The following is a 53,824-nucleotide window of genomic DNA, read 5'->3' as shown; positions in this document are numbered from 1 at the left end:
TTCGGATCGGCGAGCACAATCGGATCGAACGCGCCGGTGGCGATGGAATCCTCGAAAATAATGCCCATATAATCATCTTTGGCAATTTTGACGCCATCTACCGAACTGTCTCGCACCGCTTGAGTAATGCCTGCCGCACGGATGTGTTCAAGCTCTTCGCACATGCGTTCCACATTGCTGGCCACATCATTATTCGGATCATATTGCATAGCTACCGCGGCACCTTCTGCAGGATTTGCAGTCGGCACAATTTGTAATTTTTCGCCGAGGATTTTTTGCGCCTGTTTGGCGGCAAGAATAATATTTTTATTATTCGGCAAAATAATATAGTTGTCCGCGTAAAGAGCGTCCAGCGCCTGCATAATTTCCTGGACGGAAGGGTTCATGGTTTGCCCACCGCTTAACACTTCGGCATGCATATTTTTCATGATTTCTTCCCAACCGTCGCCGGATACCACAGCCAATAAGCCTAATGCTTTTTTCTCATTACTGCGAGCGATATTTTTATTTCGTTCAAATTGGTCCATCATGTTATCGACTTTAATATCATGCAGCGTGCCCCAATCGGCTGCCATATCCAGTACATGCCCCGGACGTTGGGTGTGAATATGAACTTTTAACAGGTTGGTACCTTCGGCAACAACCATCGATTCGCCCCATGCCTCCAGTACTTTACGCGCTTCCGCACCTTTGATTTTAGCCGGTTGGAGAATAAATTCCGTACAATACGGATAATCAATCGAGAACGTTTCACCTTTTACTTGCAATTTTTTAACGGCAGCCGGCACCTGTTCCTGAGTAATGCTTACTTCGCCTGTCAATCCAGCCAAGCAGCCTTCTAAAAACAGCAGTAAGCCTTGTCCACCTGCGTCCACGACATTGGCCTCTTTTAAAATCGGCAATTGTTCAGGTGTCTGCGCCAATGCTTCTTGACCGCTTTGAATCGCCTTGCGCAAAACGTTACTGAAGTCACGCTCCGTGCGAGTTACGTCACGCGTTCCTCTCGCAATGCCGCGTGCGACCGTCAAAATAGTACCCTCGACCGGCTTTACGACCGAACGGTATGCGTATAAAATCCCATACTGGAATGCTTTGCCCATCTGCCGGGAAGATGCCTGTTTTTTACCGCGCAAACCTTTCGCCAAGCCCTGGATAATTTGCGATAAAATGACGCCGGAGTTGCCGCGTGCGCCCATAATAGCACCGGTGGCTGCCGTTTCCGCAATGACACCGATAAATTCACTGTCATTATTGACAATCATGCTGTACATCGAACGTAACGTGTTCAGCATATTGGTGCCCGTATCACCATCCGGAACAGGAAATACATTTAATTCATTGATCGCTTCATAATTTTCTTTAAATGCCTGATAAGCGCCGATCAGCATTTGTTTATAATGTGTGCCGTCAATTTCACTATACATGCGCGCCCTCCTCGGTGCCGTCTTCATGTTCCCATTCCACCATCATGCCGACCAACTGCGGGCCCAAGTGTGACGCCAAGACCGGCGATCCTTCCGAGTGCGTAATAGTGACATCGGGAAGTTCGCTTTCCAATTCTTTTTTGAATTGGTATCCCAGCTCATCCGCCAAAATAGTGGCAACGTGCAGACGTTTTACAGGACGGGACATCGCTTTTTCTTTCATCTTTTGCATTGCCCGTTTTGTGGTACGTACTTTATCGAGTATGCCGATCGCATCCGATTCAAGATAAAGAATCGGACGGATTTGTAAAATCGAACCTACTAAGCTTGCGACTTTACCGATACGGCCGCCACGTTGCAAATATTTTAAATCGGTGGGCACAAACATTGTAATCGAATTAGCAATATTTTCATGCAGTTGCGCCACAATAGTGTCGAAATCTTTACCTTCTTCGATCATGGCTAGCGCTTCTTCCACCAGAATCTGCATGCCGCCGTTGGTAGAATGCGAGTCGATCACTGCAATTTGTTTCCGTTTTGATTGTTTCGCTGCGACCCGGGCCGTCTGCGCTGTACCGCTGACGATCTGAGTAAGCGTGATAATGATGATCGGATCCTCTTCAGGAATCGAGTTAATAAGTTGCAACCACTCGCCAATAGACGGTTGACTGGTCAGCGGTTGAATTTTCGTGGCTTCATAACTTTCAAAAACTTCTTTTGTGCTGATGCTGTTGTCATCCACAGATTCACCACCCCCAAGCGCAATGTGCAGGGGGATCATGTGCAGATTGTCATGACGTTCCACAAACTCATCACGCAAGCATGCGGTCGTATCACAAATAATATGAATCATGTACATCTCCTTCATTTTTTGGTAACGCGCTTTAAGCGTTTTCCTTATTATTGTACATTATTATGTATTTCGTAACAACTTTTATACCTTTTATACTTTGCGGAGATGTTTCTCATAGTATTCGACGGGAATTCCGTTAGCCGCCAATATGTACTCCAGCAATTTACCGCGTTCATGCGCAACATGCATCGCCGGCACTTCAAAGGGATCCAGTGAAACATGTACCTCGTCGCCATCAGCGAAATACCCGATAACGCCTTCCCCCAGTACTTCATCCAAGTTTTTGCGCTCCACTTTTGTGCAAAAGCTTTCTAATACTTCCGTAGCTGCTTTTGCCATTGCTTCGCGCATTTCGCAAAACTGTTCCGCCTGATCCTCAGGAATTGGAAAACCGCCTACATCTACCATCTTTTCTGTACTGTTCAACATAATTGTCTCCTTAGCGTATAATTGTAAATCCGCGGCCTTGCGGATCGGGTGCTTTGCCCATAATGATTTTTTTAATCATTGCAAATGCCTGTCGCCCCTCTGCCACGAGAAAGTGCGGATAAATGTGGAACATTCCATTATGTTCGTAATAATTGATCGGTACATGCGCTAATGTGGCTTGATTTCGTAATGCCAATGCATTCGGATACAGCGTATCCGCCGTTCCTGTGAAAACGCTCAACCGCCCGATACCTGACAAATTTCCGTACAGGGGACTATACCGTGGGTCATCGTAATCTTGGTTGGGCACCGCCATCGCGGCACATTCACGTAATGCTTCCACGGATATAAAGGGATCATCCTGTTCATAGATATCGAGGCGTTTATCCGATATATTCATATCCACCCAAGGCGAGATCAAAATTAAGTTTTCCGGGGCCGGTACACCGCTTGCGACAGTTTCCTGCGCTAAGCGTAACGCTAACGAACAGCCCGACGAATCCGCTATGATATGGATCATGGCATCCTTGGGAATCGTTTTATACCAGCGTTGATAGGAGGCAAGAATCGCCTGAAAGCATACTTCCATATTTGCTTCCGGTAACAGCGGATAAATTGGCACGGCGAGTTCCGCCCCCAATGACGACGTGATTCGATCGGCGAAAAGCCAGTACAGGAAATACATCTCCATTAAAAAGCCGCCGCCATGTACATAGTACAAATACTGTTTGTTATTTTCTTTTGATGCCGCAATACGGACGGTACGAATACCGTCCTTTGTCGTATCGGTTACTTCATGGCGTTGTGTTAGCCAATGCGGTACGGTGGCATCCCACACCAACTGTCGCTTGATAATCCAACTCAGGATATCACCGTCGGTCCATTCCGTCAGTGCCTTCACTCCGCTTAAGCGCAACAACCATTTGACCGCTCGACTGCGTGAACTTTCCTCTACGCTATTCATCCGAGTGTCACCACTGTCACGCCGCTGCCACCGGCCACTGCCGGTGCGAATGAAAAGGATTTTACATAAGGAATTTTGCGTAATTGTTCGTGAATCCCTTTGCGTAATGCGCCGGTACCTTTCCCATGAATAATTTCCACCGAGGTCAAACCCGCCAGCATCGCCGCATCCAAAAAAGCGGCTACTTGCGGTTCGGCATCCGCCACCGTCTCTCCGATCAGATTAATGCTTTGCGCCGCCATACGCATTTTCGGAGCTACTGTCGTGCTGCGAATCCGTTCTTTTGTTTTTACTTCCTTTGGCTTTGCTTCTTGCGGTAACGGGTAAAATAAATTTCTGGCCGCCACCGTAATCGGCAGACCGGCTAAATCAACTTTGAACTGTTTCCCCTGGATATCAATCACAGTGCCTACCTTTTCCAACGTATCTACATACACCGCTTGCCCGATTTCGATCTTGCGAAGCGGGATTTTTGTTCGTTCATTTGCGCTCGGTATCGACAAACGGTCAATCGCTTGCCGCTTCTCATCAACGACCGCCTGCTGTTTATCTTTTGCCTCTTTAGCGCTGCGTTTCAAATCTTTAATGATTTGTTCGGCATTCACTTTAAGCTCACGCTTTAATTGCCGCGCATCATCACGTGCTTTCTGCAAAATGGCTTGCTTTTTACGCTGCAATTCCTGGTTGCTTTCATTCCATTTGGCATGCGATTTTTCCGCTTTAGCAAGCCGCGTTTGTAAGTCTTCCTCCATACGGGAAAGTTCGCGGCGTTTATGATTCAGTTCTTCAAGCACCGTTTCCATTTCATAATACGCGGAAGCTTGTTTCAATTCCTGCGCGCGAGCCAACACTTCAGGAATCATGCCCAGACGTTTTGTAATATTGAGCGCCTGACTGTTCCCTGCAATACCGATCTGCAAACGGTATGTGGGTGTAAGTGTCTCATCATCAAATTCAACATGCGCATTTTCCATGCCGGGATGCGTATAAACGTACTGCTTTAACTCACTGTAATGCGTGGTTACCATGGCGAGCGACCCCAAGCGATGGAAGTACTCCAAAATCGCAATCGCAAGTGCCGCGCCTTCCACAGGATCCGTTCCTGATCCTAACTCATCCAACAACACCAGATCGTTGCTGCCTGCCTCTTTCATAATTCGAATCAGGCGGCTCATGTGCCCGGAAAACGTGGACAAATTTTCTGCCATATTTTGTTCGTCGCCGATCGCCACCCAAATATTTTGGAATATAGGTAAAACCGCACGTCCCGCAACAGGGATAAAAAGTCCCGCTTGATTCATCGCCGCTACTAGACCTACCGTCTTTAGGGCAACCGTCTTGCCACCGGTATTCGATCCGGTTACCACCAAAATAGAATACCCGTTACCGATTTCAACAGTGATGGGTACTGCACTTTGTTGGGGTAAAAGCGGATGGCGAACGGACTCTAAAAGAACTTCAGCATTGGTGGCAGGTTGCGCTGACCGTCCGTGATCCTCCGCCGCAAGGTAGCCTCGTGCCAAAATAAAATCCAGCTCTGTGGTGCATTTTTCTGCATGCATCAACGGTTGCGCTACCTGGGCCACCTGCTCGGAAAGCACCGTCATTAGCCGCACAATCTCCGTATGCTCCGCCAAAGCTGCTTCTTGCAAATCATTATTTAATTCTACCGAAACGAGCGGCTCAATATAAAGCGTTTGTCCGGTTGCGGAACGATCATGCACAATCCCCGGCACCGCATATTTATATTCCGCTTTAACCGGCACGACATAGCGCTCATTGCGCTGTGTGACCAACGCTTCCTGTAAATATTTAGCAGTGGTACGATCCTGGATCATTGCTTCCAGTGAATGCTTCACGCGTTCCTGCAACCGTTCCTGAGTGCGACGCAATTGATTCAGCTTAGGACTTGCGGTGTCGCGCATCCGACCACGTTCATCAAACATCGTCTCAAGCCGTGCTAAAAGTTGCGGTTGCGGCTCAATTCCTGCCGCAAGTGCTGTCAAACGAGGCGTTTCCTGCGACGCCATAAAGCGGTCGCGAATTTCTTGATAGGCTTCCAGTGACGAGCGAATCGCCAGCACTTCTTCCACCGTTAAAATCCCTTTTTTCTGCGCTCGTTCCAGTGACTGCCGAATCATCCGCAAGCCTCCGAAGTGCGGCGTCTGTGCATTTTGAATCAGCAGTAGTGCCTCCGCCGTTTCAGCTAGGCGTCGTTCAACCTCTCTCGGATCACTGCTGGGATACCATTGCAGTGCCCATTCCTTGGCACCGTTCGATGCACAACGCTCTCGTAACCGTTCTTGAATTTTTCCGTAATCTAAGGCCTCTAACGTCTTACGTTCCATTACATAATCCCTCGTTGCAAATGTCCGCGCGTTGCCTGCGGGAACACTTCATTCGTAAACTCGGCGTCTTGTAACCATAGAGCCGTGTAAATTTTGACTGCTTGCGCCAACTCATTTTGTGAAAGCAATGCCGCATCTATGACCACTTTGTGAACACCGTATTGCGAGAGACGGGCGAGCGCCGGCGCCATATCTGTAGGCACTGAATTGAAAATATGCATACGCCCGAACTGATCCGTCTGCAAAGGGAATTCCTTTCCCAATCGATCCCGCAGTGACCAATTCCGCACTCCATGATCTGTACATTTTTCGTCTCCATAGGCGCTATATAAATTATTTTCGGTCACCATTAATTCTGTGCGACCGCAAGCGTATACTCCCAATGAGCCGTCGTATTGGCGTAAAATTCCACGAATTTGTGCCAGTGTAAGCTCCTGTGAAAGAAAGATGGCGCTCGCACCATGTTGTTGCCAAAAGCGCAACGATTCCTGATTAAATACATTTAGCGTCGGCGCTACATAAAAAGGCATCTGCGGCGCGAACTCTGCCAATCGTTGCGCATCACTGTACGCATGAATCAAAATAAAATCCGGTTGTGCGGCAACCATATCTTGAAGCATACAGTCAACTTCAGCAGCTTCTTTTTGTCGCGTCAGACGCGGCATAGCCAGGCCTACGCGAGCATGATGCTGCCGCGAACGCATTACCACTTGAGCATAATCTTGTGCCGTATACGTTTCACCGGTAAATATATCGCCACCAAAAATAATTTCGTTGGCTTTTTCTGCCAATGCCGTTTCTACCTGTGCAAGCGTTCGAGCTCGTACTACTACACTTTTGAGCGATGGTAGCACATGCGGTTTTACTCTGTCGTAAACCGTCGGTACCGCCTGAAAATGACGTTCTTTATAGGTTTGCAAAATAGCTTCTGTTAATGCTGTCTGTGCTTGCGTACGCACATGATTCAAAACACTTTTAGGCAGCATAAAATGGCCTTCCGTTAAAGTCACACCCTCCAGTACAAAAGCAGTGTTGCCCAAACGTGAAAGTTGCGTTTTTACAAGATTCAGATCTGTCGGCTGTGTGCGAGCCATCGGTACGTTGAAATCACTTACAATTTCAACTGCAATACCTTCTTCTGTACGAACCTTCACCCGCAGCGGTTCACCGACAACGGCATGCACATCCCAGTAGGTAGGAATGGCGATGATATCCGCTGTAACATTTGCCGGCTGCTCCGAAGATTGCCAATAAAGTTTTGTGTCTTCCTTTGGAAATTCGGCATAGTGGAAGTACAACTCTTTTTTCCCAGATTGATACGTTACATCTTTACCGGCGACATAACATAAACCACCGTCTTTGGCGATATATTTATAGACACCGTTTGCGTTCGCCGGAATATGCGACATCGCAAACACTGCCAATTCCTTGTTTTTATCAATTTTTGTAAGAATACCGATCGGTTCGCCATGATAGTTCGGTGCAAAACGTGTTAAATAATCACGACCGACGGAGTCGTACCAATACGCTTTTGTAAAACCGCGATTAAAACTTTTAGCCAACATAGTTTGCGCGACCTGCGCATTGATTTCACCGTCGATCAGTTGCCGATATGTTTTCACCGTAGTATATACGTAGGGAATTTGCTTCATTCGTCCTTCGATTTTAAGCGAGGCGACTTTAGTTTGCGCAAGTTCCGCAATAACATCCGTTGAAATCATATCCTTGGGACTTAATACATATTGTTCCGCCGCAGGATTCTTACGTCCGCCGGACGCATCCACCAAGTCATACGGCATCCGGCAAGGCTGCGCACATGCGCCGCGATTACCGCTGCGGCCACCGATAAAGCTGCTCATCAGGCATTGACCGGAATACGATACACATAGCGCACCATGAATAAATATTTCAATCTCAATCGATGCCTGCTCTGTAATCTCTTGAATTTCCGTCAGGGAAAGCTCACGCGCTAAAACGACTCGCGTAAACCCTTCCTTCGCTAAAAATTCCACCCCTGCAAGATCGCTTACCGACATTTGCGTACTGCCGTGAATAGCAAGCAGCGGCGCTTCGCGACGAATGATTTGGGCAACACCGATATCCTGTACGATAACGACGTCCACAGAAAGCTCCGCAAGCTCACGGATAAAATGTTTAAAAGGCTCCGTTTCCGCATCCGCCACCAATATATTAACGGTCACATAAACGGCCACATCATGTAAGTGGCACAACGTCACCGCTTCCCGCAGTTCCTCGTGATCGAAATTTGCTGCACTTTGGCGTGCGCTGAATGCTTTCCCGCCGAGATATACTGCATCAGCGCCGGCAGCAACCGCCGTTTTTAAATGTGCCAGCGACCCTGCTGGCGCTAATAATTCCATTGTTTCACCTCTTCAAGTCTTTATTATAACATAGGCCTTTGACGCAGCCGTCAGTGCTACAAATAAAAAAGAGTCGATGCATCGACTCTTTTTTATTTGTGCCTTTATGCCAGTGATGCTAACAAGTCTTGCACTGTTGACAAAGCTTTGTCAGACTTCACTTTCGTGACTTCACCACTCCGACGAACCTTGATTTCTACTTCGCCGTCTTCAATGAATGTTTTACCGACGGTCACACGAACAGGATAACCGATCAAGTCGGCATCTTTGAATTTGATACCGGCTCGTTCTTTACGATCATCAAAGACCGTTTCGATGCCCGCCCGAGTCAACTCATTATATAATTGTTCCGCCGCCTGTTGCTGTTCTTCATTTTTGCTGTTAGCTGCTACGACGACCACCTGATACGGCGCAATCGCAACCGGCCAAATAATCCCATCGTCGTCATAACTTTGCTCAATTGTCGCCGCCATCGTCCGCGATACGCCGATACCGTAACAACCCATATAAAAGGGGTGCGACTTGCCGTTTTGATCCAGGAACATGGCTCCCAGCGACTCGCTGTACTTTGTGCCCAATTGAAATACCTGACCGACCTCAATACCACGGTCAATAGTAATATGACCGCCGCATTTCGGGCACACATCTTCATCTGTAATCAGACGAATCGTTTCCACGCGCACATCGGGGAAATCCCTTTGCGGAATGACATGTCGGAAATGCGTGTCCGCTTCGTTGGCGCCGCTGACAGCATCCGTCATTTGCATAACTTTCGGATCTACAATAATTTCCAAATCATCCGACGGCGTCAAGCCGATCGGGCTCAGGTACCCCGGGATAAGGCCATGAGCCTGTAGTTCTTCATCACCAGCAAGTGGCAATTCCACAGCACCGACTAATCCCGCCACGCGCACATCATTGACTTCTGCCGTGCCCGGAACAACGGCCATGACCAATTTCTTTTCTGCCTGGTACATAACGACTTTAATCGTTTGTGCAGCATCAATTTGTAAAAATTGACACAATGCCTCGATTGTTTTCTGATTGGGTGTCGCCACTTTTTCGAGCTCTACGCCGGCTGCTTCGCTTTCAATATCCGGTGTTTGCGGACATGCGACTTCGATATTTGCCGCATAATCACAATCATGACAACGTACAATAGCCGCTTCGCCGGACTTGGCAAAAGCCATAAATTCATGTGAGCCGCTGCCGCCGATGGCCCCTGAGTCCGCCTCTACCGGTCGGAAATCCAATCCGCAACGCGTAAAAATGCGACTATACGCATCATACATCTTTTGATAGCTGACTTTCATGCTTGCCGGGTCAGCATCAAACGAATAGCCGTCTTTCATAATAAATTCGCGGCTTCGCATTAATCCGAAACGAGGCCGAACTTCATCGCGATATTTATTTTGAATTTGATACAAAGTAAGCGGTAATTGTTTGTACGAAGAAACATCCATTTTGACCAGCGTGGTTATCATCTCTTCATGCGTCGGTCCAAGGCAAAATTCCCGCTGATGCCGATCTTGGAGACGGAACATCTCTTCACCGTAGGCCCCCCAGCGTCCCGATTGCTGCCAAATTTCTGCTGGCTGAATAATCGGCATCATAATTTCCTGCGAATCGATAGCGTCCATTTCCTCTCGCACGATCGTTTCAATTTTACGCAACGTGCGCCAAGCCAGCGGCAAAAATGTATATAAACCTGCACTGAGTTTACGGATAAACCCCGCACGCAACATCAGTTTGTGACTCATTACCTCCGCATCTGCCGGCATTTCACGTAACGTGGGACTATATAATTGAGATGCTCTCATACCTTTTTCTCCTCCGCTAGATATTGATCAATTTCATTCATTAGTTCGTCGACTAAATCATCCTCAGGAACAGTTCGCAGCACTTTGCCTTTGCGGAACAAAACGCCTTGGCCATTGCCACCGGCAATTCCGAAGTCCGCTTCGCGAGCTTCCCCAGGACCGTTGACGACGCACCCCATGACGGCTACACGCAATGGCGTTTTAATACCTTCCAGACGTTTTTCGACTTCCGCTGCCATCGGAATTAAATCGACTTGACAACGTCCGCAGGTCGGGCATGAAATCATGACCGCCCCATACGTAGAATAACCGGCTGCCTGTAAAATCATTTTCGCAACCTTTACTTCTTCTACGGGATTGGCTGTCAATGACACACGAATCGTGTCGCCGATACCGTCAAGCAAAAGAGCGCCGATCCCCATCGCTGACTTAATACTGCCGCGCATCACCGTGCCCGCTTCCGTCACGCCCAAATGGAGCGGATAATCGCACTGATCAGCAAGCGTTCGATACGCTTCCACCATCATGGGAACATCCGTGGATTTCAGCGAAATTTTCATTTCACGATAATCCGCCTGCTCCAATATCCGAATATGTTCCAATGCAGAAGCTACCATTCCCTGTGCGGTCGGATGGCCGCCGTAGGATTCCAGAATATGCTCAGGTAATGATCCCGCGTTAATACCGATACGAATGGGAATGCGTTTCGGTTTGGCTTTCTCGACCACTTTCAGCACATTTTCCATACTGCCAATATTGCCGGGGTTGATCCGCAAACCGTCAACACCGCTGTCAATGGCATCCAGAGCCAAGCGGTAATCAAAGTGAATATCGGCTACCAACGGCACTCTGGTTTGCGATTTAACCTGCTTCAACGCGAGCGCGCTCGCCCGATTCGGCACCGCCAAACGCACAATGTCACAACCGGCATCCGCAAGTTCATTGATTTGCTTTACCGCCGCTGTGATGTCCGTCGGGGTGAATGTCGACATCGATTGAATAGATACTGGTGCGCCCCCACCGATCGCTACTTGTCCTATATGAATTTGTCTTGTTTTTCTTCGTGTCATTCTATCACTTCATGTCATTTCAAAAATCGTAAGATATCGTTACTCGTCGCATAAATAAAAAGTGCACCTAGAAGAAGCATTCCCGTCATCTGAATATAGTACAGGTATTTAGGAGGTAATTTTTTACCGATAATTCCCTCTACCACAATCAGCAATAAATGACCTCCGTCCAACAGGGGTACGGGCAATAAATTAAGTAGTCCCAAGTTAAGACTCAATACGGCGGTAAACATCAATAAATTGGCAAAACCGGTACGCGCAATGTTGCCTGCCATTTGCGCTATACCGACAGGTCCTGCCAATTCGCTGCCGGAAACTTTCCCGGTAATCAGCTGACCGATGCCTTTCCACATCTGCGCGGTTAAGTTCCATGAACGTTCTGCACCGTACTGAACGGATTCGAGTAAGCCGACCGGCCGCGTTTCAATGACCGGAAGGATACCAAGTACTACACGTCCGTTATCGCTTCCGGGAATCACTTGTAACGTCAGCGGTTCGTGGTTACGTTCAACTCGTAACGTAACCACTTGCCCACCCCATTTTTGCATATGGGGAGAAATTTCATTCCATTGCCGGATTGGCTCCCCCTGAATCGCTACAATGCGATCGCCGGGCACCAATTGATGACTTGATGCAGGCGCCTGTGTAAGAACTTCACCGACGATCGGTTCATCACTCGGTGTAGAAACACCGTATGCGCTAAACAGACCGCTGATCAAAATAATGGCCAGAATAAAATTCATAGCCGCACCGGCCACGATCACGATGAAACGTTTCCAAGCCGGTTTATACACAAAGGCGCGACGCGGATCGACCTGATCCTCCTCAACCTGCTCTTCCGTCATGCCTGCAATGCGATTAAATCCCCCGAGAGGAAAGGATCGCAAAGAGTATGTTGTTTCTCCCACGCGCTTTGACCACAACTTACTGCCGAAACCGACCGCAAACTCATCCACTCGCATACCGGTCAATTTAGCTGTAATAAAGTGTCCCCACTCATGCACAAGAACAATCACGCCAAATACAAAGATGGTCGCGATAATAGTCAGCAAAGTATTCCTCCGTTATTTCGATAATGTCGCAATAAATTCCGTCGCTCGATTGCGAATGGCCCGATCAGCCATCACAATGTCTTGCCAATCACGCAATGGTGTCGGCGTATGAGTTACGACCATTTCTTCCGTCACGGTAAAAAGATCCGTAAAGGAAATTTTATCTGCAATAAACGCCTTTACCGCTTCTTCATTGGCCGCGTTATAAACTAATGTCGCCGATTGTCCCATGCGCCCTGCCTGATACGCCAGCGGCAAGGAACGAAAAACGTCTGTGGCCGGCGGCTCAAATTCCAGTGTGCGTTGCGTATCCCAATGCAGCGGAGCGTTATTAATCGTCCATCGCTCGGGATACGAAAATGCCAGCTGAATCGGTAATTTCATATCCGGAACACCCAGCTGAGCAAGCACCCCGCCATCCCGCAAACGAATCATCGAGTGAACAATACTCTGCGGATGTACAACAACTTCTATTTTATCATAGTCGACGGCAAATAAATGATGGGCTTCGATAACTTCCAACCCCTTATTAAATAAGGACGCGGAATCAATCGTTATTTTTTGTCCCATCTGCCATGTCGGATGCTTTAAACAATCGGCAACGGTTACATTGGCAAGTTGCGCCGCACTATAGCCACGGAAAGGTCCTCCCGAAGCCGTCAATATGACATTTGCCAACGCGTCTTTGGGAACTGCCTGTAAACATTGAAAAATCGCGCTATGTTCACTGTCTACAGGATAAATGGTAACATCTGCCTCTACTGCTTTGCGGTTAACCAGATCGCCGGCGGCTACCATCGTTTCCTTATTCGCAAGAGCAATCACTTTGTGTGCATCAATCGCAGCTAACGTAGGCGCGATCCCGATAGCGCCCGAAATGGCTACCAAAACGATTTCGGCATTAGCTGCCGCAGCCGCTTCTGTTAACGCTTCCGGTCCGATGATAATTTTTGTCGGACCGGTATAAGTAGCTCGCAGCTGCTTCCCGGCTTCCCTATCCGTTACCGCAACCAGTTCAGGATGAAACTCCTCGATCTGCTGCCGCAATAAATCAGTGTTACGATGAGCCACCAATACGGTGGCCTGTAATTTATCCGAATGCTCACGAATAACTTCTAAAGCTTGCGTACCTATCGATCCGGTACTTCCCAATACCGCAATTTTTTTCATAAGTCACCTATCAAAAATAAAAGCAGCGAGTACAACACCGGTGTAACGAATAAAAGGCTGTCAAAACGGTCTAAAATACCGCCGTGCCCCGGCAATATATGTCCCGAATCCTTAACATTTACGTAGCGCTTCAAAAGTGATTCAAAAAGATCTCCTGCCGGCGCGACCATCGCTACCGCCATAGCTAAACCGAGTGCAAAAGAAAGCGGTACTTGACCGGCGTACGCATATATGAGCAATCCCACTATTGTAAAAAGGGCACCGCCGATAAAACCTTCAAGCGTTTTATGCGGGCTGATTTGCGGAACCACCGCTTTGGTTCCAAATCGTTTGCCGGCAAAATAAGCACCCGTGTCGCTCATCCACGTTCCCAAAAGCGCAAACCAGACCCAAAAAGTGCCGGAGCCGAATGCCGCTCCATGCAAAAACGACGCGCTACGCAACAAAAGCAATGTGCTAAAACCGACACCGATGTACAACACGCCGCCGATAGTGAAAAACAGTGATAAAAAGTCCGGCGCACGTCGTAAACAAAATGCTACGAGGAACAGACATGGCAAAATCGCCGGCAAAAGAATCAATAAAAAGATACCGCCGACAGTCTCCGCACCGACAATCATCAACGTCATGACAATAGTCATCACGATAGCCGATGCATAAATTTGCCGCTGTTGCAAAATATGTTTATATTCCAATAATGCTAAAAAAGCTAAGCCCCATACCGGCAGAGCCAACCAAATCCCGCCCAAATAGATAAGCAGGAGAAAAGCGGCGACACCGATAAGTGCTGTAATAACGCGTGTTCGTAACATATTTACTCCTCTCCCTGCAAGCCTCCAAACCGTCGTTCACGACCTGCAAAGGAGGCGATCGCCAGCGCTAAATCCTGCGGCGAAAAATCCGGCCATAGAGTATCGGTAAAATAAAGTTCCGCATACGAAATCTGCCATAAAAGAAAATTACTGATGCGCTGATCGCCGCCGGTGCGAATTAATAAATCCACATCCGTCACGGCAGACGGATACAAGTAGCGCTGAAATTGTTCCTCCGTCAATGTCGATGTTTTCTTTTGCGCAAAGTCATCCGCATATCGGCGTGCCGCCTGCAAAATTTCTTCACGGCCCCCGTAATTGAGTGCGATATTTAAAACTAAGCCGGTATTTTTTTCCGTTGCCGTTTCAAAACGTTCTATTTTCGCAATTAAGTCGGCGCTTAATCGTTCTCTGTCGCCGATGACATGCGCTTGTACATTGTGCTCGTTTAACTCATCAATATAATGTTCTAAATACCAGCTGAACAGGCGCATCAGCAAAGCGACTTCCGTAGTAGAACGCCGCCAATTCTCCGTAGAAAAAGCATATAAAGTAAGTGTTTTTATACCCTGATCCGAAGCTGCACGGACAATCGTTTTAACATTTTGAGCGCCTGCTTTGTGCCCCATTCGCCGAAGTTGTCCACGCATTTTCGCCCAGCGTCCGTTGCCATCCAAAATAATGGCTACGTGAGCCGGCAATGAATTAGGCTTTGACGACATATTGTTCCCCATATTGCTTGCTAATGTATGCATTTACCTCATCACTATAAACTTGTTTGGCACAAGTGACGATCGACTGATTATCTATGCATACTCGTACGACGTATTGATGTTGCGGAGCAACGATATAATGGCGGCTGTCTTTTTCCGTTTCTGAAAATGAATAAAGCAGACCTCTTTCGTGCAGCGCATCTGCCACTTCACCAAGAGGTCTGCCCAGCCACTGCGTAGAAATAGCAGTACTCAAACTTCGAGCACTTCCTTTTCCTTCGCTTCTACCAGTCGATCGATTTCTTTCATCTTTTTATCGGTCAATTTCTGCACATCGTCAGTGGCCACTTTTACCTGGTCTTCCGATACGCCGTCTTTCTTTTCTTCGCGTTTCAATTGCTCGTTACCGTCACGACGCACGTTGCGAACTGCAACCCGTGCTTCTTCCGTGCGCTTATGCACCAATTTAACTAACTCTTTACGACGTTCTTCGGTCAATTGCGGAATGTTCAGGCGAATTTGCGAGCCGTCATTATTCGGCACCAAGCCCAAGTCTGACATTTGGATCGCTTTTTCAATAGCTCCGAGCATGCTTTTATCCCACGGCTGAATCAACAGCATGCGCGGTTCCGGAATGGAAACTGACGAAACTTGAGTAACCGGAGTCGGAACACCATAGTAGTCCACCATGATGTTTTCCAAAAGACTTGTGTTGGCGCGACCGGTACGAATGGTGCCAAATTCAAACTGCAAGTTTTCAATCGCTTTATCCATACGCGTTTCCAAGTCCAGCATGATTTCATCAAACATTTTCGTCGCCTCCAATATACGTACCAATCCGTTCCCCCATGCTTGCTTTTAAAATGTTGCCCGGGGTGTCAATATTAAATACAATAATCGGAATATGATTATTCATGCACAGAGTAATCGCCGTGTTGTCCATCACACCCAATTGTCGACGCATGACTTCAAAATATGTCAGCGAGTCAAACATTTTTGCGTCGGGGTTGGTTTGCGGATCCGCATCATATACGCCATCCGTACCACGTTTTGCCATCATAATAGCGTCCGCTTCAATTTCCGCCGCACGTAAAGCGGCGGTTGTATCGGTAGAGAAAAAGGGATTGCCCGTGCCGCCGGCAAAAATGACAATTCTGCCTTTTTCCAAGTGGCGAATCGCCCGTCGACGAATATACGGCTCCGCTACCTGACGCATTTCTATCGCTGTCTGCACACGGGTGGATGCACCGATTTGTTCCAACGCTTCCTGCAATGCCAGGCCGTTGATCACGGTCGCAAGCATCCCCATATAGTCTGCTGATGCGCGATCCATACCCTGGGCGCTGCCGGAAATACCTCGCCAAATGTTACCGCCGCCGCAGACCACTGCAACCTCTACCCCGTTGTCCGCTACCGCCGCAATTTCTTTAGAAATCGATTCGGTGACAATCGGATCAATACCATGCCCCGCTTCGCCGGCGAGAGCTTCTCCGCTGACCTTTAATACAATTCGACGATACTTCCTTGCTTCCATAATAAACCTCCGCATCTGCACCTAGAAAATAAGAGAACACATGTGTGTTCTCTTATTGATTCATCGTGGCCATTACTTCGGATGCGAAGTCGTCTTGCCGTTTTTCAATTCCTTCGCCGAGTTGATAACGTGTGAATCGACGAACACTGATATTTTCACCGATCTTCGCGATCATTTCGGTGATCATTTGCTGTACCGATTTGTCCGTATCTTTAACGAATTCCTGTTCCAATAAAACGTTTTCGCGATAGAACTTTTCCAGTCGACCTTCGGTCATTTTATCGACGATCGCTTCCGGTTTACCTTCGTTCAGAGCTTGCTGACGAAGTACTTCGCGTTCATGATCGATCGCTTCCTGGGGAACATCTTCCCGTGTGAGATAACGCGGATTCGTCGCCGCAATTTGCATCGCGACATCTTTAACGAGTTGCTGGAAATCTTCCGAACGGGCTACGAAATCTGTTTCGCAGTTGACTTCTACCAAAACGCCGATACGGCCGTTTCCGTGAATGTAAGATGCGACCAAACCTTCCGCCGTTACGCGGTCCGCTTTTTTTGCGGCTTTGGAAAGGCCTTTCTCACGAAGATAGTCTACCGCTTTTTCGAGATCGCCGTCCGTTTCCACCAAAGCACGTTTGCAATCCATCATGCCCGCGCCTGTTTTCTCGCGTAATTCTTTCACCAAGCTTGCTGTAATCATTCAGGCAGTCCCTCCTTATATATTTGTTGTACTTTATTCCGCTGTTTCTTCTGTGGTTTCTTCGGTAGCTTCTTCCGCGCTGTCTTCCGCTTTCGGCTCCGCTTCCGCTACTTCGTCCTGCTCGCCCTGGCGGCCTTCCAAAACAGCGTCCGCCATTTTACCGACCAACAATTTTACGGCACGGATCGCATCATCGTTCGCCGGAATCGGAAAATCGATTTCATCCGGGTCACAGTTGGTATCAACCGTAGCAATAATCGGAATATTGAGTTTCCGTGCTTCCGCTACCGCGATCTGCTCTTTCTTCGGATCAATGATCACGAGAGCCCCCGGTAAACCTTTCATATCTTTAATACCGTTGAGATATTTTTCCAGTTTGCTCATTTCACGGCGCAAACCGATGACTTCTTTTTTCGGTAAGAGATCGAAACGGCCGTCTTCTTCCATTGCCTTCAGTTCCTGTAAACGTTTGATACGCAATTGGATCGTTTTGAAGTTGGTCAACATGCCGCCCAGCCAACGTTCTTTTACGTAGAACTGGTTGCAACGTTCCGCTTCTTCCTGAATAGTGTTCTGGGCCTGTTTTTTCGTCCCGACGAACAATATCGACTTGCCCGATGCCGCCAAGTCACGAAGGAAATCATAGGCTTCGTCTACTTTTTTAACGGTCTGCTGCAGATCGATAATGTAAATACCGTTGCGTTCCGTGAAAATGAAACGTGCCATTTTCGGGTTCCAACGACGAGTTTGGTGTCCAAAGTGAACACCGGCTTCCAACAATTGTTTCATAGATACTACTGACATTTTACTACCTCCTGTTTTTTACCTCCGCCGCTTCCTCTCCGACAGGGCCCGGGTCATCCGGACACAGCTGTCTGAATCCATCGGCGTGCGTATTTTGACCTGTACAAGTATATCACAGCTTACGGTAAGCCCGCAAGTGTAGGATTAACCAAATAAATTTAATTGTTCTTCATCAGGCATTCCCTCCAAGGCGCCCATTTCCGTTAGTGTTTCCACAATCGTCTGGCTGACCTTACCGCGTTTACGCAGGTCTTCTTTTGATGTAAACGGTCCGTTTTCACGCGCCGCCACAATTTCTTCCGCTACGGTTTCGCCAAGTCCCGGTACGCAGGAAAGCGGCGGTAACAACATCCCATCTTCCACCACAAAATCGCGCACGTGGGAACGGGCAAGATCGATGGGTTTAAACCGGAAACCGCGTTGGGCCATTTCCATCGCCACTTCAATATTCGTGGCGGAATCCTTTTCTACCGCACTGGCGTCGCGGCCTTTGGCCTGAATGTATTTCCACATTTTTTCTTGGCTCGCCAACCCCGGTAAGATCGCCTTGCCGTCAAAAGAACCGCGCGCACGTACGGTAAAGTATGCTGCATAGAATGCCAGCGGATGGTAGATTTTAAACCAGGCAATACGGAAGGCCATCATGACATATGCCACCGCATGCGCCCGTGGAAAGAGGTACGAGATTTTTTTGCAGGAATTGATGAACCATTCCGGAATTTTTTCTTTGCGCAGAGCTTCTTCATTTTTGCTGACAGGTTGACCCTGTTTATTTTTCTTTTCGAGACCGCGTCCTTTCCGAACATTTTCCATGACGTTGAACGCAATTTTGGGTGCCACACCGTGCTGAATTAAATAGTTCATCACGTCATCACGGGTTGAAATCGCGTCTTCCAGCTTGACTTCGCCGGCCGTAATCAAATCCTTGGCATTATTAAGCCACACATCCGTGCCATGAGAAAATCCGCTGATACGTACCAATTCACTAAAATTTTGCGGGTGTGTGTCTTCCAGCATCTGGCGTACGAATTGCGTACCGTATTCCGGAATCCCCAACGTCCCGACGGTATCTCCATTTAATTGCTCCGGTGTCAGCCCCAGCGCTTCCGTCGAAGAAAAGAGACTGATGGTGGCGGGATCATCAAACGGAATTTCTGACGGTTTGATGCCCGTCAAATCTTCTAAAATACGAATGACGGTCGGATCATCATGCCCCAGAATATCGAGCTTAACCATACGGCCTTCGATGGAATGGTAGTCAAAATGAGTCGTGATGATGCCCGACTCTTTTTTATTGGCCGGATGTTGAATCGGCGTAAATGCCAAAATATCCATATCGCGGGGACAAACCATAATGCCTCCCGGATGCTGGCCGGTGGTATTTTTGACCTTGGTGATGCCAGTCAACAGACTCTCCGCATAGATATCATTCGTCACCAATTGCCGTTGCTCCGCGTACTTTTTTACATAGCCAAAGGCGGTGCGATCTTGAATACCGCTGATTGTCCCGGCGCGAAACACATTGTCGCGCCCGAATAATTCTTCCGTATATTTGTGCGCTTGCGGCTGATAATCACCGGAAAAGTTCAAATCAATATCCGGTACCTTATCCCCTTCGAATCCCAAGAATACGGCAAACGGAATGTTGTGACCGTCTTTGTGCAATGCAGCGCCACATTTTGGACATGCTTTATCCGCAAGATCGAACCCGCCGCCGACGGAACCGTCCGTGATGAATTCGCTGTATTGACATTGCGGACACAAATAATGCGGCGGCAACGGATTTACTTCCGTAATATCCGCCATGGTTGCCACAAAGGAGGAGCCGACCGAACCGCGTGAACCGACGAGATAACCATCTCCTAAAGAGTGGGCCACCAACTTATGCGCGATGTAATACAACACACCGAAACCGTTGCCTATGATCGCTTCGAGTTCACTTTTCAATCGCTCTTCTACGATCGCCGGCAAAGGGTCACCGTAAAGGCGCTTAGCTTTTGCATAGCACATGCGTTCAAGCTCGGTGTCCGAGCCGCTGATCTGAGGTGAATATAATTTTCCGTCAGCAGGAAGCGGCGCAAAGTCTTCCACCAGTTCGCTTACTCCACGGGTATTGCTGACAACGACTTCAAATGCCTTGGTCTCGCCGAGGTAAGAAAATTCTTCCAGCATTTCTTCCGTCGTACGCAAATAAAGGTCCGGCAATTGTTCGGGCTCACCGGATTTACCCCATTTGCTGAGTAAAATTTCGCGATAGATTTTATCTTCATCAAACAGATAATGCGAATCGCAAGTTGCACAGACCGGTAAATTCAGTTCTTCCCCCAGACTGACAATAACTTCATTCAGCTTCTGCAAATCGCGATCCGTTTTTATGTTGGGATAGCGATCATCCTGTAAGAGAAAGCGATTGTCCCCAATCGGCTGAATTTCCAAATAATCGTAGTAACTGGCAATTCGCAGTTGCTCCGAGCGCGGCAAATCGTCCAAAACGGCGCGGAACAATTCTCCCGCAACGCAGGCCGAACCGACGATTAATCCTTCGCGATTCTCGTCTAAGATTGCCCGCGGAATGAGCGGCCGTTTTTTGAAATACCGCAAATGCGAAAGCGAAACCAGTCGGTACAAGTTTTGCAGACCGACGCGATTTTTCGCCAATAAAATAATATGAGTATATTTTTGCTGATCGCGCGTAATATCCGCCGGGATATCTTCAATCAGGTAGCCTTCCATCCCGTAAATGACTTTGACACCTTTTTCCGCCGCCAATGCCTGCACTATAGGGAATGATTGGACAACACCATGATCGGTAATGGCGACCGCGGGATGATTCCATTCTTTTACCGTGGTCAACAAACGGTCCACATCAATCAGCGCGTCCGTACTCATTTTGGTATGGAGGTGCAATTCGACGCGCGGCGTCGGATGATTATCCTCATGACTGTACGTCCCGGTCGGCACCAACATTAAATTGGAAAGCTGCATAACCAAACCGCCCGAATATTTATCCTGGCGCACTTCGCCGCGTGCCCGTACACGTTTGCCACGACAAAGATTTTTTTCCAAACAGGAAGTATCCTCTCCTTTTTCAAAGAAATACTGCGCCGCCAGACCGTTCGTGTCATCGGCCATTTTTAATTTGAGCAATTTACGACCTGTCCGCAATTCGCGAACTTCAGCCGATACAACATCCCCTTCAACGATGACGGCTGCCATTTCTTCGTGAATTTCCCGCATCGCAAGCGGTGTCGCTTTAATTTTGCGTTTGCCGATCAAAAGCTCCGGATCGCCGCCTGTTTTCGCTTGAGCACGCGCCTGCAAAAATCGATCATCATACAGCAAATTTTGCCAACTGCTTGACACATCCGTCGTACTTACGGACGGTGCCGCATCCGTGCCCTTGGTTTCCGGTTCGGGAGTCGCCGCTTCTATCGAGGCCGGTTCTGAAGTCATCCCTTCTTGTGATACCCCATTCCCCTGCCCAAATGAAGCTTGCTTCCCTTTGTCCGACGGAGCCGCGCTATTTTCATCAGTTGGGTCGGGAAGCACTGTACGAGTAACCGTTTCACCGTCTACTTTTAGCGTCACAGCCGGCGGTACAAATTCATTTATTTTTTGCGGCGTAAAATCCGCTGTTTTGGTGATTTCCCAAGTTTTCCCTTTAATGTCGACAATTAACTCTTTAAATTTCACCGGTTTTCGAGGAACAAATTTATACTTACGCAACGCTTATCGGTACCCCCTTACGTCTGAATTCTATTTTTCGCTTCGGATGCTTCACGACCTTTTCCCGGTTTATGTTCCATCGTAGCTTTCGCCAGTGACGCCACGCGTTTTTGCGCCTCCTGCGGCGACAACTTTGTGATCGTCGTAACCGGATCATATACGGAATAAAATGTATCCGTAAGTGCCCGTCCGTCACTCCAGCTGACACGACGATGCACTACAACAGAGTAGCCGTCATGACCTTCCTCTTCTATAACATCCTCTTTCTGATCATTTACCACAATTTCTTTTTTCTCATGCGGTAAAACTTTTGCCGGTTCGGTTGTGATCGCGACTCCCGAAGGACGATCATCACTATTTCCCAAAATTTTTACATTAATCGCACCGCCGCCGGCCGTCGCCATAACATACACCGGTGACTTCGCTGAGTTGACCCATATAAAATCAATAGAATTATCCGCTACGGTCGCGTCCCGCCCGATTTCTGTGTAACCGACCGGTGCAAAATGTGGCGTGCGCTGTACCACGTCAAGACCTGCCAAAAGAACCGCATTAAACATGGTCGTGCTGACTTGGCAAATGCCGCCTCCGGCATCGGGAACCAATTCGCCATTAATAAAAACAGGCGCCGATAAATAACCGGCCTCATATGTGCGTAAGCCGGTCGTATCATTGAACGAGAAGGTTTCGCCCGGCGCCAACAAAGCACCGGAAATAGCAGCGCTTCCTTTATAAATGTTGGCGCTGCGGTTTTCATCACCGCCGTAATAAGTGGTGTATTCGCCTAAAATCGCGTTGATCGACGCCAACTGCGCCTTGCGCAGCGTCGGCAAATCCACTTGGCTCGGTTGCAATATTAAAGGAGAAAAATCCTGCGCATTTATTTTTTTCTCAGCCGCTTTGGCGACTTGCACATAATCCAATATCAGGCGCGGTTTTTCCGTTTCAATTACAACGTCGCCAGCTTCATTAAAAGATACCGAGGCGTTGCGTGGCGGCGCTGCCAGTTCGTCCACTTTAGCCCGCAGAATTTCATTTAAATGTGCCACATCATAAGCGACCGTGCAATTCATTTGAACCGGTTTCAGGTAGCTTTGCCACTGCTCCCACCATTGCCGAAACCATGAACCGGTACGACCGTAGCTGCTGACAGCAGCCGCTGTTTTCTCTGCATTTATGGCAAGTTTCAGGTCGCGCATCGGAATCGACCAAGTGTAGGTTTGATAGGTCAAATTCAGCGCCGCATTTTCATATTTGTTGTTTTGCTCTGCCAAATAGCGTTGCAGTCCTTCCGCTTGCCAACCGGACACATCCCGATCCTGCAGCTTGACTCCGCGAACGACACCGCTTGTCCCGTTGACAAATAAAGGAAAAAACATCAAGACAAGCATAATTCCTGCCACGACACCGGCGACAATCATGGTATTCTTCTTCATAAAGCTCCTCGCAAATATTCACTGAACAGTTCGCTCCACGAAACTTCATAACCGTTACGTTGCCGCCATTGCGCGCGATACAGTGTCAGCAACAACCCTGCGCACTGCGCATAGTTCAGCTTCTGCGCTGCGGCGTAAATGTTTTTCCATCGCCATTGATTTTTAACTTGCAATTTTCGTGCCATATCTCTCGTCGCAACACCGGCATGTTCCAATTCATAAATCCCCAAGCAAAGACGCAATTGCGAAGCCAGAAAGCCGGTATTTTTCAAGGTCTCTGCCATATCATTGAATAAATGCGGAACGGCTTCCAGAACGGCTCGCTTGCGTTGATCCACCAAATCATCCCAAAATCGAAACACTTGCCGTTGCAGGTACGACGGTAGCGACTCCTGCACCACTTCGAGCGGGATCTCTTTTTGATCCGTCATCAGTTGCCACTTTTGTGCTTCTGTAGTAATAAAAACGGACGATGTGTTATCCCAGCTTTCTGCCACCGCTTGCAAGTACTGTTGCGCAGCACGGCTTAACGTCCGACCTTGAACGCGCAAGACACTGTTAAAAGCGGCACCTACTTTCCAGCCGGGAATAAATTCCGACACCGATACTTGCGCCAGCGGCAAAAATTTTTTTACCAAGCTTAATCGACGGTCCGGTTTACCTTCCAAAATAAAAAAAACACGCGTTTCCACCGGTACATTTTCCAATGCCTGCAGAAATTCCTTCGCCGGAATAGATTCATCCTTTTGTGTCAAAAACAAAGGATTAACAAATTCAAACCGACGCACTTCGGTAAAGAGCGACGGTTGATTGATTTGCTGCACGATTTCCGCGGTCGTACTGTGTTCTTTACCCTGTTCTACGATTTCTGCAGTACCGTTTCCGGCTTGTTGCTTGCGGGCATAAACAGCCGGTATATCAGTACCGTGAAAAAGGTAAATTCGGTCCTTCTGCATGCGTTTTTATCTCCGTTTCGATGTGCCATGTATGACCATGTAATGATGCGACTATCATTCCTGTCTCTTCATTATTATACACAGATATACCTTTCGCGCGAAACTCCTCGCTCCCGTTCGCCATGCCTTCACTACCGCCAAAGCCTCCATTCGGTATCGTAATCGCCAGTTGCGGCTGCCGTTGTGCCAGTATCGTTCTCGCACTTTGCGCATTAACGATCGCGAGTAAATTCGTCATAATCGGCAGAGGCAAAGATTTTTTGTTTTGTAATTGTACCAGCGCTGATCCGTCCGACATGACCAGCCCTACTCCGTTTTGATTGGCAAGCACGCCGGGATATTGAATAAAAGTATCCGCCGTTGACACGACGTACTGATTTTTACCGTCGGAAATTTCCTGTGCCCGCAGATAACGATGCGCCGGAAACGGTTCTGCCGTATTTTCACGCGGTGTCACATAAATACAATCATCCACAGTAAAAATACCGTAAAAATTTAAAGCACGAGTCAGCGCCCGGGGATAATCTCGCCGCGCGTAACGACTTTCCTTGATATATAAAATCCGTCGTCCCCCGGTTTCCATACAAATGGCTCCCATTTGCCCGACGTCCGGCACGAAAATGCGCGTTTGGCCGCTTTGCGTGATCCGATAGATTCCCATCCCGAGACAAATAACGAAGAATGCCAATAAAGCATATTTCCCCCAGGTGCGTTTGGATTTAAAATACATAACGATCGCCGCCAAGCCGACGAAATAGAGAACCGTTTCCCCGATACTTAGCGCGCGAAATCGTAATTGCGCCAGCGGTAAATCAGCCACGATTTGAATCAGTGCAACCGAGATAACCAGACCATAGTGAACGAGTTGCAAGATTCCCAACGCCGGTAGCGTCCAAACAAAATGCAAGATGACCGCCGCCAACTCCGCCGCAATAATGATTTCCAACAACGGCGCGACGATGATATTTGTCAGTACTGCATAAAGCGGCAGGGCTTGAAAATAATATAACAACAACGGCAACAAAAAAATATTTGCGGCAACGGTAACTGCGATCCCTTGCGCCAAGCGCAGCGGCATGTGCAAATACGTGCGACACAGTCGCGAGCAAGGAACATAGCAGGTTACCAACCCCAGCGTGGCACCAAATGACAGTTGAAAACTGACATCATATAAAAGAAACGGCTGATACAGCAGCATCAGTGCGCTAACCAAACCAAGCCAATGGCTGGCATCCACGTCCCGCCGCAGCAGTATTCCCCCAAACGCCGCCGCGCCCATCCAAAACGAACGCACCACGGGAGGTTGCCAGCCGGTAATAAATGCATAGGTAAAAACCAATAAAAAAGCGGCACCATATGTGAGTGGGTCCGGTATGCGAAGACACCTGCCGAGCCACCAAATGAGGCCGAATAAAAGCGCAATATGAGAACCGGAAACAGATAAAATATGAATAATACCGGAATTGGCAAACGCATTAATCAGTTCGGAAGAAAGGCCGTCATAACCGCCCCACAGCAAAGCGAACGCCAATGCCGCTTCCGACTTCGGCAACGCCTGTGCAAAAAAGGTTCGCGTTGCCTCGCGCAGGTGTTGTGCCATAGACAAAAAGTAATAACCTTTAGCCATACCGACAGCATTCGCTTGCGATTTGAGCGGAACGTATAAATTGCCCAGCATTTGTTCTGTGCGGTGACGATAATAAAGTGTTTTTTGTCCGGGGTTTTGATAATAGTGAAACGGTTTTAATTCGGCCTTAACTTGCAACACCGTGCCAACAGGATACGGCTCATACTGCGTGCTGTCCAAATAAAGATACGCGTTCCCTTTTACATTCCTTGTTAGACCATCCGGATAGGAAAATGTTTTTAACGCCACCGGATACCGATATGTCACTTTATCCTCGTCGGTGAAAACCTGTGCTTCCCTTTCCACAGTGACATGGTATGTGCCGGTTTCGTTATACACAAAAAAAGCAAGATCCGCTGATTGCTTTTCTTGCCAATAAACGTCCGCGCCGCCTGCAAGCAAACCACTGAATAAAATTAAGAGCAGCCACTTGCGCCCCATTTTTTCCGGCGTCAAAAAGAAAAATCCGGTAAGAGCACCGACTGCAATCAATAAAATCCCGTAGACAAGTAACGGATACGTGGTATTTAAAACGATCCCCAGCGCGACTGCCGACGCAAACAACAACGCTCCATAATGCCAGATCAAATGGTGATATGACGACGCAGCTCTTTGAATTTTCCTTCACCGATTCCTTTGACTTCTTCCAAGTCCGTCAATTGACGAAACAGACCATGCTCCCGACGATAGTCTAAAATTTTTTGCGCCGTGGCCTCACCCACTCCCGGAAGTGCAGTCAACTCTGCCAAATTCGCCGTGTTAATATTCACATACGTGATGCCGAGTTGCCCTTCCGGAGGATTAAAATTAAACGGCACGCTGATTTGCTCACCGTCACGTAATTTCGCCGCCAAATTGACTGCTTCCGCATCGGCGTACGGTAGCAGATTTCCTGCCGCCTGCACCGCATCTTTGACTCGACTTCCGATCGGCAATTGGTACACGCCCGGCTGTTCGACTGCCCCTGCTACGTAAACCAACATATTTTCTTCGATGGGCGCCGCCACTGAAGCGGCCGCCATCGGCATAGGCTCCGATTGGGAATTGTCTGCTAAGAAATAGTATAATATTCCTAAAAATGAAAGCGCTAAGGCACTCGCCAACAGTGCGTGAATGACGGACCGAGAAAAATGCACCGATAATCCTTCTTTCTCTTGTTTTATACGTTTTGAATATATTTTATACCCAGTGACACAAAGGAGCAATGAATTATGGATCAAAAACTTGCGAAATCGTATGCGGATGTTCTTTTACAATATGGTGTGAACTTGCAACCCGAGCAACTGTTACTTATTAACGCACCGGTGGAAGCACATGAATTTGTCACCGTTTTGGTGAATGCCGCTTACGCCCATGGCGCCGGCGATGTGCAGGTTGATTGGCAATCCGGTACCGTTTTCGCCCAGCGTTTGCAATACGCGCAGGAAGATTCGCTGCTGTATACCCGTCCTTCGCAGATCACCAAAGCACAAGAATATTTGGCGGAAAATCGAGCTATCATCTCTTTGGTAAGTTGTGATTCGCCACTTTTCAAAGAGGTACCCACGACGCGAATTAACGCGTTTCAGCAGGCCAAAAACAAAGTATTTCAGTTTTACTCACAAGCCACTATGAACTCGCAAGTGCAGTGGCTGGTAGCGGCCGTTGCAACCCCCACCTGGGCAGCCCTTTTATTTCCGGACGAAACGCCGGTAACGGCTTTAGAAAAGTTATGGGACTCCATTTTTTATGTTTCCCGTATTCAAAACGAAGATGCGTTGGCAGCGTGGCAAAATCATTTGGATACATTGCACAGACGTCGTCGATTATTAGATGCGTTACGACTGGACACATTGCACTACATGAGCAAAAACGGCACGGATTTCGTGATCGGCCTGCCGGACACGCACATATGGCAAGGCGGTAATGAAAAAAGCGGCCGCGCGGTCCCGTTCGCTGCTAACATTCCCACGGAAGAAATTTTTACTGCCCCTGATTTTCGGCGCATGACAGGTCACGTCACCGGCACTCGCCCGTTAGTCGTTTACAACCAAACGGTCGAAGGATTGGAGCTTGATTTCGTCGACGGTAAAGTAGTGCAAGTAGAAGCTTCGAAAGGTAAGGAGGCCATCGAACAATTGCTTGCATCGGATGAAGGAGCACGCTTTTTAGGCGAGGTCGCACTCGTACCAAAAGATTCACCCATTGCGCAAATTCCCTATTCGTTCTATGAAACGTTAATTGACGAAAACGCCTCCTGCCATTTGGCGCTCGGCGCCGCGTATCCTACTTGCATCACCGACGGCAAAACAAAAACCGACGACGAATTGACCGCCGCCGGCTTAAACCGCTCGATGATTCATGTGGATTTTATGATCGGAAGTTCTGACCTTACCATTGTCGGACGCACCAAAGACGGTCGTGAAGTAGAAATCTTTCATGACGGCAATTTCAGTCCTGACTTTGCGTAGGTTCTCGCGGCTCTTTACTGAAAGCAAGTAAAAGCACCGCACTCATGACGCAAATAATGCCGATGATTTCTCCCCAACCGAATGACATACCCAAAAAGAGTACCGAAAAAACGACTGCGCCAAAGGGCTCCAGACAGGTAAGCACACTGACTGTAGTCGGCGGTAATGTACGTAACGCATAGAGAAACAGAAAAAACGGAATCAGTGTTCCGCCCACCACGATGTATAAAAACATGGGTAAAACTTGCGGGCGAAAGAACATAGACCAATCGGTCACCGGCGTAATCCAATAACTGAATATGCTTCCGTACAACATTCCCAACCCCAATAAATATGGCGCGGGAAAACGCCGCAATAACGAAAGCGGAAAAAGGATGTAAAATGCGGCGGCAAAGGCGGATAAAATCCCCCAGAAAATGGCTATCGGAGAAACGAGAAGTTTGGTCACGTCCCCGCCCGTCACCAGCAGTACAACACCGATTACTGCTCCTGTGGTCGCCAACACATCGGTTAAATTCGGCCAAGACTTAGTGCGCCAAATCGCCCAGAAAAGCAGCAACACCGGTGCAGAATTTTGCAATACGGTTGCCACTACCGCGCTGCCGTGCTGAATCGCTTGAAAGTACGTATACTGCATACCGAAAATACCCAGCACTCCGAACAACGGCATTTTCAACAGATAAAATTTACGAGTGCGTGAAGCGAGTTTTCCGTGCTTGGAGCGCGTTACAAAAAAAATCAGCAAAAATAAAATCCCGCTAAATGCCATTCGAATCGTTGTTAAGGCCGGTGCCTGAATCGTCGTGGAGGCAAACAATTGTTGCGCTACTACGCCGCTGATTGCCCAAAAAAGCGCAGCGACTGCGACTGCCCACTTCGCCATATGGATCCTTTCCGCGCTACTTCGCATTGTAAAAATTTTAACGGCAAAAAAAAAGCACCCTGACGGTGTTAAAATGGTGGGGCTAACTGGATTCGAACCAGTGACCTCTACGATGTCAACGTAGCACTCTAACCAACTGAGCTATAGCCCCGCGTAACTTTATTTATTTTACCCGAGAGAAGATATCATTGTCAAGCAAAAGCAAAATCCCATCGTACGATGGGATTTTTGATTTCTATTGCTCAAGCACTTTAGCGGCTGCACCCATAATAGCCAAGCGTGAGTGTTCAAATACCAAACCGCCTTGCAAATATACCGTATACGGCGCACGCAACGGACCGTCGGCGGAAAGTTCAATGGATGACCCTTGCGTGAATGCGCCGCAGGCCATGATAATCGGATCGGCATACCCCGGTAACTCTCCCGGGACCGGACGCACATAGCCGTCGACCGGTGACCACGCCTGCAATCCTTCGCAAAATCCGCACAACGCTTTTTCTGTGCCTAATTCGATTGTTTGAATGAGATCACTGCGCTCCGTACCTAATTGCGGTTCGCTTTTGAAACCCAAACGATGAAATACGGCGGCAGCAAATTCGGCGGCGCGTAATGCTTGTCCGACTACATGCGGCGCCATAAAAAGGCCTTCAAAAAAGAGTCGATACCCCGGCGTATACGAACCCATCTCATCGCCCAGACCCGGTGCCGTCAATTGATGCGCCGTTGCTTCGACCAGATCCGCGCGCCCGACGACATAACTCCCTGTCGGAGCGATCCCGCCACCGGCATTTTTGATCAGCGAACCGGCTGCAATATCGGCGCCGACTTCGATCGGCTCTTGTGTGGCAGTAAACTCTCCGTAGCAATTGTCGACAAAACAAATCGTCTGCGGATTTTTCGCTTTGATGACACGAATGATTTCTGCTATTTCGGTAATTGTCAATGCTTTTCGTTCCGCATAACCGCGCGAACGTTGGATCAATACCAGACGTGTTTTGGGTCCTACCGCATTCGCCAGCGCAGTAAGATCGCACCGACCGTCCTTCGTCGCTACTTCATGATATGCTACGCCACGCTCCCGCAGATTTCCCGGCGCATTACCGGTAAGCCCAATAACCGTTTGCATCGTGTCATAAGGCGTTCCCATCGCGCAGACCATTTCATCGCCATGGTTAAGCAATGCCAACAAGACTGTCGCTAAGGCATGCGTTCCTGAAACAAAGTGCGGACGGACCAGCGCTTTTTCCGCACGAAAAACATGCGCAAATACCTTTTCCAAGGTTTCCCTGCCGACATCGTCATAACCATAACCTGTCGTTCCTTGAAAATGGAATGCGGATAATTGGCATTCACGAAATGCTGTTAAGATTTTCTCGGTATTTTTTACCGCGACTTCATCATAGCGCGCAAACGCTTCCCGACATGTGAGTAAAGCCTGTGTTTCGATTTCCTTAAGCGTAATGGCAGATGATTGTGAATCGTTCACTCTTTTTCCCCTTCTTGAATCGTAGAAATGGCATGCTTGTAAATCAGCTGTTCTTTTTCCTGACTTTTAAGTAATACTGTGAAATTATCATAATCCTTGACAATTCCCTGCAGTTTAACCCCATTCAAAAGATAAATATTGACTGCGGCCTTCGCTTTTTTTAAGGCCTCAAGAAAAGCATCCTGTAAATTTATTTTATTTGTCATTTCACGTCTCCCAGTTGTTTTTAATGATTTGTTGCATGGCATCAGCGAGCGCTTGCGCGTTCGGGTATGCGCACGGATCTATGTACGTTATGTATGGCATTCGGCGCAACCATGTCATTTGGCGTTTGGCAAAACGGCGCGTATGAAGCTGTATCAAAGCAAGCGTTTCTTCACGTGTCTGCGCCCCCGCAAAGTATGCCGGCCATTCACGGTACCCTATCCCTTTCCCCGCTTGGCTTATACTGCCTTCATGCTTTTGCCAAAGCCAACGCGCCTCGTTTTCCAAACCTTCGGCAAACATTTTTTCAACACGGGCATTAATACGCTCATACAATGTTTCCCGCGGCGGCGCCAGTGCGAATACCGGTCCGGTATACAATGGCTCATCGCTTTTCTTCGTCGCTTCGTAACTGCCTCCCGCCGCAAGTACGGAAAGGGCGCGAATCAATCGTTGCGGATCGCCTACCGTCCGTGTCGCAAAATATTCCGGAGAACGTTGCCGCATTTCCTCGCGTAATCGTTCCAACCCTTGCGTGCGATACATTTCAGTGTAGCGCTGCGTCCATTCCCGAACCGGTCCGATGTCAGGGAATGTATAGCCTTCAAGCAATGCTTGTACATACAGACCGGTACCGCCGACCAAAAAGGGGGTTTTCCCCCGCGCGGCAATATCGGCAATCAGTATCCGGGCACGCTCACAAAATTCGGCCACCGTATAGTTATCAGTGACCTCTTTAATGTCCAGCAGATGATGTGCGACACGTTCCTGTTCTGCGGGTTTTGCTTTTGCTGTACCGATGTCCAGACCACGGTACACTTGGAACGCATCCGCCGAAATAATTTCCCCATTGAACATTTCGGCAAGATGCAACGACACTTCTGTTTTACCCGCCCCCGTCGGTCCCATAATAACTACCAGGCGTTGTTTCATAAGTCCCATACCCCGTAAACCACTCGACTATACGTACCGCCTCGTAAAAACGTCGGCGGATGCATTTTAAACCAGCTCGCGAACGGTCTGTTTTTAACAATAATACGCTTTTTAGCAACTCGCTTTGCGTCTTCCCAGAGTATTTCATCCAGCCTTGATTGCGCGGCAAATATGCGCAAATCAACCAAGTTATTGGTTTGGCTCACCGTATGATGAAACATGAAGTCAAAATAAATGACATCAAAGTGATTATCCGGTTGTTTCTTAAGATAGTCGCTCACGTCAACATGGAGTAAATGAATCCGCCGCACCGCTGCCGTCAATGTCGGTGCTTCGCGAACTTTCATGGAGCGCAAACCTTCTCTGCCCACTGCATACACCGGAAATGACTTTTCAAGCGCAATGATTTCCACGTTCACAGGCAAGGTATACGCGGCCATAATCGCGTCGCTGCCGCGACCGAATGTGGCATCCAAAAAGCGTTCAGGAGAAGTTTCGTGCAGAAGATCGGCAAAATGATCTTGACGCTTACGGTCCCAATTCAGCGCGCGTAATTTCGCCATTTGCAAATGAAATTCCAGCCGCGTCTTGCCATCCGTTGCGACTAGCCCCCGCTGCAATTGCACGAGCCAATGGGAAATCTGTGTCCTCTCCGTTAAACGACGCAATGATGCATGGCCGCGCTCCACGTAAGGAAGTTGCCACTCGGACGCCAACTCCTGTGCCTGCAGGCGTTGCTCGTTAGTCGGCTTATAGCCGGTCGTAATCCCCCATATCATCATCAGGAGCGCCGAAACAGTTTTGCCAAATCGGCGGCGGTAAATCGAACCATAACCGGTCGGCCATGCGGGCAAACAAACGGACGTTTTGTCGCGAGCAAATCGCGAATTAATTCCCGCATCTGACGAATATTCAATGCATGCCCCGCTTTGATCGCTCCGCGGCAGGAAGCATATGCCAATACGCGATGGCGTAACTGTTCGGCTGTCGGCGGCGTATCCGCCTGCAGCGCCAAACTGATTTCACTCAGCATGCGTTCCTGTTCGGTGCCGACGGCATCGGCAGGCGCCGCTACTAAACGCAGCAATTGCGGTCCGGCCTGCTCAAATTGAAATCCCAGTGCGTGCAACTGCTCTTCATGAGCCAATAATGCTTGAACATCTTCGGCATCGAGTTGCAAAAGTTCCGGCACCAGCAAGGTTTGCGCAGGAATCCCTTCGGTCGCCTGTGCCAAACGATCGTAACGTACTCTTTCATGCGCCGCATGCTGGTCAATGATGTAGAGCTCTTCGCCTTTTTGGCAAACGATAAAACAGTTCGCGATCTGACCCAATGGGACAAGTGTAGCCTCTGCATCTTCCTGCGGTGTAAATAAAATGCGTTCTTCTTCGTCGGAAGTATCCTCTTGCTGTACCTTCGCCATGTATTCGCTGAACGTATTTTCTTCCGCGACGCTCCAACGCGGCGGTGCGTAAGACGTTGCCGTCTGTGTTGAAGCGGCTGGCGCGCTTGATGAGCTCGGTTTCGTAATGGCATTCGGCGGACGTACCGTCGACTCCAACACCCCTTGCTGGAGCTCAAAATCCGTTTTCTTATCCGCTAGCGTAAATTCATTTTGTTTCTGCGCGGATTCGCCTTGCAATGCAGCGGTATGGCGTTGCATACCAAGCGGTGCCTGTGTCACTTCCGTCGCCACGGTGGCCGCATCATCAACACTCGTCAACGCATTTAAAACCGCATGATATACCGCACGAAATACCGCCTGCTCATCGCTGAATTTAACTTCCCGCTTTTGCGGATGAATATTTACGTCGACATCCGCGGGAGAAATCATTACGCGAATCACGGCCGGCGGGTAGCCGCGTTTCGGCAACAATGAATGGTACGCATTGTCGAGTGCCCGACTCAAAGCGGGGCTTTCCACGATCCGACCATTGACAATCCACGTTTGCCATTGGCGACTGCTCTTCAGTACAGCCGGTTTAGCGATATAACCGGTCACGCTGTCGGTCTCGGTTTGATACTCCACCGGCAACATGGCATTCGCAAGATCCGTTCCGAATAAAGATGCAAATGTATCCAGCATATCTCCGTTGCCGGGCGTATCAATTACGGTACGACCGTTATTGATTAAACGAAGCGCGATTTGCGGATGCGCTAATGCCAATTTACCGACCAATGTATTAATTCGGCTGCTTTCCGTACGTTCCGTTTTCAAAAACTTTTGCCGCGCGGGCGTATTGTAAAATAAATCTCGCACTTCAAGTGTCGTGCCTACCGGCGCTCCGATTGTCTGCGAAGAAATTAATTCGCCGCCTTCGATGCGAATTTCCTGTCCAGTTTCTGCTTCTTGCGTACGCGTGACCAACGTCACCTTGGCAACAGACGCAATGCTTGCCAAGGCTTCACCGCGAAATCCCATCGAACTGATCGCGAAGATATCGGCCGCTTTTTGAATTTTACTCGTCGCGTGACGTACAAATGCAAGGGCTGCATCTTCCGCCGTCATACCGTTGCCGTCATCCGTCACACGCAGGTAGCGCGCTCCGCCCTCCGCAATTTCGATTTCAATATGTGTAGCATTCGCATCCAAGGCGTTTTCAATCAATTCTTTGGCTACCGAAGCCGGTCGCTCAACGACTTCCCCGGCGGCAATTTGATTGACGGTAACGGCATCGAGAATATGTATTTGCGCCATATTACAATCCCTTTCTCGCTTTGGCTTCCTTATTTAATCTGAATAACGTTTCCATTGCTTCCATCGGTGTCATGCTGAAAACATCTAAACCGGCCAATTCATCCCAAATGCCGTCGGCAAAAATGTCCATCGCCGGAACACGCTCCGCTTCTGCAGGTGCAGCGGGAGTTGTGGTTTCGAGTTCCGCCAGCAGCGTCTGTGCCCTTTGCAACACACTCGTCGGTAAGCCCGCCAGTTTGGCGACATGAATACCGTAACTTTTATCGGCTTTCCCGGGGATAATGCGTCGTAGAAACTGCACGTCGCCGCGACGCTCCTTGACGGAAACCGTAAAGTTTTGAATGTGCGGATAAACATCCGCAACTTCCGTTAACTCATGATAGTGCGTTGCGAATAACGTAAACGCGCCGATTTTCTCCGCAATAAATTCAACGGTCGCGCGCGCGATGCTTAAGCCGTCATAGGTGCTCGTGCCGCGACCGACTTCATCGAGCAAAATGAGGGAGTTGGCGTCCGCCGTCTGTAAAATATCGGCGACTTCATTCATCTCCACCATAAATGTACTTTGACCGCTGGCAATATCATCCGTCGCACCGATGCGCGTAAAAATGCGGCTGACCGGACAAATATCGGCAGTGCGCGCCGGGATAAACGAACCGATCTGCGCCATCAACAACAGCAATGCGACTTGTCGCATATACGTCGATTTACCGGCCATATTAGGCCCGGTAATCAGCATGGTTTCACAGTCCTCATGACGTAAAACGGTGTCATTCGGAACGAATGTATCCTTTTGTGCGGCGGCCAACATCGGATGCATGCCGTCGCGGATTTCAATTCGATTCTGACGATTTAATGCCGGCTGTACCCAACGATATTTATGCGCGGCCACGGCAAGTGCCAGCAGCGTATCAATGACGGCAAGAGTACGCGCCGTTTTCTGCAGATCCGCAAGCGCCGGTCGCAGATCCGCGAGCACCTGCGAAAATAGCTGTGCTTCCAGCTTGTCCATTTCCGCTTGTGCCGACAGTACTTTGACTTCAAACTCCTTCAGTTCCGGCGTGATATAGCGTTCGGCGTTCGCCAGCGTTTGCTTACGTACAAAATACTCCGGTACCCGTTCTGCTTGGGAACGAGGCACTTCAAAATAGTAACCGAACACATTGTTGAAACCGATTTTTAACTTAAGTTCCGATTTAGCTTTTTCCGCCGCTTCCAAATTGGCGATCCAACTGCGACTGTCATGGACCAGCGAACGTAATTCGTCCAGCCGCGGCGAAAAACCGTCTTTAATATAATCACCGTTACGTTGCAAACCAGCGTCAGGCGCGATCGCCTCCGTCAGCAGTGTATACACATCCCTGTGCGTCGCCACATCGCGGTTCAAAATTTGCAACATAGGTGCATTGAATTCTTGCAAAAGCTCCTTTAACGACACCAGTTCTGCTAACGAATCCCGTACCGCCAGAAGATCTTTCGGCGTCGCCGTTCCGATCTCCACCTTAGTGACGATCCGCTCAAAATCATAAATACGTCCCAGTATATTTCCTAATGTATCCGCTTGGCGCGCATTTTTAAGAAAATCCGCCACCGCTTCCTGCCGCGCCAAAATTTCCGTATCCGAGAGTAGCGGGGCTTCCAACCAACGCTGTAAAAGGCGCGCCCCCATGGCCGTTTGCGTCTGCTTTAAAAGCGCATAGAGGGTACCGCGGATACTTCCGTCCTGCATATTCTGTAAGATTTCTAAATGACGTAACGTCCGATGATCAAGCGTCATTTGCGCTTCTTCACGCAACGGCAATAGCAATGTAACCTGTTTCGCCGATTGCTGCAACGTTTTTGCCAAATAATAAAACAACTGCGCCAATGCTTCACGAACCGCTAACTCCGTCGGTAATTCCGCAGACGCCAAACCGCCGAAATCGGTTGCCCCGGTCAGCTTCGGTAGCGGCATTTCCAGTTCTTCCGCGGTCAAAATCAACATTGCCCCAAGACGCGACTTAGCATAATTTTCGATACTTAATTTACATTCGTCCGACGCTTCGATAATCAGTTCCGCCGGCGCATAAATACTCAATGCGTCGAACAGTTCATGCTTTTCTTTATCCGTAAATAATCCCCAACGGCATTCTCCGGTCGAAACTTCAGCAAGCACCAACACGATTTGCGCTTCTTTTTGATACAAGTACGCCAAATAATTGCGGGTACCGTTCGCCAATGAACTGTCTAAAAGAACTGTCCCCGGCGTGATAACTTTGGTGACGCCGCGTTCGACAAGGCCCTTGGTTTCACTCGGATCCTGCAGCTGATCACAGATGGCTACGCGATAACCTTTTTGCACCAGACGATAAATATAGCTCTCCGCCGAATGAAACGGTACACCGCACATCGGTGCGCGTTCTTTATTCCCTGCCGCCCGTCCCGTTAAGGTTAATTCCAGCTCACGGGAAGCCAGCAAGGCATCATCAAAGAACATTTCATAAAAATCGCCCAAGCGGAAAAACAGAATTTCATCCGGATGCTCTTTTTTGATTGCTTGATACTGCGCCATCATCGGCGTCAGTTTGGCCGCCATGTCAGTTCCTTTCTGCCAATTCGCCACGCAAAAGCCATGTCTGCGCGTGGTCTACTTTCACTTGTGTTGTCTCACCGATCATAGTCGTTGCGCGCGGTGCAAAAATAATCATTTTGTTACCGCTCGTACGACCGAACCACATCTTCGGATTATTTTTAGTCGGCCCTTCCACGATTACTTCATATGTTTTACCGACCATCGTTTCGTTGCGCTCTAAGCTGATCTCGTTTTGGATACTCATGAGTTCCTGTAAGCGCCGTTTCATGACATCTTTTGGAACCTGTCCCGCCATTTTGGCGGCGGGTGTTCCTGAACGCGGCGAGTATAGAAAGGTGTACGCCAAATCATAACGAATCTTTTTCAGCAGCTCCAGCGTTTCCCGATGCATTTCTTCCGTCTCGCCGGGAAAACCTACGATCAGATCGGTCGTCAGTACCACATCGGGCATTACTTTGCGGATATAATCCACCAATTTACAATAATGCTCTACCGTATAACCGCGGTTCATCCCTTTCAATACAGCATCCGAACCGGATTGTACCGGTAAATGCATTTGGGTGACCACATGCCGACTCTGCGCAATCGTATCGATCATCTCCCTCGTCATATCACGAGGATGCGATGTCATATACCGGACGCGTTCAATGCCATCGATTTTATCCACTTCGCGAAGCAAATCCGAAAAATCCGTACCGTCTTTAAAATCAAGACCATAGGCATTCACATTTTGTCCCAAGAGCGTGATTTCTTTATAGCCTGCAGCGGCAAGTTCCCGTACTTCTTTGACAACGGACTCGATCGGTCGACTCCATTCGCGACCGCGTACATACGGCACGATGCAATAAGTGCAAAACTTGTTGCACCCCTGCATGATCGGCACCCAGGCAAAAACATTGCTTTTACGAACCGCATGCAGATCCGTAAAGTCTGTAATATCGGCACCGCGCATTTGCGTTTTGAGCGTGTGCGAGGCGACCGCTTTACCGCTTTGCAGTAACTCTTTTAAATGATGAATATTGTACGGACCGAAAACAAAATCAATATGCGGAGCACGCTCAAATAACGCTTCCTTATTTTTCTGCGCCATACAGCCGGTAATGCCGATGACAAGATTCGGATTCTTGTCTTTAAGATGTTTCAGTTCGCCAATTTTCCCGTAAACCTTATTTTCTGCGCTTTCTCGCACGCAGCAGGTATTGATGACAATAACGTCTGCCTCCTGCATGTTGTCTGTAGGTTGGTATTGCAATTCTTCCAGTTGTCCCGACAAGCGTTCTGAATCACTTTCGTTCATTTGACAACCGTAAGTAATAATATGGTACGTTCCTTTCAATGTGTTCTCCTTCTCAAAACATGGGATGTTTACCGACGCTGCACATTAACCATATCGCGAATCGATATTTTCAACATCTGCACCGACATTCCCGTCGTATACTCAATTTCATGACGAATGGCCTTCTGCAAACGCTGAATCAATCGTTTCGGATCATGATTAAAGGCCATGACCAGCGAAAACTCCAATCCTAGACCGTTTGTATTTTCCTGCATTTTCGTAATTTTAACATCATGCGCCGAAATGGCACCGCGCGTCACTTCTACCGCCCGGTTCAACAAAGCGATGATTACCGCGTCACTGAATACGAGTTTGCCGTAATAACTGAAAATCGGTCGAACCACCGATTTTTCATCCGGACCCTGGGCTTTTTTGTTTTTATCACGCCGAAAAAAAGACTTCAACGGATCGATTAAGTACCCGCGAAAATGAGGGCGCAATTCCATTGTGGGCAAGGGAATAATATGTTTTCCCTCTTTTAAACGGGATTCGTTGGCGCGCGCAATTTCCTCACGGGTCGCCACCTGTTCAATATGAATGTAACGGCTCGGCTTGGGCAGACCAAGCGCCAGTGTTATTTTATCCACCATGCGTTCCGACGTTCCTAAAATCAGAAGCTTCTTCGGATTGATCTTTGCCAACGCTTTTTGCACCGAAGCGACCTGCACGGGATCTTGAAAAATAGCCCGACGAACCGCCTTCAAACGACTCTCTTCTTTTTTAGCGGAAAATCCGGCGGCCAATCGATTTTGATAAATTAAAATACCGTCATCAATGATGCATTCAATACCGCTTTCATGTGCGACCACTGATGCCCGATAGCTTTTCCCTGTGCCGCTCGGACCCACAAATGCGATTACTTTCATCTCGCACCATTCCTTTTTGGATTGATATTTTATTATACCATATACCCATTTAACTCTTTATGTATGGCCGATATGGATTAAGTACCTGTTGGAAACTGTGCCGACAATAAAAAAGCCTGCCGAATTCGGCAGGCTTTTTTATTAACGTAAGCTACAATTAAATGCTTTTAACCGTTGGACAATCCGTTGAATTCGTTCATCCACCTCATGATCCTGCAAGGTGCGATCCGGCGCGCGGAAATGCAACGCATAGGCCATACTGACGAATCCGCTCGGCACCTGATCACCGCTGTAACGATCAAACAGTTCGACCGATTCCAGAATCGCGCCGCCCTGTCTTTGCATGACATCAACCAATGTCGAGTGCGTGACACCTTCCGGAACTAAAATGGCCAGATCCCGATCCAGCGTCGGATACTTCGGCAAGCTTTGGTATTCCGGTGTTGTCGCAATGTACGGCAGCAATGCTTCGATATCCACTGTGAATATATACATTGTCGGTTTCAAGCCGTACCCTTTTTGGGCAGCGGGATGCAATTCACCGCAAGACAGCAAAACTTTTCCGTCACGCAGCGCGGCGGCCGCCTTACCCGGATGGTAAATAGCGTCTTCCGCTACCTCCCAACGGTAATCGGTAACTCCCAGTCGGGAAAGAACCGTTTCCATCAAACCTTTGACATCATAAAAATCGTAGGCATGCTGTGCCTCCGGCCAACGTGCAACCCCTGTGCTGCCGCAAAGAATACCCGTGACAAACGGTTTTTCTTGCGGTAATTCGGCAAGCGGTAAGTCTTTCGGCAAATACACGGATGCCGCTTCAAACAGCGCCAAGTTTTCATTTTTCACGGCAAGATTGCGCTTGACCGCTTGCAACAGGCTCGGTACAAGTGTAGTCCGCATTTGCGGAAAATCATCGGTAATCGGATTTAATACGGAAACCGCCTGATAGCGGCTGTCCGATTCTGCCAACCCCAATGCTTTCAAATCTTGCGGTGCCATGAAACTGAAGGTAACCGTCTCGGAAAGACCGGCTTGCACCAGGATGTCACGAATGGTTTCGATCGCTGCGTGCTCATCACTTTGACGACCACTGGTTTGGCGACCGAGCGGTAATGTATTCGGAATTTTATCATAGCCGTAAAGGCGCGCCACTTCTTCAACAATATCAGCCAGTTCCGCTACGTCACCGCGCCAGCTCGGAACGGTTAAGAGCAGTGCTTCACCCTGTTCGGTGATGTCAAAATAAAGGCGTTTCAAGATATCGATAATTTCAGCACGTTCCAACGTAATCCCGATCGCCCGGTTAATTTCCTCTACCGTAACGGTGAGTGTGCGCGTCGGTTGCGGTTCGGGATACACATCAAGATACCCCGGAGCCACTTCGCAGGCGCCCATTTCCTGCAGCAGCTGCGCGGCTCGATCTAAAGCAAGTGTCGTAATATCGGGATCAATACCGCGTTCAAAACGTCCCGACGCTTCCGAACGCAGGCCGTGTTTACGCGCGGTGCGACGAATGGTCGCACCATTGAATGTGGCGGCCTCCAACAATACGGTCGTCGTTTGGTCGGTCACTTCCGTGCGCTGTCCGCCCATAATGCCCGCAAGTCCGACCGCACCGTCTCGGTCGGCAATGACCAGCTGATCCTCTGCTAAGGTTCGTTCTTTATCGTCCAAGGTCACTAATGATTCGCCTTGCAATGCACGGCGGCAAATTAATTCGTGTCCCGCAAGCGTATCATAGTCGTACGCATGCAATGGTTGTCCCTGCTCTAACATGACGAAGTTCGTCACATCGACAACATTATTGATGCTGCGAATATTCGCACTGCGCAGTGCATCCTGCAACCATTCCGGCGAGGGCGCAATTTTCACATTGCGCAAAAGTCGCGTGGAAAAGCGTTCGCAAAGATCGGTGGCGGCAAGCGTCACTTTTGCGTCTTCCGTAATCGCCGTACCGGACTCGTTCACTTGAATGCTCGGCAGGCTCAATTGACTGTTGAACAACGCCGCAAATTCACGAGCCAGTCCCACCATGCTGAAACAGTCCGCTCGATTCGGTGTAAGTTCAAACTCGAAAATCACATCATCGAGACCTAAAAACTCATGGATATCATGACCCACCGGAACATCATTCGGCAAAATAAAGATACCGTCAGCGCGTGCGCCGGATAACAGGCTCAAATCGAAGCCCAATTCATTTGCCGAACACATCATGCCGAACGAAGGTACACCTCGTAATTTCGATGTTTTAATGTGAATACCACCCGGTAAATATGAGTTCGGTTGCGCTACCGGTACAATTTGACCCGGACGCACGTTCTTTGCTCCGGTGCAAATCTGTAACGTTTCCGTTCCTACATCCACTTGGCAGACAACGAGTTTGTCGGCATTGGGATGCGGATCGACCGAAAGAATTTTACCCGTAACGACATTTTTAATATCTTTGCCGGGAACATGTACTTTTTCCACCGGAATGCCTGCCATAGTCAGTGTTTCGGCGAGTTCTTCCGGATCTCCCTCAATCGTGACATAGTGGCGCAGCCAGGTTAACGATGCCAGCATATATTTCCCTCCTAAAACTGCGCCAAGAAGCGCACATCATTATCATAAAATAAACGTAAATCGTCAATTCCGTACACCAGCATGGCAATTCGTTCCACACCCATACCGAACGCAAAACCGCTGATTTTTCCCGGATCGTAACCGTTTAAACGCAATACGTTCGGGTGCACCATCCCGCAACCGAGAATTTCCAACCATTCTTCGGACGTATCCACCGTACCGCCTTTACTGTGGCGTTTGCGGAACGAAATATCGACTTCCGCGCTCGGTTCCGTAAACGGGAAATAGCTGGCACGAAAGCGCACCTTGGTCTCTGTACCGAAAATTTCCCGGCAGAAATGCTCAATCGTTCCCTTCAAGTCGGAAAATGTAATGCCCTGATCAAGCAAGAGTCCTTCGACCTGATGGAACACCGGTGAATGCGTCGCATCATAGTCGGAACGATATACTTTGCCGGGCGCAATAATACGAATCGGCGTGTTCGGTTCCTGTGACTGCATCGTGCGCGCCTGAACCGGCGACGTATGCGTACGTAAAAGAATCGAATCATTGATATAAAACGAGTCTTGCATATCACGCGCCGGATGGTCTTTGGGAAAATTCAGACTTTGAAAGTTATAAAAATCATCTTCGATTTCCGGACCTTGCGCAATCGTGTACCCCATCTTCATAAAAATATCCTGAATGCGACGATTGATCTGCGTCAATGGATGCAAATGACCTCGCAGCGGTCGACGTCCCGGTAACGTAATATCAATTTTTTCCGCCGCCAACCGTTCGCTCAATGCTTTTTGCGCCAGTTCATCCTGCTTCTCGCTCAGGTTTTTTTCCAAAAGGCCGCGCACTTCGTTAGCGAGCGCTCCCACGACCGGCCGCTCTTCAGCGGTCAGATCCTTCATGCCGCGCAATATCGCAGTCAGTTCCCCTTTTTTACCTAAGAACGCTACTCGGATTTTTTGTAACTCCGATTCGTTCGCAGCAGCTGTGATTTCTTCCAACGCACGCCGCTGCAGTTCCTGCATTTCCTCTTTCATAACAACCCTCCTAAAAACACAAAAAGACCCTCGCCTGGGGCGAAAGTCTCTTCCGCGGTACCACCCAAATAAGTACTCGAAATCTTTATCGCAGAAATACGTTTTGCCTACGTTATCAGCAAACTGCTCCCGAATGAACTGTATGGTTTCACACGCCGACTTTTCCAGTCATGAAGTCGACTCCCTGAAGTGCGAATATTCCATACACCTTTCGTTCCTAGCATCCAATCTGAAATTAAAGACAGTATAACAAGTTAACTTTGATTCCGCAAGTCGCTTATGAAAATTTGAGACCGCCGGCGATAATGCCTCGTTGCACCTGATTGCTGCCTTCAAAAATTTGCATGACTTTGGCATCACGCATATATTTTTCTAACGGCGCTTCTTTGGAGTAACCGGCGCCGCCCATAATTTGAACGGCATCTGTGCTTACTTTCATCGCCGTATCGGACGCAAAACACTTCGCCATAGACGCGATAACACCGGCGTTTCTCGCGCCGGCCATTTGACTGGCAGCCGCTTTCCACACCAGCAAGCGAGACGCTTCCGTGGCCATTGCCATATCGGCCAACATCTGCTGCACCATCTGCAGCGCAATCAATTTATTACCGAACTGCACACGCGTGTGCGCGTATTTCCCTGCGGCCTGCAATGCCGCTTCTGCAATACCGACGGAGATCGCACCGACAAAGGGACGTGATGCATCCAACGTCCGCATCGCCCATTTGAAACCGCTGCCCTCACGTCCTAAGCGTGCCGACTCGGGTACAAAGCAATCCGTCAGTACCAATTCCGAAGTAGCGGAAGCACGAATGCCCATTTTATCTTCCACTTTACCCACACGGAAGCCGTCCGTATCTGTCGGCACAATGAATGCTGTCAACCCGCGGACGCCGCGAGCCGGATTGGCATTGGCAAAGACCACTACCACATCGGCAATCGGGCCATTGGTAATAAAATGCTTCGTACCGTTTAAAATGTAGCCGCCTTCCGTTTTTTTCGCGCGTGTTGCAATCGCCGACGCATCCGAACCGGCATTCGGTTCCGTCAAGGCAAACGCGGCCATCCCTCCGCCTAAAATCACGTCACAAAAAGCTTGCATCTGCGCGGGTGTGCCACCGAAGGCTACCGGCAACATGGCCAGCATATTCGCTGCGCACGCCGTCGCAATACCCGCGCAGCCTTGTGCGATTTTCTCAAAAATAAGAGCCAATGTCATGGCATCCAAACCGATGCCGCCGTATTCTTTCGGTACGCCGAGTGAGGTCAGTCCGGTCTGCTTCAAAATTTTCCAGAGTTCATCCGGCACCACACCCTCTTTATCCATTTCCAGTGCGCGCGGTGCGATTTCTTTCGTTACAATTTCCTGCACCAGATCCAATAATTCTTGCTGTTCGGCAGTGATTGTAAAGTCCATTATTCCCTCCTTAAATATCGTGCGCGATATCAATCGGGTGCACGATCCAATACGTGCCTTTCCCCGAAAGCATTAATCTCTTGTTGTCATCGTAAAATTTAACTTCCCCGACCAATGTCTTTTTACCGTGGTGGATGATTTCACCGTAGCCGTGCACCCAGGTACTTTCCGGAACGGGACGAATATACGAAATATCCAAATCAATCGTGACGACATGGTAGCCGAGCGCTCGAGATGCCCACCCCATGCAAGCGTCACTCATCGTAGCCAGCGGCGCTCCATGTGCAATTCCGCGGCGATTGGTGTGGAAATCCGGTTCGATAAACAGTTTAAAATGAGTTTTTCCCGGAAAGAGATCCACTACTTCAATTTTCATAAACTGAAAATAAGGATCTTCACTTTTGGCACGTTGATAAAAATTTTCCAACGAGGGATCAATCATTTTTTTCCTCCATCATCCATAAGGCTTTCCCCAGCACATAAAATGTTCCTTCACAATGAGCTAAGAGCCGACCTTTTTCATCGCGAAAATCGCAAACCGTCCGCATCGTGTTGCGTCCGTTATGAATAACCTCTGCCGTTCCCGTCACCGTCGAATCCAAAACGGCAGGACGAATATACGAAATACGAAGTCCCATGGTCGTGACTGATTTGCCGTGTGCAAAACAGGCTGCTCCCATATAGGTATCAGCCAAGCCGAAAAGGAAACCGCCATGTGTCGACTGGTAGGAGTTTTCCACAATTTCGCGCTGCGCTATTGTTTTCATTACCAAGTGTCCCGGTTCCATCGTCACCACTTCATAATTCATCAGGCGATCAAAAGGATTCAGTAACACCATCTCCATGATTTTTTGTTGCTCCTGCTCCGTTATCATTATCGACTCCACCTATTCATAATGTAGCGCATCGATCGGATTCAAGCGTGCCGCTTTACGGGCCGGATACAAACCGAACAGCAAACCGATGGCTACCGAAAACGCAAATGATCCCAAAATCGGCCAAGGAGAAATGGCCGCGGAAACGTTGACTAAGGAGGCCATCGCGTGCGCCCCTAAGATGCCGACGATGACACCGATCGTGCCGCCTACCAGACTGATCGTAATCGACTCAATCAAAAACTGCGTAATAATCATCTGATACGTCGCACCGAGAGCTTTACGTATTCCGATTTCACGAGTACGTTCCGTTACTGATACCAGCATAATATTCATGATTCCAATACCGCCGACTAACAGCGAAATCGCCGCAATCGCACCCAAGAAGAGGGTAAGCGTTTGCATGGTTTGCTGTACGGTTTCTAAAACGTCTGCCATATTTTCTACCGTAAAATCATCTTCGCGATTGGGCAAAATCTTATGTCGAATCCGCAAAAGGTTGGTAATATCCGCTTCCACTTGCGACATCGCATCGGCGGATGCGGAGGCGACGCTGATCGTTTGCACATAGGTGATGCCGAGCAACCGTTCTTGCACGGTGCTGAACGGCGCCAAAATACAGTTATCCGCATCATTTCCGCCCGATGCACCTTTCTCCGCAAGAGTTCCGATTACCACATACGGGTCATTTTTTACACGAATTTTACTGCCGATCGGATTGGCATCGCCAAATAAATTCTTGGCGACCGTCTTGCCGAGTAGCACTACGCGCGCCCGCGATTTATATTCTTTTTCCGTCCAGTAGCGGCCTTCCTCAATTTCCGCGTCCCTGACATTACGGTAGGATGCGGTAACACCGATAACCTTTGTGGTCCAGTTTTTATTGCCGGCCACTACTACATACGACCCCTGCACCATTGGCGAGGCGTCTTTGACATTAGGCAGCGACGTAATCGACACATAATCATTATAATGCAGCGTTTCCAAACTTCCTGCCACCGGTCGTAATCCCGGTGTTCGCGGTGCTCCCGGTATAACAATCAGGAGATTGGAGCCGAGTTGCGAAAACCGATCTTCCGTATCTTTTTGGACGCCTTGGCCGATCGAGACCAGCGCAATCACGGAAGCCACCCCGATGATAATCCCCAGCATCGTCAAAAGGAAGCGCATTTTATTACTGATTAAAGCCTGCCACGCGATTTGTAAATTTTCCCAAAACATACTACGCATCGTCGGCTACCATCCATTCCTGCGTCACGACCCCGTCGCGCAACACGATATGAGATTGCGCATAAGCGGCAATATCCGCCTCATGGGTAACCAGCAGAATCGTCCGACCTTGACGATGAAGCTCCGTAAAAATTTCCATAACTTCCGCACCGGATTTACTGTCCAAGTTGCCCGTCGGCTCATCGGCCATAATAATCGCAGGATGATTGACCAAGGCTCGCGCAATGGCGACGCGCTGTCGTTGACCTCCGGAAAGTTCCGTCGGCAGATGATGCAGACGCTCGCCCAGTCCCAGTTGCGTTAATAATTTGCGTGCATACTCGGTTCGCTCCGGTTCCGGCGTCCCCGCATAAATCATCGGCAATTTTACGTTTTCCAAAGTGGATAACTTGGAAAGCAGGTTAAAACTTTGAAATACAAACCCGATTTTTTGATTACGCGTTTGCGCCAATCGATCATCCGATAATTGCGCGACTTCTTCGCCGTCCAATTCATACGAGCCGGAGGTCGGGCGATCCAAGCATCCCAGAATATTCATCAAGGTTGACTTGCCCGAACCTGAAGGTCCCATGATCGACAAAAATTCACCGCGCTCTACGGAAAGAGATATCCCTTTCAGTACGGGTACTTCCTCTTTTCCTAAGCGATAATTTTTAATGATATCTTTCAACACTATTACAGGCACACTCATCATTTCACCTAAATTCGCGGCTGACGCGTTACAGAATTGCCCGCTTTATCTTCTTTGACACTGCCGCTGGTAACAATCGTATCTTCGGCGCCAAGGCCGGAAATAACTTCCGCCTGAGTATCCGTAATAATACCGATTACTACCGGTGTTTTTTCCAGCTTGTCTCCCGCTTTTTTATACACGTATTGACCGTTCACATCGCTGCGCAACGCTGTGATCGGTACCAATACGACATGATCTTTCGTTTGCGCGTCAATGATCGCACGCGCTGTCATGGACGGATACAACGCACTGATTTCATCGTTGTTAATCGCCACGTATACCGTATAGTAAATAACCGCTGTACTCGAAGAATTTCCGCTCGAAGCCGGCGTGCGGGAAATGTCCGTCACATGCCCGTGGAACTTTCGGTTCGGATACGCGTCAACAGTAAACGTTACATTTTGTCCGGTCTTGATCTGACCGATGTCTGTCTCATCCACTAAAAGACGGATCCGCATGGAAGAAAGATCGGCAATTTTCGCAATGATCATCTGACTCGACAAACCTTGCGCTACCGTCTCGCCCACTTTCATCGGTTCACCGATCACGACGCCGTCCATCGGCGCGACAATCGTCGTGTCGGACATGTCCGCTTGCGCTTTATTGTAGGTAGCTTGCGCTGTTTCATAGTTCATTTGCGCATCCGCCAATTGCTGATAGGAAATCGCTCCCTCGGCATATAATTGACGATATCGGTCGTAAAGGCTTCGTTTATTGGCTAAAATACTTTCCGCCTGACTCAACTGACTTTCCGCCGATTTCGCAGAAATCACCGCCAAGACGTCGCCTTCATGAACTTGCTGATTTTCTTTCACAAACACCTGCGTTAACGTACCCGAAATGTTGGCGCTCAGCTTTACTTCATTAACCGGTTCGATCGCGCCTGTCGCATCAATCGAGCTGGCAATTGAACCTGTGGTGACCTGCCCCAACACATAAGACTCTTTACTTTCTGTAGTCCGATGCGTCCACCACCAAACCCCGGCTAATATAAGCAATAAAAAAAGCACTCCCCAAACAATTTTACGTTTATGAGTTTGCCAAAATTCGTTTCGAGCCATCATTTCACCCGCTTTATCTAAGTTATCTGAATGTTCCCTTTGTTCTTTTTATTATAACATAGTACAAGTTTTGTTTTAGCGATACCGATCCGTATAATCGGATTCTCATACAGCAAAATTCCGTCCGGTTTATGATATAATATTTCTACTCAAAGGAGGCATCATGCAACATTTCGACTATCCCCGCCAAATGTGGCGGCAATTTTTTTCTATTTGGATACCGCTTTTCCTGACTCAATTATCCCTTGTAGCCGGCGGTTTTTTCGCCGCGACGGTAGCCGGCCGACATAGTACCGTGGATCTCGCCGGAGCGGCAGTCGGCGTGAATTTATGGGTACCGGTGTTAATGACTTCGATCGGTCTTTTTATGGGACTTACGCCGATTATTTCCCAACTTTTAGGCGCCAATCAGCCGACAAATATTCCTTCCATTGTGCGGCAAGGAATCTACCTTTCTCTGACTGTCGGCCTGGTAACCATTTGCATGGGAAGTTTTCTCCTCCCCTGGATGCTTGATAACTTAGGTCTGGAGCCTGCGGTGCGCAAGGTTACACAGGGTTTCTTAACATTTATCGCCTACGGAATTATCCCCTGTTTTATTTCTGTCACGCTACGTAATGTAGTCGATGCTCACGGTTATACTCGTATTTCCCTTTCGATTATGACTACAGGATTTTTCCTGAATATTATTTTGAACTATGTGTTTATTGACGGCTATGGCAGTATTCCCTCGTTGGGCGGTGCCGGTGCGGGACTGGCAATTACCATTTCCAACAGTGTGAACTGCTTGCTCTTTTTCTTGGTTATGCTTTTTTTGCCCCCCTTTTCCCATTATCGCATTTTCAAGGAATGGGAAGGCCTTCATTTCGCAAGATGGCGGGAGCAACTGAAAATCGGCTTACCGATCGGCGGTGCCAACTTTTTGGAAATATCCTTGTTTTCTATCGTCGGCCTCTTAATCACGAGCTATGGTACACAGGTTATTGCCGCTCATAATGCCGCGAATAATTTTTCCAACGTATTGTACTCGCTCCCTCTTTCCGCCGGTATTGCCGCGACGATTTTATGCGGGTTTGAACTTGGTGCCAAACGCTTTGCGGCCGCCTTACGCTATGCCCGCATGGCGCAAGTTTTTACGATCGGCGTGGCAACCGTCCTATTTATTCTCGCCTTCTTTAACTTCAACTCGATTGCCGGTCTTTATACCAATGATCCGCAAATGATTACGCTCACTGCCAGTTTTATGGTGTATGCGCTGATGTTTACCTTTGCGGACGCTACCGGCGTACCGATCCAAGGAGCGCTGCGCGGTTATAAAGACGTACGTTTCGTATTTATCGTTTCATTATTATGCTATTGGTGTATCGGTTTGACCTTAGGCATTTTTCTGTCGCATTATACCAATTTAGGTCCTTACGGTTATTGGGTCGGTATTATTTGCGGTTTACTTGCTGTCTCCATAGCCTACAATTCACGTCTCATCTATCTCAATCGCAATCGACATAAAATCCAAACCACGCATTAAAAAAGAGACCGTTACGGTCTCTTTTTTTGTTCCGCGTTTATTTTCTTACGATACAATGTAATGACATCTTCTACCGGGATGGTGCTCATCGCAATGTTGCGGTTTTTCTTGATTTTTAAATCAGCATTTTGCGCTTGCTGTGCCGTCACATAATCGCCTTGGGGATTGTGAAACGGACCGCTGCGTTCCGGACGCGTCGGACCGTACAAACCGATGATGGACGTGCCGTACGCATTGGCAATATGAAGCGGACCCGTATCACCGGAAATATGCATGCGCGCATGTTTCTCCAGCGCCAGCAATTCACGTAAACTTGTTTGGCCTGTCAGATCTGCCGCTCTTTTCGTTCGGTCTCCCGCCAGCAAGCGTTGCGCCAGCGGGGTGTCAGCGGCGCTGCCGGCAATAACTACATGCCGCCCGTCAGCGGTCATCTGACCGATCAGTTCCCGCCAGGATGTTTCCGGCCAATCCTTCCCCGCACCGCGGCTGCTCGGCGCAATCACAATATACTCGCCGGTCACGCCCAAAGCTTGTAATTTTTGACGTAATGTGACTTCGGCATCACTGATGTCACACAAAGGATACGCAATCCGGTCGATATCCGCGCCGAAATACTCTACCACGTCCAATAAACGTTCCGTGATATGACCATATTGATGAGCGCCGACAATCGGCTGGCTTACCAGTCCGCTTCCTTCGCGCGCTTCCCAATATCCGTAACGCGCTTTAGCGCCGCTTAACCGCGCCACCAAAGCACTCTTAGCAAGCATCTGCAAATCCAATACCAGGCCAAACGAGCGTTCGCGTAATTCCCTATGTAATTCACGCCAATAGGAAGGCTGGCGAAGACGATTCCGGTCAATTACAACTTTATCGTCCAAATAAGGAGTGCCCGGCAAAATATCTTTAAATGCGTGATGAACCGCCCAAGTAATATGCGCGTGCGGATACTTCTTACGTAACGCAAACAGCGCCGGCAACGCACAAATAATATCGCCGAGCGAGCTCATTTTAATAATTAAGATACGTGCCTGCGGCAAATTTAATTCCATTGGAGATCCCGTACGCATTCATGCATAAATTCCTGCACATTACCGCCGGTAAATAAAAATCCGCGAATGCCGGCACGCTCGGCGGCCGCCACATCCCGTTCGCCGTCACCGATCAAAAACGCGTCTTCCCGTGCGATACGGTGTTTACTGAGCGCTTGAATAATCATGCCCGGCCGCGGTTTACGGCAAACGCAATCCACGTCATATTTTTTTACTTTGGCATGTAAAAGATGCGGACAATAAAAAAACTCCGTCACTTTTCCGCCCGCTTTGGCAAACTCTTCGTTCAGCCAGCGGTGTAATGCCTGCACGTCCTCTTCCGTGTACATGCCGCGCGCCACACCGCTTTGATTGGTCACAACGAAAATCAGCCAGCCCTGTCGGCTCAGTTCGGCAATCATTTCCCGCGCTCCGGGAATAAATTCCACTTCGTCCGGCCGACTCACATAGCCGTGATCAACATTAATTACTCCGTCACGGTCTAAAAATATCGCTCGTTGTGACAATTTAATGAACTCCTTTATTTCGACTGGTAATAGTAGTAATAAGTTTTGTTGTGGAGTATCCGTCCACGAAAGGAATTATTTGCACGCGACCGGCAAACTCTTTGCCGACGACGTCATCCGGCGAGTAGTCTCCGCCTTTGACCAATACGTCCGGACGAATCTCCCGGATCAGCTCATAGGGGGTATCCTCGTCAAAAACAACTACGGCGTCCACCGCACGCAATGCCGCTAAGTGGTAAGCCCTGTCTTCTTCCGCAACAATAGGGCGCAAACTCCCTTTTAAGCGTCGTATCGAGGCATCAGAATTGACGCCGACGATCAAATGGTCTCCCAATTCCGCCGCCGCTTCCAAATACGTCAAATGTCCGCGATGAATCAAATCAAAGCATCCGTTGGTAAAAACAATGGAATCACCCGCATCGCGCCATGCTTTTACCGTTTGTCTAAGCTCAGACAGTGTCAATACGGCAACATCCCGATGGACATTATCATTCAATGAGGCTGCCAATTCCGATTGCGAAATCGCATATGTACCCACTTTGCCGACTACTACACCGGCGGCACAGTTCGCCAAATGCAGCGCAAAACGCCGCGGTAATTGGGCTCCTATCGCCGCAGCAAGCACGGCTACCACCGTATCGCCCGCCCCGGAAACGTCATACACTTCCCGCGCCAAAGCCGGATGCTGAAAACTGTGCGATTCATTATCCACCCAAAGAATGCCTTTGGCAGAACGCGTGACGGCCACTTGCTGCACACCTGACTTTTTCATCAGGGCAAGCGCCGCTTCTTTTACTTCGCGTTCGTGATTCGCAAGCGTTGTTCCGCAGGCTTCGCTTAATTCTTTCAGGTTCGGCGTTACAAGCGTCGCATTGCGGTAACGAGACCAATCCGCCTGTTTCGGATCTACCAAAACCGGTACTTGCGCATCGCGTCCGATTTGAATTACTTTTTGGCAAAGTAATTCCGTACAAATTCCTTTGCCGTAGTCGGAAATCACTAAGGCCGCACAACCTTTTTCTATTTCCTTTGCCACTTGCTCGCAAATGCGGGAAACGGTACGTTCCGAAATATCCTGAATCCGTTCCTGATCAATCCGCAGCATTTGTTGTTGCACACCAATCACGCGTGTTTTTGTCGTCGTCTGTAAGGCTGCATCCGTCAATATGCCGCTGTCATCCATATCGCCCGCACGCAAGACTTCGCGAAATTCATCGGCCGCGCTATCATCACCGACAGCACTGATCAAGCGTACAGGACAACCCAATCCGCGCAAGTTGGCAGCGACGTTGGCAGCACCGCCCAAACGTCGTTCCGTTTTTTCAATGCGATGTACCGGTACCGGCGCCTCGGGCGAAATGCGTGCTACCTGACCGAACAGGTAGCGGTCCAACATGACATCACCGACTACGACAATGCGCAAAGTATGTAATGAGTGGAAGAAACGCTCAACATTCGTGCGCATATTCATCCACCATTTCACACCAAATATGTCCCGTTAAAATATGCATCTCCTGCACGCGGGCTGTCACATCACTCGGCACATGCAGCACCAAGTCACAGCAGGTATCCATCTCGTTACCTTTGGCCCCCGTCAAACCGATAATTTTGAGTCCGTTGATTCGTGCGGCCTCAATCGCTTTCAATACATTGGGACTGTGGCCACTCGTGGAAATCGCCACTAATACATCTCCTTTTTGCCCGAGTGCCGCTACTTGGCGGGCAAATACTTGCTCGTAACCGTAGTCGTTCGCGGCGGCGGTCAAAACCGACGTATCCGTGGTCAACGCGATCGCCGGCAGCGCACGACGTTCCGCATGGTAACGCACAATCAGTTCAGCCGCCAAGTGTTGCGCATCCGCCGCCGAACCGCCGTTGCCGCAAAATAAAATTTTCCGCCCGCGCTGCAAAGCATGACAAATGATTTCTCCGCTTTGTGCTATTTCATTAGCATGCTCCTGATAAGCTTGGGCGACTTCTATATGTTCATGAAGTGCATTGGCAATATCCATTATTTACCTGCCGGCAGTGTGTCGTTAAAGAAGCGTATAGCATTTTTATGACTGATATGATCAATATCGTCCGCGGAGAAGCCTTCTTTTTCTAATGCTGTAAACAGTTTATCCATTTCGGAGGCGTCATGAATTTCAAGGTAAGGCTGGATGCCGTCAAAATCCGTTCCCAACGCGACCGTTTCGATTCCTGCTATGTCAGCGATATATCGAGCATGGCGAGCAATATCCGCCGCCTTGGAAACCAATAACGGCGAATCCAATTGCGGTGCCGGAACCGGTCGTTCGCCGATCGCCACCTGATGATATTCTTCTGTCGTCAACGGCGCCAAAAGTAATCGCGGATTATTCACTTCGGAAGGATCTGTAATCGGTTTCGAACCGACGAAATTTCGCGAGAAGTTTAAACCGATCACACCGCCTTTTTCCCCGAACGCACGTAATAAATCGTCGGGCAAATTACGCGGATGTGAAAAAACGGCACGCGCATTAGAATGAGAAGCCATCACAGGTTTTTCGGCGCGTTCCAACAATTCTCTCGTACCTTGATCGTTCAAATGGCTCGTATCG

At 48.8% G+C, this 53,824-nt stretch carries 46 protein-coding genes and 1 tRNA gene; 2 read left to right on the top strand and 45 right to left on the bottom strand.

Annotated elements, in window-relative coordinates; all coding sequences use genetic code 11:
- The 22 genes from RDN69_RS00235 to RDN69_RS00130 all read right to left on the bottom strand — a co-directional run.
- Positions 1 to 1,424: DAK2 domain-containing protein (locus RDN69_RS00235; protein ID WP_288218074.1), on the bottom strand; the 1,424-nt coding region annotated here is incomplete at its 3' end.
- The gene (locus tag RDN69_RS00230) at positions 1,417 to 2,277 is read right to left on the bottom strand and encodes a DegV family protein (RefSeq protein WP_024048833.1); all 861 of its coding nucleotides are present in this window, start codon (positions 2,275 to 2,277) and stop codon (positions 1,417 to 1,419) included. The genes RDN69_RS00235 and RDN69_RS00230, both read right to left, overlap by 8 nt.
- A 90-nt stretch (positions 2,278 to 2,367) precedes the next feature.
- Complete coding sequence (locus tag RDN69_RS00225) at positions 2,368 to 2,706, bottom strand: hypothetical protein (RefSeq protein WP_024048832.1); 339 nt, start codon at positions 2,704 to 2,706, stop codon at positions 2,368 to 2,370.
- Between the two features lie 10 nt (positions 2,707 to 2,716).
- On the bottom strand, positions 2,717 to 3,670 hold the full coding sequence (locus RDN69_RS00220) for an alpha/beta hydrolase fold domain-containing protein (RefSeq protein ID WP_024048831.1): 954 nt from the start codon (positions 3,668 to 3,670) through the stop codon (positions 2,717 to 2,719).
- Positions 3,667 to 6,018, bottom strand: a complete 2,352-nt coding sequence (locus tag RDN69_RS00215; RefSeq protein WP_288218073.1) for an endonuclease MutS2 — start codon at positions 6,016 to 6,018, stop codon at positions 3,667 to 3,669. Before RDN69_RS00215 ends, RDN69_RS00220 begins: the two co-directional genes overlap by 4 nt.
- Positions 6,018 to 8,399: a DUF3656 domain-containing protein gene (locus RDN69_RS00210; protein WP_288218072.1), complete on the bottom strand. Its 2,382-nt coding sequence runs from the start codon at positions 8,397 to 8,399 to the stop codon at positions 6,018 to 6,020. Before RDN69_RS00210 ends, RDN69_RS00215 begins: the two co-directional genes overlap by 1 nt.
- A 104-nt stretch (positions 8,400 to 8,503) precedes the next feature.
- On the bottom strand, positions 8,504 to 10,219 hold the full coding sequence (locus RDN69_RS00205; protein ID WP_024048828.1) for a proline--tRNA ligase: 1,716 nt from the start codon (positions 10,217 to 10,219) through the stop codon (positions 8,504 to 8,506).
- A complete protein-coding gene (ispG, locus tag RDN69_RS00200) occupies positions 10,216 to 11,289 on the bottom strand; it encodes a flavodoxin-dependent (E)-4-hydroxy-3-methylbut-2-enyl-diphosphate synthase (protein ID WP_034436447.1) in 1,074 nt (357 codons plus the stop codon). The genes RDN69_RS00205 and ispG overlap by 4 nt, the downstream gene beginning before the upstream one ends.
- A 14-nt stretch (positions 11,290 to 11,303) precedes the next feature.
- Positions 11,304 to 12,341: an RIP metalloprotease RseP gene (rseP, locus tag RDN69_RS00195; protein ID WP_024048826.1), complete on the bottom strand. Its 1,038-nt coding sequence runs from the start codon at positions 12,339 to 12,341 to the stop codon at positions 11,304 to 11,306.
- A 12-nt stretch (positions 12,342 to 12,353) separates the two neighbouring features.
- The gene (dxr, locus tag RDN69_RS00190; RefSeq protein ID WP_024048825.1) at positions 12,354 to 13,511 is read right to left on the bottom strand and encodes a 1-deoxy-D-xylulose-5-phosphate reductoisomerase; all 1,158 of its coding nucleotides are present in this window, start codon (positions 13,509 to 13,511) and stop codon (positions 12,354 to 12,356) included.
- Positions 13,508 to 14,323 carry a phosphatidate cytidylyltransferase gene (locus RDN69_RS00185; RefSeq protein ID WP_024048824.1) on the bottom strand — a complete coding sequence of 272 codons (816 nt, stop codon included), beginning with the start codon at positions 14,321 to 14,323 and terminating at the stop codon, positions 13,508 to 13,510. Before RDN69_RS00185 ends, dxr begins: the two co-directional genes overlap by 4 nt.
- Before the next feature lie 2 nt (positions 14,324 to 14,325).
- On the bottom strand, positions 14,326 to 15,045 hold the full coding sequence (locus RDN69_RS00180) for an isoprenyl transferase (protein WP_024048823.1): 720 nt from the start codon (positions 15,043 to 15,045) through the stop codon (positions 14,326 to 14,328).
- On the bottom strand, positions 15,029 to 15,292 hold the full coding sequence (locus RDN69_RS00175; RefSeq protein ID WP_024048822.1) for a hypothetical protein: 264 nt from the start codon (positions 15,290 to 15,292) through the stop codon (positions 15,029 to 15,031). Before RDN69_RS00175 ends, RDN69_RS00180 begins: the two co-directional genes overlap by 17 nt.
- Positions 15,289 to 15,846, bottom strand: coding sequence for a ribosome recycling factor (gene frr, locus RDN69_RS00170; protein WP_024048821.1), 558 nt, complete (start codon positions 15,844 to 15,846; stop codon positions 15,289 to 15,291). Before frr ends, RDN69_RS00175 begins: the two co-directional genes overlap by 4 nt.
- Positions 15,839 to 16,570: a UMP kinase gene (pyrH, locus tag RDN69_RS00165; RefSeq protein ID WP_024048820.1), complete on the bottom strand. Its 732-nt coding sequence runs from the start codon at positions 16,568 to 16,570 to the stop codon at positions 15,839 to 15,841. The genes frr and pyrH overlap by 8 nt, the downstream gene beginning before the upstream one ends.
- Positions 16,571 to 16,622: 52 nt before the next feature.
- Positions 16,623 to 17,270 carry a translation elongation factor Ts gene (tsf, locus tag RDN69_RS00160; protein WP_024048819.1) on the bottom strand — a complete coding sequence of 216 codons (648 nt, stop codon included), beginning with the start codon at positions 17,268 to 17,270 and terminating at the stop codon, positions 16,623 to 16,625.
- 33 nt (positions 17,271 to 17,303) lie between these two features.
- Positions 17,304 to 18,074, bottom strand: a complete 771-nt coding sequence (gene rpsB / locus RDN69_RS00155) for a 30S ribosomal protein S2 (RefSeq protein ID WP_273259766.1) — start codon at positions 18,072 to 18,074, stop codon at positions 17,304 to 17,306.
- A 144-nt stretch (positions 18,075 to 18,218) separates the two neighbouring features.
- Positions 18,219 to 21,800 carry a PolC-type DNA polymerase III gene (locus RDN69_RS00150; RefSeq protein ID WP_024048817.1) on the bottom strand — a complete coding sequence of 1,194 codons (3,582 nt, stop codon included), beginning with the start codon at positions 21,798 to 21,800 and terminating at the stop codon, positions 18,219 to 18,221.
- 17 nt (positions 21,801 to 21,817) lie between these two features.
- The gene (locus tag RDN69_RS00145; protein WP_024048816.1) at positions 21,818 to 23,236 is read right to left on the bottom strand and encodes a VanW family protein; all 1,419 of its coding nucleotides are present in this window, start codon (positions 23,234 to 23,236) and stop codon (positions 21,818 to 21,820) included.
- Positions 23,233 to 24,192: a DNA polymerase III subunit delta gene (gene holA, locus RDN69_RS00140; protein WP_288218071.1), complete on the bottom strand. Its 960-nt coding sequence runs from the start codon at positions 24,190 to 24,192 to the stop codon at positions 23,233 to 23,235. The genes RDN69_RS00145 and holA overlap by 4 nt, the downstream gene beginning before the upstream one ends.
- On the bottom strand, positions 24,155 to 26,383 hold the full coding sequence (locus RDN69_RS00135; protein WP_024048814.1) for a ComEC/Rec2 family competence protein: 2,229 nt from the start codon (positions 26,381 to 26,383) through the stop codon (positions 24,155 to 24,157). The genes holA and RDN69_RS00135 overlap by 38 nt, the downstream gene beginning before the upstream one ends.
- Before the next feature lie 20 nt (positions 26,384 to 26,403).
- The gene (locus RDN69_RS00130) at positions 26,404 to 26,955 is read right to left on the bottom strand and encodes a ComEA family DNA-binding protein (protein ID WP_036467280.1); all 552 of its coding nucleotides are present in this window, start codon (positions 26,953 to 26,955) and stop codon (positions 26,404 to 26,406) included.
- 75 nt (positions 26,956 to 27,030) lie between these two features.
- Here RDN69_RS00130 and RDN69_RS00125 point away from each other — a divergent pair, with 75 nt between their 5' ends.
- Positions 27,031 to 28,269, top strand: coding sequence for an aminopeptidase (locus RDN69_RS00125; protein WP_273259774.1), 1,239 nt, complete (start codon positions 27,031 to 27,033; stop codon positions 28,267 to 28,269).
- On the opposite strand, the gene RDN69_RS00120 is transcribed toward RDN69_RS00125, so the two are convergent.
- The 18 genes from RDN69_RS00120 to RDN69_RS00035 all read right to left on the bottom strand — a co-directional run bounded on the left by RDN69_RS00120 (position 28,250) and on the right by RDN69_RS00035 (position 48,162).
- Positions 28,250 to 29,152 carry a DMT family transporter gene (locus RDN69_RS00120; RefSeq protein ID WP_024048810.1) on the bottom strand — a complete coding sequence of 301 codons (903 nt, stop codon included), beginning with the start codon at positions 29,150 to 29,152 and terminating at the stop codon, positions 28,250 to 28,252. The genes RDN69_RS00125 and RDN69_RS00120 overlap by 20 nt on opposite strands.
- Before the next feature lie 74 nt (positions 29,153 to 29,226).
- Positions 29,227 to 29,303, bottom strand: a tRNA-Val gene (locus tag RDN69_RS00115).
- Between the two features lie 84 nt (positions 29,304 to 29,387).
- The gene (locus tag RDN69_RS00110) at positions 29,388 to 30,614 is read right to left on the bottom strand and encodes a methionine gamma-lyase family protein (protein WP_036467309.1); all 1,227 of its coding nucleotides are present in this window, start codon (positions 30,612 to 30,614) and stop codon (positions 29,388 to 29,390) included.
- 20 nt (positions 30,615 to 30,634) lie between these two features.
- Positions 30,635 to 30,844, bottom strand: a complete 210-nt coding sequence (gene hfq, locus RDN69_RS00105) for an RNA chaperone Hfq (RefSeq protein ID WP_024048808.1) — start codon at positions 30,842 to 30,844, stop codon at positions 30,635 to 30,637.
- 1 nt (position 30,845) lies between these two features.
- The gene (gene miaA / locus RDN69_RS00100; RefSeq protein WP_273259777.1) at positions 30,846 to 31,775 is read right to left on the bottom strand and encodes a tRNA (adenosine(37)-N6)-dimethylallyltransferase MiaA; all 930 of its coding nucleotides are present in this window, start codon (positions 31,773 to 31,775) and stop codon (positions 30,846 to 30,848) included.
- Positions 31,772 to 32,557, bottom strand: coding sequence for a class I SAM-dependent methyltransferase (locus RDN69_RS00095; RefSeq protein WP_273259779.1), 786 nt, complete (start codon positions 32,555 to 32,557; stop codon positions 31,772 to 31,774). Before RDN69_RS00095 ends, miaA begins: the two co-directional genes overlap by 4 nt.
- On the bottom strand, positions 32,557 to 34,473 hold the full coding sequence (mutL, locus tag RDN69_RS00090; protein ID WP_024048805.1) for a DNA mismatch repair endonuclease MutL: 1,917 nt from the start codon (positions 34,471 to 34,473) through the stop codon (positions 32,557 to 32,559). Before mutL ends, RDN69_RS00095 begins: the two co-directional genes overlap by 1 nt.
- Position 34,474: 1 nt before the next feature.
- Positions 34,475 to 37,048 carry a DNA mismatch repair protein MutS gene (gene mutS / locus RDN69_RS00085; protein WP_024048804.1) on the bottom strand — a complete coding sequence of 858 codons (2,574 nt, stop codon included), beginning with the start codon at positions 37,046 to 37,048 and terminating at the stop codon, positions 34,475 to 34,477.
- Between the two features lies 1 nt (position 37,049).
- Positions 37,050 to 38,342, bottom strand: coding sequence for a tRNA (N6-isopentenyl adenosine(37)-C2)-methylthiotransferase MiaB (gene miaB, locus RDN69_RS00080; RefSeq protein WP_374042367.1), 1,293 nt, complete (start codon positions 38,340 to 38,342; stop codon positions 37,050 to 37,052).
- A 68-nt stretch (positions 38,343 to 38,410) separates the two neighbouring features.
- Positions 38,411 to 39,247 carry a hypothetical protein gene (locus RDN69_RS00075; RefSeq protein ID WP_273259784.1) on the bottom strand — a complete coding sequence of 279 codons (837 nt, stop codon included), beginning with the start codon at positions 39,245 to 39,247 and terminating at the stop codon, positions 38,411 to 38,413.
- 141 nt (positions 39,248 to 39,388) lie between these two features.
- A complete protein-coding gene (gene pheT / locus RDN69_RS00070; protein ID WP_288218070.1) occupies positions 39,389 to 41,809 on the bottom strand; it encodes a phenylalanine--tRNA ligase subunit beta in 2,421 nt (806 codons plus the stop codon).
- An 11-nt stretch (positions 41,810 to 41,820) separates the two neighbouring features.
- A complete protein-coding gene (pheS, locus tag RDN69_RS00065; protein WP_288218069.1) occupies positions 41,821 to 42,843 on the bottom strand; it encodes a phenylalanine--tRNA ligase subunit alpha in 1,023 nt (340 codons plus the stop codon).
- 277 nt (positions 42,844 to 43,120) lie between these two features.
- Positions 43,121 to 44,260 (bottom strand): acyl-CoA dehydrogenase family protein, encoded by a 1,140-nt coding sequence (locus RDN69_RS00060; RefSeq protein ID WP_288218068.1) that lies wholly within the window; start codon positions 44,258 to 44,260, stop codon positions 43,121 to 43,123.
- A gap of 10 nt (positions 44,261 to 44,270) precedes the next feature.
- Entirely contained in the window at positions 44,271 to 44,702 is a 432-nt protein-coding gene (locus RDN69_RS00055) for a PaaI family thioesterase (RefSeq protein ID WP_288218067.1), read from the bottom strand.
- On the bottom strand, positions 44,695 to 45,135 hold the full coding sequence (locus tag RDN69_RS00050) for a PaaI family thioesterase (RefSeq protein ID WP_288218066.1): 441 nt from the start codon (positions 45,133 to 45,135) through the stop codon (positions 44,695 to 44,697). Before RDN69_RS00050 ends, RDN69_RS00055 begins: the two co-directional genes overlap by 8 nt.
- A gap of 12 nt (positions 45,136 to 45,147) precedes the next feature.
- Positions 45,148 to 46,356: an ABC transporter permease gene (locus RDN69_RS00045; RefSeq protein ID WP_288218065.1), complete on the bottom strand. Its 1,209-nt coding sequence runs from the start codon at positions 46,354 to 46,356 to the stop codon at positions 45,148 to 45,150.
- Position 46,357: 1 nt separating this feature from the next.
- Complete coding sequence (locus RDN69_RS00040; RefSeq protein ID WP_288218064.1) at positions 46,358 to 47,056, bottom strand: ABC transporter ATP-binding protein; 699 nt, start codon at positions 47,054 to 47,056, stop codon at positions 46,358 to 46,360.
- An 8-nt stretch (positions 47,057 to 47,064) separates the two neighbouring features.
- Positions 47,065 to 48,162, bottom strand: coding sequence for an efflux RND transporter periplasmic adaptor subunit (locus RDN69_RS00035; RefSeq protein WP_288218063.1), 1,098 nt, complete (start codon positions 48,160 to 48,162; stop codon positions 47,065 to 47,067).
- A gap of 160 nt (positions 48,163 to 48,322) precedes the next feature.
- Here RDN69_RS00035 and RDN69_RS00030 point away from each other — a divergent pair, with 160 nt between their 5' ends.
- Positions 48,323 to 49,684, top strand: coding sequence for an MATE family efflux transporter (locus tag RDN69_RS00030; protein WP_024048793.1), 1,362 nt, complete (start codon positions 48,323 to 48,325; stop codon positions 49,682 to 49,684).
- Positions 49,685 to 49,695: 11 nt separating this feature from the next.
- Here RDN69_RS00030 and RDN69_RS00025 read toward each other — a convergent pair whose 3' ends face one another.
- The 5 genes from RDN69_RS00025 to RDN69_RS00005 form a co-directional block, all read right to left on the bottom strand.
- Positions 49,696 to 50,736 carry a glycosyltransferase family 9 protein gene (locus tag RDN69_RS00025; RefSeq protein ID WP_288218062.1) on the bottom strand — a complete coding sequence of 347 codons (1,041 nt, stop codon included), beginning with the start codon at positions 50,734 to 50,736 and terminating at the stop codon, positions 49,696 to 49,698.
- A complete protein-coding gene (locus RDN69_RS00020) occupies positions 50,727 to 51,242 on the bottom strand; it encodes a D-glycero-beta-D-manno-heptose 1,7-bisphosphate 7-phosphatase (protein ID WP_052098513.1) in 516 nt (171 codons plus the stop codon). Before RDN69_RS00020 ends, RDN69_RS00025 begins: the two co-directional genes overlap by 10 nt.
- A 1-nt stretch (position 51,243) precedes the next feature.
- On the bottom strand, positions 51,244 to 52,707 hold the full coding sequence (gene rfaE1, locus RDN69_RS00015; protein ID WP_288218061.1) for a D-glycero-beta-D-manno-heptose-7-phosphate kinase: 1,464 nt from the start codon (positions 52,705 to 52,707) through the stop codon (positions 51,244 to 51,246).
- The gene (locus RDN69_RS00010; RefSeq protein ID WP_034436507.1) at positions 52,691 to 53,254 is read right to left on the bottom strand and encodes an SIS domain-containing protein; all 564 of its coding nucleotides are present in this window, start codon (positions 53,252 to 53,254) and stop codon (positions 52,691 to 52,693) included. Before RDN69_RS00010 ends, rfaE1 begins: the two co-directional genes overlap by 17 nt.
- Positions 53,254 to 53,824, bottom strand: a 571-nt coding sequence (locus RDN69_RS00005; protein ID WP_288218060.1) for a dipeptidase, incomplete at its 5' end; no start/stop codon positions are given. The genes RDN69_RS00005 and RDN69_RS00010, both read right to left, overlap by 1 nt.

It is taken from the genome of uncultured Negativicoccus sp., assembly GCF_902480485.1.
Lineage (GTDB): Bacteria > Bacillota > Negativicutes > Veillonellales > Negativicoccaceae > Negativicoccus > Negativicoccus succinicivorans.
Note: the sequence above shows the minus strand (reverse complement) of the source record. Positions and strands in the feature narration are given on the sequence as shown.

What these genes read in the sequence shown, in the direction of transcription:
- RDN69_RS00230 (WP_024048833.1), bottom strand. Translation starts at nt 2,277, where the DNA reads ATGATTCATATTATTTGTGATACGACCGCATGCTTGCGTGATGAGTTT.
- RDN69_RS00225 (WP_024048832.1), bottom strand. Translation starts at nt 2,706, where the DNA reads ATGTTGAACAGTACAGAAAAGATGGTAGATGTAGGCGGTTTTCCAATT.
- RDN69_RS00220 (WP_024048831.1), bottom strand. Translation starts at nt 3,670, where the DNA reads ATGAATAGCGTAGAGGAAAGTTCACGCAGTCGAGCGGTCAAATGGTTG.
- RDN69_RS00215 (WP_288218073.1), bottom strand. Translation starts at nt 6,018, where the DNA reads ATGGAACGTAAGACGTTAGAGGCCTTAGATTACGGAAAAATTCAAGAA.
- RDN69_RS00210 (WP_288218072.1), bottom strand. Translation starts at nt 8,399, where the DNA reads ATGGAATTATTAGCGCCAGCAGGGTCGCTGGCACATTTAAAAACGGCG.
- RDN69_RS00205 (WP_024048828.1), bottom strand. Translation starts at nt 10,219, where the DNA reads ATGAGAGCATCTCAATTATATAGTCCCACGTTACGTGAAATGCCGGCA.
- ispG (WP_034436447.1), bottom strand. Translation starts at nt 11,289, where the DNA reads ATGACACGAAGAAAAACAAGACAAATTCATATAGGACAAGTAGCGATC.
- dxr (WP_024048825.1), bottom strand. Translation starts at nt 13,511, where the DNA reads ATGAAAAAAATTGCGGTATTGGGAAGTACCGGATCGATAGGTACGCAA.
- RDN69_RS00185 (WP_024048824.1), bottom strand. Translation starts at nt 14,323, where the DNA reads ATGTTACGAACACGCGTTATTACAGCACTTATCGGTGTCGCCGCTTTT.
- RDN69_RS00180 (WP_024048823.1), bottom strand. Translation starts at nt 15,045, where the DNA reads ATGTCGTCAAAGCCTAATTCATTGCCGGCTCACGTAGCCATTATTTTG.
- frr (WP_024048821.1), bottom strand. Translation starts at nt 15,846, where the DNA reads ATGTTTGATGAAATCATGCTGGACTTGGAAACGCGTATGGATAAAGCG.
- pyrH (WP_024048820.1), bottom strand. Translation starts at nt 16,570, where the DNA reads ATGGAAGCAAGGAAGTATCGTCGAATTGTATTAAAGGTCAGCGGAGAA.
- tsf (WP_024048819.1), bottom strand. Translation starts at nt 17,270, where the DNA reads ATGATTACAGCAAGCTTGGTGAAAGAATTACGCGAGAAAACAGGCGCG.
- rpsB (WP_273259766.1), bottom strand. Translation starts at nt 18,074, where the DNA reads ATGTCAGTAGTATCTATGAAACAATTGTTGGAAGCCGGTGTTCACTTT.
- RDN69_RS00145 (WP_024048816.1), bottom strand. Translation starts at nt 23,236, where the DNA reads ATGAAGAAGAATACCATGATTGTCGCCGGTGTCGTGGCAGGAATTATG.
- holA (WP_288218071.1), bottom strand. Translation starts at nt 24,192, where the DNA reads ATGCAGAAGGACCGAATTTACCTTTTTCACGGTACTGATATACCGGCT.
- RDN69_RS00125 (WP_273259774.1), top strand. Translation starts at nt 27,031, where the DNA reads ATGGATCAAAAACTTGCGAAATCGTATGCGGATGTTCTTTTACAATAT.
- RDN69_RS00120 (WP_024048810.1), bottom strand. Translation starts at nt 29,152, where the DNA reads ATGGCGAAGTGGGCAGTCGCAGTCGCTGCGCTTTTTTGGGCAATCAGC.
- hfq (WP_024048808.1), bottom strand. Translation starts at nt 30,844, where the DNA reads ATGACAAATAAAATAAATTTACAGGATGCTTTTCTTGAGGCCTTAAAA.
- miaA (WP_273259777.1), bottom strand. Translation starts at nt 31,775, where the DNA reads ATGAAACAACGCCTGGTAGTTATTATGGGACCGACGGGGGCGGGTAAA.
- RDN69_RS00095 (WP_273259779.1), bottom strand. Translation starts at nt 32,557, where the DNA reads ATGATGATATGGGGGATTACGACCGGCTATAAGCCGACTAACGAGCAA.
- mutL (WP_024048805.1), bottom strand. Translation starts at nt 34,473, where the DNA reads ATGGCGCAAATACATATTCTCGATGCCGTTACCGTCAATCAAATTGCC.
- mutS (WP_024048804.1), bottom strand. Translation starts at nt 37,048, where the DNA reads ATGGCGGCCAAACTGACGCCGATGATGGCGCAGTATCAAGCAATCAAA.
- miaB (WP_374042367.1), bottom strand. Translation starts at nt 38,342, where the DNA reads ATGAACGAAAGTGATTCAGAACGCTTGTCGGGACAACTGGAAGAATTG.
- RDN69_RS00075 (WP_273259784.1), bottom strand. Translation starts at nt 39,247, where the DNA reads ATGAAAGTAATCGCATTTGTGGGTCCGAGCGGCACAGGGAAAAGCTAT.
- pheT (WP_288218070.1), bottom strand. Translation starts at nt 41,809, where the DNA reads ATGCTGGCATCGTTAACCTGGCTGCGCCACTATGTCACGATTGAGGGA.
- pheS (WP_288218069.1), bottom strand. Translation starts at nt 42,843, where the DNA reads ATGAAAGAGGAAATGCAGGAACTGCAGCGGCGTGCGTTGGAAGAAATC.
- RDN69_RS00060 (WP_288218068.1), bottom strand. Translation starts at nt 44,260, where the DNA reads ATGGACTTTACAATCACTGCCGAACAGCAAGAATTATTGGATCTGGTG.
- RDN69_RS00055 (WP_288218067.1), bottom strand. Translation starts at nt 44,702, where the DNA reads ATGATTGATCCCTCGTTGGAAAATTTTTATCAACGTGCCAAAAGTGAA.
- RDN69_RS00050 (WP_288218066.1), bottom strand. Translation starts at nt 45,135, where the DNA reads ATGATAACGGAGCAGGAGCAACAAAAAATCATGGAGATGGTGTTACTG.
- RDN69_RS00045 (WP_288218065.1), bottom strand. Translation starts at nt 46,356, where the DNA reads ATGTTTTGGGAAAATTTACAAATCGCGTGGCAGGCTTTAATCAGTAAT.
- RDN69_RS00040 (WP_288218064.1), bottom strand. Translation starts at nt 47,056, where the DNA reads ATGAGTGTGCCTGTAATAGTGTTGAAAGATATCATTAAAAATTATCGC.
- RDN69_RS00035 (WP_288218063.1), bottom strand. Translation starts at nt 48,162, where the DNA reads ATGATGGCTCGAAACGAATTTTGGCAAACTCATAAACGTAAAATTGTT.
- RDN69_RS00030 (WP_024048793.1), top strand. Translation starts at nt 48,323, where the DNA reads ATGCAACATTTCGACTATCCCCGCCAAATGTGGCGGCAATTTTTTTCT.
- RDN69_RS00025 (WP_288218062.1), bottom strand. Translation starts at nt 50,736, where the DNA reads ATGGAATTAAATTTGCCGCAGGCACGTATCTTAATTATTAAAATGAGC.
- rfaE1 (WP_288218061.1), bottom strand. Translation starts at nt 52,707, where the DNA reads ATGCGCACGAATGTTGAGCGTTTCTTCCACTCATTACATACTTTGCGC.
- RDN69_RS00010 (WP_034436507.1), bottom strand. Translation starts at nt 53,254, where the DNA reads ATGGATATTGCCAATGCACTTCATGAACATATAGAAGTCGCCCAAGCT.